Raw genomic sequence first — 46136 nt, forward strand, 5'->3', positions numbered from 1 at the left:
CGAGATTCTTTCCCTGTTAAAAATTTCAAAACTCTTTTTGTCATGTAAAAATCTCCTTCCTAAAACAAAATCAATCTACATGTGCTCATTCTAGAAAAAATTTCTAAAATACATTTACACGCAAACCTACAGAGATTTGCGGAACCAGGTTGTCAATATCAACGTCCGAACTTACATCTGTTGGAATAAACCACAACTGACCTTCTGTATAAATTGAGAACGTCCTGAACATCTTCTGTTTTGCAAAAGTCACCCTCGGAAATTCAATCTGAGCAAGCAAGGCAGAAAGAACCTGCGGCTTACCAGACTGACCTTGATTAAATCTCGTAAAGTTTGCACCGACAGTCACGTTTGCAGAAAGCCATTCGTAATCACGTCCAAGGAAGTACATAAATGGAATATATGCAACGTTTGCAAGAATTTTTGCTCCAAATACGCTGTCGCCACCATAACGCTGGTCTGTTTTTGTAAACATTTCGCGCTGTGTCTGCGTAAACTGTCCCCATTGCACCTGAAGACGAACGTTATCATCAAAGAACGAAAGTCCGGCACCAATATCGAATAGAGTTGCTCCCCAGAAATGCCAGTCAAAATACAATCCCTGAATAAACGCCGGAACTTCATAACTTGACTTGTCACCTTTTCGCAAAGCAAGAGAAACACTCTTAAGAGCAACATCGTCGTGTGCAAGACCGCTAAATTCAATGCTCTGGTTAAAGCGTCCGCCTTCGCCCGGGCTTATGAGTTTTACAGTCGGTTTAGTCTTATCAACCTGAACAATAGTTCTTGTAACTGCTGTTTCACCGTTTTTCATTGTCGCACGCACAAGCATAAAGTGATAGCCTTCGGTTATGTCTTCGTTTTCAATGCGGTAGCGCCATTTTCCAGTTTTTGAAATTTCTTCAAATGATTTTCCATTATTGAAAGAAATTTCAACTTTTTCTACAGTTTTTGCCAAGGCAGCGTCTTTCATTTCTTTTTGAGCGCCCTTTGCCTTTGCTGCAATAAGTTCCGTTTCAGAAATTGCGTATCCGGCATCACCAACAATGTACGGTCTTTCGATTGCAAAATCACCGTAAGTAAAATTGTCGATTGTAACCCAAGGACCAACAGAACTGTAATTTATAAACTGCTCGTTAGACATAATCGTGCTTACATTTGCAAGATTTGCCTTAACCTGAATTTTGTGCTGTCCGTCTGTAAGCATTTCTGGCGAAAGATTAAATTTATAATATCCGCTTTCGCTCAGTGTTGTTTCTGCCGTTTTTTCTCCGTCAACCAAAAGTTCAAGGCTTTCGATATTGATTTCGCTTACTGCTGTTCCATAAATATTGAATACACCTTTTACAAATTCTCCATTGAGCGGATACAAAAGATCAACCTTTGCCATTGCGGCGCGTTTATCCAGCTGAACGTTTCTTGAAACGCGGGTAATATTGTCAGCCGCGTCCATTCCTGTTAATTCAACATTGTAAAAACCGTTATCGAGAGAAGACAAGTCTATTGACTCTGTAATAATTTCTCCTGGAGTCAAGTTGATATTTGCAAGTTTTTGGCTTACAGTTTTGCCTTCAAGAGAACGAATAGTAATATAAAGTTTTTTAAGTCCAATATTATCTGTTGTCTGACCAGAGAAGAACAACATTTTTGTTGTTTTTGAATCGTCAAGCGGCAATTCAAGGTTAATGCTTGGAGCGGTGTTGTCAATATTTATCAAAGATGAATAAAGGCCTTCGATTCCAAACCAGTCAACAACTTTCATAAACACAACATGAGTTCCGTCTTCTACGACTCTAGTATCGAATTCGTAAGACCAGTCAGAAACTTCATTTTCGTGAGCAAAATTTCCAGTCGCCTCGTTATAAGTATTTCCATTGTCTACAGAAATATAAACCTTGCTTATACCGTTTTTATCAGTTGCTTTTCCTGTAAGCTTTACCCAGCCACGGACTGTATTGTCAATCGGAGGGGTTATAACTGCGCCCTTTGGTTCTTCAAGAGAAATCTTAAAGTTACGGACAAATTCTGGTCCTTTTACACCATTCAAGTCTTCTGCGTAAACAGTAACCGAGTGCTCGTTGTCTTTCATCGTAGAAAGAGGAACGTCGATTGAAAAACTTGTACCATATTCTTCAGAAACAAGTTTGTATTCACCGTTGTCGATTTTGTAATAAACTTTTGAAGGTCCATCGTCATCAACTACAACGCCAGAAACAACAAAGTCAGTCGTTATTACAGCATTTTCTTCTGGCATATGAACTTCAGCAATTGGAAGATCCGATTTCTGGTCAATTATAAAGTCCCAGCGGCGGATTGTTTCAACATTTCCTGTTTCATCATAAAAATTGAATGACATCAAATCGCTAATCTGCTTATCCGCGGTTCCAATATGAGTAACAACCATAGGTCCAAGAGGAATTTCAACTGGCGCAGAAGAGACATTTCCGTTTTTAGGCGCAACATATTCTGCACGGCTAAAGTGACCGTTGTCCTTTACAATGAATGCAATAAGATTTTCGCCGTTTACAACATCATCTTCGCAAGGAACAACAACCTGAACCTGCGGAGCCTGAGTATCTTTTTGAATTACTGTCTGAGCATAAGAAATTTTTCCTGCAATGTCTTTTGCAAACACGTCAACAGGAATGATTCCGTCTTCAAATGATTCAAGATTGAGCGCGGCAAAGTAAGTTCCGCTTCCGTTTCCTTTGCAAGGATTCCAGTTTCGACCGCCGTCTACCGAATATTCAACGCTTTCAATTCCATTTAAATCGCCGGCTTTTACAGTAAGCATTGTGTTTTTTTGAATCCACTTTTGCAGCTCAGGAGCAACGATTTCTACTGTTGGAGCAGAATCATCAACTAAAAGTTCAATCAAAGTCGAATTGTATGTTATGCCCTGACTGTCAGTCACTTTTAGACCGACATTTTTATAAATTCCTTCTTTTTCTGCAATAATGTATACAAAATTTCCGTCCGCTTGAACAGTAAGTCCGTTTTGAAAAGTTGAAAGAGTTGCCGATACAGGCTCCAAAACGTTTGCGAATGCTCCAAATTTTACGCCGGTTTTTAATACATAGCGGGAATTTGCAGTATCGAACGGAGTTTTTTCTGTCGGTGCCCAGTAAATTCTTTTTTCGTTGTCCACAAGAGAAGAATCTCTTTCGCGCACAATTCCGACAGTTCCTTTATAAGCAGCATTTCCACCAGCAGTTTCTGCCGTTATTTCAAGAGAAGTAAGTCTTGAAGGAAGATTATTCAAAGGAATATTTGCTTCGTAATGAGTTGAATCGATTTGGCGAATTTGTTTTGCATCAACTTTTCCGCTTTGTTTTTCGTCCCCACCAGGCAGTTTTTCTCCAGAAAGAGTCCAGTTTACAGAAGTTACAGGGAAGTCGGAAACAATACTCACGCATACATTTTTTGGAGAATGAGAATTTCCGCGTGGAAGCGCAATTCTCATTCCGCTTGCGTAAATTTTTCCGTCAATTTCCGAAATAAATACTTTTGCAGAACCTGCTTTTTTTGTCGTGTACTTTGAAATCACTTTTCCGTCGCTTGCTTTTACCGAAAGTTCTGGAGAACCGGCAGTCATTTCTGAACGGAAGAATGTTCCGCTAAAATTTGAAGGAGAAGTCTGCGAAGTAATTACATAGTAAACGTCTTCCGCATCAATCCATGAATAAACAGGTTTTGCCGGAATGACTTTTTTGCCGTCGGCTGTTTTTGAAGGCAAATTAGGAAGATTTCTGATTTTTACAGAATCTGCCGCCGTTTTTCCGTTATTTGCTACAATTTCGACTACAGAAATTCCCTTTCTGAGCGCAGCGGCATCAATTTCAAACTCAAATCTGCCTGTCTTTGCAGGAAGTTCTGCAAATTGCCCGAACGAAGGAGAACTTGCTCCTGTTACTAGCAAAGGCGTTTTTAAATCAAAAACAGCAGGAACTGTTATAATCCGGTATTTTAGAGAAGTAAGAGGAGTTTCTGAAGAAACTGCTCCAGAAATTTTTATCTTTGAAAGTTCTTCTATCGGGTTTCCGTCTTCGTCAAACTGCTGTTCAAGATTTTCTTCAGTTTTGTCAACAGCAACTTTTGGCGCAGGAGAATCCGAATGGAAAATCAATTCGCGGCTTTCGTAAGCAACATTGTCCTGAGAAATTACACGGATTTTTACAGGAGAGGAAGTTCCAAGAGCGTCGGTTGCATTCAATTTAATCGTAAATTCATCGTATTCAATTTTTGCAAAAGGAGTTGAAGGAACGATTGAAGCACTTTTTATTTTTCCGCCAGCAAAATATCCAGAAACAGGATGTTCAATGTCGTTTGTAATGTCGCCATTTTCGCTTATGCGGCTGTCTTCAAAAATAACTGCTGGTTTTTCAACATTTATCTGAGTAAGATCCAAAAGATTTACAAGCTCAATTTTCTGAGACACCCGGTTATAAATATCAATCGCTGTAATTGTAAGATTTACCGCTCCATAAGCAACATCGTCGCCACCAAGCGCAATGCTTACAGGAACTGATTTTTCTCCGCCTTTGAGAGCAACTTCTCCGGTCTTGCTTCCGTTGTCGCCCCAGTTTAACTGCCATGCAACCGAAGAAATTCCGCAGTCGCTCAAAACTGTAGTTTCATATTTTGGATTAGACTCAGGATGAACGGTTATTCCTGTGAACACAGGTTCGCTTCCGAGGCTTGAATTGATTTTTCCATTTTCAATCGCTGGAACTTTTCCCATAGAAACAAAGGTTGAAGTTACAGGATTTCCGCGCACACCGTGAATGTCGGTTGCAATTACCGTTACGCTGTGTTTTCCTGTCGAAAGGTCATTTTCTTCGCTGAGCGGAACATAGAAAACGCCATGAGTTTCGAGAGTTTTTGTTTCTCCATCGTCGAGCCTGTATTCAACAGATGCAACTCCGTCGTCGTCCGTTGCAATTCCGCGCAAGAACAAAGTTCCGGCCTCTCCTTCGACAATTCCATCTTTTGCAGGAAATTCAATCGTTACAACAGGCTTATCAAGTTCCTGGTCGATTGAAATTACTTTTTTAACTGTTACTTCGTTTCCGACAGTGTCCAAAGCCGTTACCGAAAATTCAACTTTTTTTGTATTAAGGCCGATTGTGTCGATTTCCTGATACCAATACGGGTTTCCTGGAGTAAGTTCAAATTCACCAGATTTTTCGCCACAAGCCCAGGTAAGTTTTTGAACGCCGATTGTATCTTTTGCATAACCTGCAACTCCAAAACGACCGTTCATAACTTCACCGTCAGCAGGAGAAACAATTTTTACGTCTGGTTTTGTGTTGTCAATAAAATAAAGGAATGAATTATATCCGACAGAACCCATTTTGTCCGTTGCCTTAAACCAGCAGACTGCCGCTCCGTCTGGAGATTCTTTTGTGTTAATCGGAAGTTCAAAAGTGCAAATTCCAGTTTTTTTGTCTTCCTTGATTTTTACTTCGTTAAAAGTTTTTCTTCCGTCAAGAGAATATGAAAGAGACTTTATGCCGTTTCCGTCAGAAACTGTTCCTTTGAGAGTGATTTTGTCAGAAACAAGAGTTCCGAGCGCAAGATTTGTAACTTCTGTAACAGGAAGCCTGCGGTCAAGATTCCAGGTTACCTTTGCGTTTTTTGAGGGTTTTGCCGCAGAAGAAAGTCCGTTTATATCAATTCCATAAACTTCGATTGTATGTGGTCCTTCCGAAAGTTCCGTAGTATCAAGATAATACGACCAAAATTCTTTTCCTTTAGCCTTTACAGGTTCTGCTCCGTCAAGGCTAATCCAAACTTCGTCAACTCCATCATCATCAATACAGGTTCCGACAATATTCAAGTTTCCTGGAACACGCATATTTTTAATCGGATTTGTTATACCAGAAACAGGATAATCCGAATCAGGATCAATAAAAATATTATAAGGTCCGCCGACAGTTTCGTTACCACCCTTATCCTTTACGGTAACCATGGCATTGTACTTACCTTCTTTTTTGCCGCTAATATCAAATTCTTCCTGCCAACTGTCCATCTGGGCAACGTCGCGCTCATCAATATCGCGCTTGCCACGTGCAAAAACAGATAATCCACAGACAATCAAAACAGAAAAGAAAAACGCACTTTTTTTCATGCTCGTCCCCTTATATAACACTTTTTTATTATTTCTTAATAGTATAACGAAAAACTTATAAGCGCAAATTTTTGGAAATAAATAATTTCTCGATTATATTTATCGGCATATTATAAAATATTATAACAATTATGGAGAAATTCGACATTTTATTCAATTCTCAAATATTTTTTTTAATATTTTTGTTTATTTTTACCAAAAATATTGACTTTATAACTTTATAAAGTCTGAAAATTATAGTTTTAAAAACAGTTCATTTTTTTATGCAAAATTGAGTATATAAATATATAATTGATAAAAAATTCTATTCACATTCGGCTGATTAAAACGGCGATCAAAATAAAACAAAAAGAGGCGACAGACATGGACGAAAAAATTGAACAACTTCAAAAAATGGTTGATGAAAGTTCCCGAATTGTATTTTTTGGAGGCGCTGGCGTAAGCACAGAAAGCGGCATTCCGGATTTTAGGAGTCAGGACGGTCTTTACCAGCAAAAGTGGAAGTTTCCGCCAGAAACAATAATTTCAAGAAGTTTTTTTGACACCAACCCAAAAGAATTTTACAGGTTTTATCGCGAAAAACTGATTATAAAAAACGCAAAACCAAATATTACGCATTTTAAGCTTGCAGAACTTGAACAAAAAGGAAAACTTTCCGCAATAGTTACGCAAAACATTGACGGTTTGCACCAAAAAGCAGGAAGCAAAAAAGTTTTTGAACTGCACGGAAGCACTTTGCGCAACTTTTGTATGAAATGTGGCAAGTTTTATGACGACAATTTTATTCTCGAAAGCAAAAACTCTCCGGATAGTCTTCCACACTGCACAGAATGCAACGGTCTTGTAAAACCGGACGTTGTTCTTTACGAAGAAGGTCTGGACGAAAATGTTATTGAAGGAGCAATTCAGGCAATAAAAAATGCGGATATGCTCATAATCGGAGGTACTTCCCTAGTCGTTTATCCAGCAGCAGGCTTTATTCGCTATTTTACAGGAAAAAATCTCGCAATGATAAACAAAACTCAAACTCAAGCCGACGAAATGGCAAATTTAGTCATTCATCAAGGTCTAGGCAGTGTTTTTGAACAAATAAAATAGAAAAAAAATAATTTTCCGTCCAAGATTTTAAAGAACAAAAGCTGGAATCTAGCGGTTTATAAAGTCAAACAAGCGATTAAAATCGTCCTTGCTAAAATAGGAAATTTCGATTGAGCCTTTTTCGTACGAACCTTTAATCTGAACTTTAGTTCCAAGTTTCTGGATAAGTTGAGTTTCGACGTCGATTAAATCAGGATCGCGCGTCAAACTTTTTACACCCTCGTTTTTCTTAATCTTAGGCTGAGGATTATTGATTTCCGATGCCATAACTTCCGTCTGATGAACAGAAAGTCCCTGCCCTACAATTTTTCCAAACAAAATGTGCATATTCATTTTGTCCTTTACCATCAAAAGAGCACGGGCATGTCCAGCGGTAATTTGTCCGCTCACAAGCGCATTCTGAATGTCTTCTGGAAGTTTTAGGAGACGGATTGCATTTGCAACGGTAGCACGATTTTTGCCAACTTTCTGAGCAACCTCTTCCTGCTTGAGTCCGCCGAGTTCCATAAGCTTGTAATAAGCCCTGGCTTCTTCGACAGGATTTAAATCTGCACGCTGGATATTTTCGATAAGCGCAACTTCGAGTTTTTTCTGATCGCTAAATGCAGAAAGCTGAACAGGGATTTTTTCAAGTCCAGCAAGGCGAGAAGCGCGGGTACGTCGTTCACCGGCAATAATATAAAAAGTGCCGTCTTTTGCATCTTCTATCGTAACAGGCTGAATTACGCCGTTTTCTTTAATCGAATCCGAAAGTTCTTTTAACTGCTCAGGATCAAATTCCTGACGCGGCTGATAAGGATTTGGGCGCAAAAGTTCCGGGTTAATCCAAAGTTTTCCAAATTCGTCCTGTTCAATACCAGCAGGCAGATTTGTTTTTACAGATTGAAAAGAATTCTCTGTTTTTGCCGGTTCGTCCTCTTTTGCAGAAGAGCCTAGAAGAGAATCAAGACCGTTTCCAAGCCCAAATTTTTTAGCCACGGCGGATTACCTCCCCAGCAAGTTTTTCATAACTTTTCGCACCAACACAACTCGGGTCATAAAGACAGATCGGCACTCCATGAGAAGGAGCTTCCGAAAGACGGATATTGCGAGGAATAATCGTATTAAAAACAACATCCTTAAAATAAGCCTGAACCTGACGCACAACGTCCTGAGCAAGACGAGTACGGCTGTCGTACATAGTAAAGAAAATTCCGCCAATTATAAGTTTTGGATTTATTGATTTTTGAACCTTTTTTACAGTCTGAAGCAAAAGAGTAATTCCTTCGAGAGCAAAATATTCGCACTGCATAGGAACAATTACAGAATCTGCGGCGGCAAGCCCATTAAGAGTTAAAATTCCAAGAGACGGAGGACAGTCAATAAGAATAAAGTCGTATTTTTCTCTAAGCGGCTCAAGCGCTTTTTTTAAGAAAAATTCACGGTTTTCTTCATCAACAAGTTCAATTGCAGCGCCAGAAAGGTCAGTATCTGCGGTAATTGCGTCAAGATTTTCAACTGGAGTATTTTTTACAGCCTGTTCACAAGTGCATTGCCCAGCAAGAAGTTCGTAAATCGTAGGTTTGTCTTTTTTTGCACCGACGCCACTGGACATATTTCCCTGAGAGTCAAAATCAACAAGCAGAACTTTTTTTCCTGCCTTTGCAATATACGCTCCAATGTTTATGGCAGAAGTCGTTTTGCCAACGCCACCCTTCTGATTAACAAAAACAATAATTTTTCCCATATAAATACTATACCGCAAAACAACATTAAAAATACAGTCCTTTGAGAAACATTTTTTGTTTCTCAAAATTCCGGGCGTCCCCCGCTTTGCGGGTCGCTACGACCGCAGTTCCGGCTTTTGCCTCCATTCCTGAGTTCTACGCACTCAGGAACGCTTCGCGCTGCTATCATCGCTGACGCTTTTTAGATAAAATACAAAATATGCTTTTATCCGCAACACTTTCTAAACCTGCAAAAAAAACAAATGACAACCCGGAAACTTCTTTCATTCGGGTAAAAATCAAACTTTCTGTTTCTTCAAACCTGGAACAAAACCTCTATCTTGCCGAATTTTACACAAAAACCCAGGTTTTCCATAAAAAAATGAGCGCCGTGGAAGTTGAAGAATTTATCAAAAAAAACGTTCCGGCAAATTTTAAAAACTGCGTTGAACGCACAGAAACCGAAGAAATTACGATTCTTGCAAACAAAAAAGGAGACATTACCCGTCTTGTAAAAAAACTAAAAAACGAAAACGCGTTAGGGGGTGGAACCGCGCCGACAGGCGTTGCCGAAGGCAATGACAACGGTGGAACACCCGACCCGGCAGGGGAACGCCCAATTCCGTACAAAAATCTTTTAACCGGAAAATCCTTTAACAAAAAGAAAAATTACATTCTTCCGGAAGGAAAACCTGTTCCGTTTTTGGTGCGGCTCGGAATTATGACGGCAGAAGGCAGGGTTATTGCGGCAAAATACGACAAATTCCGGCAAATCAACCGTTTTTTGGAAATTTTTAAGGACGCAGCTCTCGAAGTTTTGGCAAAAAAAGGCGGTGGAGAACTGAGCGTTGTTGATTTTGGCTCGGGAAAAAGTTATCTGACGTTTGCAGTTCAGTATTTTTTGACAGAAATCTTAAAAGTTCCTTGCAGAATTTTCGGGCTGGATTTAAAAAAAGACGTAATTGAATACTGCTCAAGACTTTCGGACGACCTTGACCTTAAAAATTTGAGTTTTGCGGTCGGCGACATTGCAGAATTTGGCGAAGATAAAAAACCAGACATTATAATCACCCTGCACGCCTGCGACACTGCGACCGATTACGCCTTAAACTACGCAATAAAAAAAGGCGCATCTGCGATTCTTTCTGTGCCTTGCTGCCAGCACGAAATAAATTTGCAGCTTAAAAAAAATAATGCCGGCGAAAATTCGGTTTTTGAACCGCTTTTAAAATATGGACTTATAAAAGAGAGGTTTTCTGCGCTTGTTACGGATGCTGTTCGTGGCGAACTTTTGGAAAATTCCGGATACAAAGTACAGATGATTGAATTTATTGACGACGAAGGCACTCCGAAAAATCTTATGATTCGTGCAGTAAAAAAATCAGGTTTTGAAAAAGAAACTGTCGCAAAAAAAAGTTCCTGCAAAATTTTACAGGAACTTGGCGTAAGTCAGACTTTAGAAAATCTTCTTAATTAGTTTTTTGCAGATTTTTTATTTTTGAATAAGTTTTCCGTTTTCAAAAATCATGCTTGCGGTGTCGAGATATTTTTTTGGAATTTCGATTCCGCAGTTTTTTGCTGAATCCAGGTCAAACAAAAGGTCAAAGTCTTCTGGTTCTGTCATAAAACGGACTGGGAGTTCTGACGGTTTTTTGCCGTTCAAAATCTGAAAAACCATTTCGCCAGTTGCACGACCAGCCTTGTAATAGTTAAATCCAGAAGCGATTACGCATCCGCCGTTCATTGCGCCAGTCACGTCGCCAGAGAAAATCGGCTTTTTTGCCTTTTCAAAAACCTGAATAAGGCTTGAAAGAGCGCTAAAAACGGTATTGTCGGTTGTAAGGTAAATTCCGTCAACACGGTTTACGATTGTTTCTGCCGCCTGTTTTACTTCGCTTGAATTTGTAATTGATTGAGTTACAAGGTTAAGTCCGAGTTTTTGGCAGGCATTTTTTACGAGTTCAAGAGAAGAAACAGAATTTGCTTCGCTCGACGTGTAGATATAACCGAGTGTTTTGATTCCAGCAATTTCCTTAAAAAGCGCAATGTGCTGTTCTGTCGGAATTGCGTCGCTCATACCGGTAACATTTCCTTCGCCGTGTTCAAGAGTTGTTACAAGTCCAGCGCTAAGAGGATCTGTAATTGTTCCAAATACAACAGGAATGTCTTTTATTGAATTTGCAAGAGCGAGTGCTACAGGAGTTGCGATTCCTACTGCAACATCTACATTTTCGTCCTTGTATTTGAGCGCAATCTGTGCAGCTGTGTTTACGTCGCCGTTTGCATTCTGCAAGTCGTATTCTGCATCAATTCCGTTATCTTTTAAATAATCGACAATGCCCTGTTCAACAGAATCCAAAGCAACGTGCTGAACGATTTTTGCAATTCCAATCTTTATTTTTTTTTCAGAATTTGCTGATTTTTTTGAGCAGGAAAGAGTTCCAAAAAGCAAGGCCGCAGCAATTGCAGAAAAAACAATTTTATTTACGAGTTTCATAAAGGTCCTCCAAAAAAAGTGATTACTCCATTATGTTACTATAAATAGAAACGTCATGTCAAGAAGATTTTTTGTTTTTTATTTTTTTACTTTTATTGAAGCATCAATGCGTCGTTTGAAACCTGTATTTTTTTAAACTGTGCGATTAAGTCTTCCATCGTAAGATTTTCTTTCTGCTCGCCGTTTATATCCAAAATTATCTGGCCTTTATGCATCATGATGAGACGGTTTCCGTAATCGAGCGCATGCTGCATATTATGAGTAACCATCATCGTTGTAAGTCCCATTTCGCGTGTAAATTTGAGGGTAAGTTGCATTACAAGCTCAGCATTTGCAGGGTCGAGGGCGGCAGTGTGTTCATCAAGCAAAAGCAAATCCGGCTTGCTCATAACTGCCATTAAAAGCGTAAGCGCCTGTCTCTGCCCGCCAGAAAACTGTTCAACATTGTCGTTAAGGCGATTTTCGAGTCCCATATTGAGTTCTTTAAGCTGTTCGCGGAATTGTTCGCGAAGACGGTTATTCAGCGAAATTTTTAACCCCTTGTTTCCTTTTTTGCTGGAAATTACCATATTGTCTTCGAGCTTCATTTTTCCAGCTGTCCCCAAAAGAGGATTTTGAAAAATTCGTCCAAGGTAGCGCGCGCGCTTGTACTCAGGATCGCCAGTTATATCGCGGACAAAGCCGTTCTGTTCAAGAAAAATTTTTCCAGCAGTTGGCTTTAAGGTGCCTGCAATTATATTGTAGAGAGTTGATTTTCCAGCTCCGTTTGAACCAATTACTGTTATAAAATCTCCACGGTTAATTTTTAAATTTATTCCTGACAAAGCCTTGTTTTCGTCTGGCGTATGCGCATTAAATGTAATTCCAATATCTTTTAATTCAAGCATTGTTTTCTCCCATAATGAAGTTTAGGCAAATTTTTATTAGTTTTTCTAATTTTCAACTTACAGAAGGCCTTTTTAAGTGTTCCTTAAAATATGCGCTAATATTCGTTTTTGAAATTATCAGGCAGACGATGATTAAAAGTCCAGTAATAAGTTTTAAGTCGTTCGGACCAAGTCCAACAGCACTTCCATAACGGCGGGCAACGTACATAAGAGCGCGGTACAAAATCGAACCGAGAATTACGCGGAAAGTCTGCCAGCCGATTTTATTTGAACGAATCAAAAATTCACCAAGCATAAGGGAAGCAAGCCCCGAAACCACAACTCCAGTTCCGCTTCCAACATCGGCAAACCCCTGATACATTGCAAACATCGCTCCAGAAAGAGCTGCCATTGCATCGCCCAAACAAATTCCAACCGCACGCACAAAACGCGGATCAACACCCTGACTAATTACCATCTGCGGATTAGAGCCTAAAGCGCCCATCGTCAAACCAAAATCCGTCGAAAAAAAAGTGTTGAGCAAAAAAGTAAGGATTGCAACAAAAATCGCGACAAAAATCACGATTGACCAGTCGCCGGCAGCTGGAAAAGCCCTGGAAAGACTTTTAAAAATCGTATTGAGCCGCAAAAAAGAAACATTTGCGTGGTTCGACATAATCCGTAAGTTCACAGAATAAAGCATTGTCATAACCAGAATTCCGGCTAAAAGGTCAGGAATTCGCAGTTTTGAATAAATCAAAGTGGTAAAAAGACCGGCAACCGCACCACCGCAAAAAGCAATCAAAAGCGCGCAATAAGGCGAAATTCCGTGCGTAAGGCAGGCAGCAAGAATACACGCGCCCATCGGAAAAGAGCCGTCAACCGTCATGTCGCAAAAGTTAAGGACGCGAAAAGTCATAAAAACGCCCAAAACCATAATGCCGTAAATAAAACCTTCGATTAAAATTCCAGAAATCATTTTTTTTGTGTCCGTTTTCAGTAATATTTTGTTCTTATATAGAGTAACAGATTTTTGAAATTTTGTCAGTTTTTATTTTGGAGCGCAATTTTCCGTCTTATCCGGCTCTTACTGCAAGTCCTCCTTCGCTCCGCTCGTCCGGTCTTTCCGTGACGATCCGGGCTAAGTTTTCCAGTCAAACAAAAAACGCTCCGCACGAAAAAGCATTTTTTAATTTGCCGTACGGACAATTTTTCAATTTATTTTAAAACCGAACCGCGGATCCGCTTTACGTTGCGTGCCTGTCCGAGAGAAAAAGTTCTCTCTTCGTGTTCAGGTTCAACAACAAGATGAACAACGCTGTCTACCGGATTCTTTTCTACAGAAACTGGAGTTCCAACAATTATTGCAAGTCCGTCCGGCATTTTTTTGTCGTCGTATTCAAGTTCAAGCATCATATTCTGAGTAATTGCGCTTTCCGCAACATGAACTTTTCCCTGATAATCCATTCCATTCGCTTCAATCTGTTCGAGTTTTACGCTGTCTGCATTGAGCTGCTGTGGAGTCAAGATAATTTTTCTGTTTATTCTGAGCAAAAGTCCTTCCCTCTGCTCCGGAGTAATCGCCATTTTGTCCAAAAGTCCGCGGAGCATATCAAAATGCTCTTTTCTTTCTTCGTCCGTAGTTATAACTCCGTAACTGTCGCTTCCTTCGCTTTCAGAAATTGCTCCGCTCCTAAGTTGTGCTGTTCCGCCACCCAAAAGCGCGCTCCCAGCAGTTCTGTTTATTTCAAAAACCGGGAAAGCCGGTCCAGACAATTCGCTCTTTGACGTCTGAATGCTTCCTATAAAGTCCAAACCGCTCTCTTTTATCAGGTTTTGAGCTTCTTCGTCCGAGGCAACGTTCAACAAAAATGCGCCAGGTGCAATAATTTTAGAAATTTTCGGAGAAATCGAAGGGTTGTTCTGAACCAAGACTGTACTTTTTTCATCAACTTTTAGAACATATCCTTTGTACAAACTAGCCGAAGAATAAGAATTGCTCCAGTCCTCAATGCTCACAAGAAGATTTTCCGGAAGTTCATAAGCGCAGAATTTTTTTATAATTTCCAAAATTTCTTTTTCGACCAAGCCGCTGTCCAAAGCGCGCATTATGGATTTTCTGGTAATCTCAAAAACCGCCGCAGTATCAAACTGCTTTAAGTCCATAATTCTCATAAGCGGTAAAAGCTCTTTCAGAGGAAGCCCCGGAAAAACCGTAACATTAAAGGCTGGATCAATATTTAAAACCTTTGGAAGTTCAGGTTCGGCTCCAATTCCTGTTCCAGAAACAGTCTTCTTAAAAAGAACGCCACCTTTTACAAAAACAGTTTCGCCGTTTTCGTCCTTTCCATATTCCTGTAAAATTCCAAACATTGCGGCACTGTCGCAAAGCCTGTCCATAACCGCAGAAGGATTTTCCAAAATCGAATTTGCCGAAGAATTTTCATCTTCTCCCTGAGCGCGGGCCAAAATTGAATTAAAACGTCCGCCTCCAAAAGAGCGTTCCGACGAAGAAAATGCAGAAGGGTCTTTTTCAAAAAGCAAAAATGCCGTTCTCAAAACGCAGGTACGCGCAAATCCTGTCGCAGGCAGAGAATTTGAGGTTTCGAGAAGAAGCTTTGCCTGGCTCATAAGAGCGGTACGGCTAAAGCGTCCAATTCCAGCAACACACAGATAAGCGTACTGAAGTTTTTCGTCAAGTTCGGCAAAAGATTTTAGTCTTGAACCGTCGATTTCATAACCGTTCAACTTTTCTTTTACGAGCGAAAGGTTTATAAAAGCCGTAAAAATATGCTGAAAAACAGGCGCTGTTCCAGAACCAAATATTTCTTCGAGTTTTTCGCAATCGCGTTTTTTTATACTTCCGTCCGCCTTGCAAAGTCCAGGATTTGTGCAGACAAAATTTATAAAAGCCGCAAGTTTTTCTGGTGTAAGCGCTGAAGAAACTTCTTCGTTCCGCTTTTCGAGAACTGGCAATGGCAAGAGAATTTTTTTGCTGAGAAGAGGAAGAATTTCATCTTCGAGCATAGGATTTAACGAAATCAGGGTTTTGCGCGTATTTTTGTCGCCGTGACGGTAAATCAAAAGTCTTTCTTCAAGATTTAAAAGCCGCTCATAAAGTTTTGCAAAATTGATTGTTTTGTCAAAAAAATTGGAAAGTTTTTCGGTTGTCGCATTTGGAATATAATAAACGGCTGCAAGAATTAAAATGTCGCTTTCGGACAACAGATTGATTATTGTGTGGCGGTTTTCTTCTTTTCTCAAAAATGCGCCGAGCTGTTCAATGAGTTTTTGCTTGTTGAACGGGGAATGAATTTCGCCCAAATACATTCTAATAAGTTCAAAAAAATGATTATCCGGCAAAGTAATAAAACTTTCTCTCCAGTCAATTATTCTCTGAACCTTAGGATCAACTTTTATCATTTTATTCCCCCTCAAAATCTACGGCTTTTTTTGATTTTTCTGACGGCATAAATCCGTTCAGCGCAGCAACCGCATTTTTTAATTACAGCAATCTGAAAGTACCAGTTCTGTTGAATTGGAAACTCTCACGACGCGGTAAGCATATCCTTGTTCCGCCAGAAATTTCTGACGATTAGAACCAAAATCTTCTTCGACCGTGTTTCGCGTAATCAGCGTAAAGAAACGGCTTTTTCGCTCTTTCGGACGCAAGATTCTGCCAAGACGCTGGGCTTCTTCCTGACGGCTTCCAAAAGTTCCGCTCACCTGAATCGCCATGCTTGCATCTGGCAAATCAATTGCAAAATTTGCAACTTTCGAAACAACCAAAACCCGAATTTCGCCCGACCGGAATTTTGCATAAATCTGATCGCGTTCTTCATTCGGAGTTTTTCCAGTTATGACAGGCACTTTCAGCATTTTTGCAATTTCGCCAAGCTGTTCCAGATACTGACCGATAACCAGAATTTTATCTTCGGGATTCTCTTTTACGAGTTTTTCGACAATTTTGTATTTTTCGGGATTTTCACTTGCAATCCGGTGTTTTTTTCTTAAAGGAGCAACTGCATATTCAAGTTCTTTGTCACTGCTCAAATCCAGGCGCAATTCAATACATTCGGCAGAAGCAATCCAGCCCGTAGCCTCAAGGTCTTTCCACGGAACATCATAGCGTTTTGGACCAACAAGGCTGAATACGTTTCCTTCACATCCGTCTTCGCGCACCAAAGTTGCAGTAAGTCCGACACGACGAATCGCCTGAATTTCTGCCGTCACGCGAAAAACAGGAGCCGGAAGCATGTGCACTTCGTCGTAAATTATAAGTCCCCAATTGCGCTGTCTGAAAAGCGCAAAATGCGGATACGGACCGTCTTTTTCTGGTCGCCAAGTTAAAATCTGATAAGTGGCAACGGTAACAGGCTTTATAACTTTGTTTTCTCCAGTATATTCTGCAATCATATCGCGCGGAAGGTCGGTTTTGTCGACAAGCTCGTCAATCCACTGATGCACAGCAGAAATATTTGTCGTAATAATCAGCGTGCTAGTCTTTAATAAATCCATTACCGTCATACCGACAACTGTTTTTCCTGCCCCACAAGGAAGGACAATAGTGCCAAATCCAGTTCCAGGACCTTTGTCGCCAACAAGAGCGGCTGCCGCTTCTTTTTGATAATTGCGAAGTTCAAAAGGACGTCCAGAATTAGTCACTTTTCGAAGATTCACATTCAAAGGCTCGCCTTCTGCCAAAGGAACGTCGTCTTTTACAGGCCAGCCAAGTCTCAGCAAGTCCTGCTTTACAGTTCCACGGTCGGTCAAATTAAGCATAAAGCAGTTATGTTTTTCGTTTTCGGAGACCTTTACTTTTTTATCTTCGCTTATTCCAGAAGGCTCTTCGTACTGGCACTCTGTCAGCATTTTTTTTCCAACACTACAGGCGGCAATTTCGCGGTAAACGAGAGAACTTTCCGTCACCAAATACAAATATTCTTCCGTAATCTGTTTAGAGTTTTTTTTGCTTTCAGTGTTAGCCACTGTCAAAGGAACTTCAACTTTTGGTCCCTGTACAAGACGCAGTTTTCCAAAACGGCCGGCAGTTTCCAAAATCCACTGCTCGACAGACTGAGGGACATCGTAACGGGCAAATTCTTTAAGAACACCAATCGCCTGTTCAGGTTTAAAACCTGCGCCAGAAGCATTCCACAAAGAAAGCGCTGTTAAACGGTAAGTATGCAAATGTTCGGGAGAGCGTTCAAGTTCGGCAAAAGGAATCAGCGCATTACGGCATTCGGCTGCACGCGGAGCATGTACATCAAGAAGCAGAGTTCTGTCACTTTGAACAATTAACGGATTATCAAATTGCATAACAGATTATTCTAGGCGATTAAAAAAGTTTATTCAATCATTAGAAATTGACATTATTCGAAAGTAACTTAATCCGCAACTATTAACCTGTAATCGAAACTTCTAAAAGAGGCGCAACCTTATTCAACTCGTCGATAAACTTTGAATAATCGTTGATTTTTGGTGCGCTAACAGAATAATGGACAATCGTCTGCTCTGTTTCGAGCAACTGTGTAATATTCACATCGTTAATCACAAAACCTGTTTCAATAACAACTTTACGCAAATGCGTCATGTCCATTTTTCCGACGTTAAAAGTAAGGTGAAGCGATTTTGAGCGTCCTGCTGGAAACCATCTTTTTTCAATTTTTTCGAGCAAAACCAGAGACAGAATAAAAACTGCTAAAAGAAAAAACGAAGGAATATAAAGCCCTTCTCCAATGCAAAGCCCGATAGTCGAATCCGCCCAAATAACCGCCGCCGAAGTCAAACCTTTTACGTTGAGTCCGGTTTTCATAATTACGCCAGCACCTAAAAAACCAATTCCGCTGATTACGCCAGCTGCAATACGCGCAGTGTCGGCCGCTCCACTTTGAATTGCAATCCATTCGGACAAAATCGAAAGCATTGCCGAAGAACAGCAGATTAAAATTAAAGTGCGCATTCCAACAACCTGCTGTCGAAATTTTCGTTCCAAGCCAAAAATAAAGCCTGCAATAAACGACAAAATAATTTTAAACACGCAAGAAATAAAAAAATCACTCATAAAAAATCCAGATAATTCAGGCAGTTGTTTTTAAACTTCCTTATTTTTTAAAAATTCCAAATCCCCCAGGAACTTTTGCTCCTGCCTTTATCCAGCTCACCTTCTGTTTTGCAGAAAGTTCTTTTTTTAAGTCATCAATTTTAGAAAGATATTCGCAAAGCCAGGCCATAAAAGCACTGTCGTTTTTTGAAAGCTCGTTAGAAGAATCACATTCAACCAAAATTGGAATAACGTCGTCCGCTTCGCAAACTGAAGCTGCAAAATTTTCAGCAAAAACTTTAAATGCAACCGAAGCCGAAGCAACAAGGGTTTTAGAAAGAATCCGGTTTTCAAGACGGAGATTTGGATTTTTTACGGCATCCGCTTCATTCACGTTCGGTTTGTAAACAAAAACAATTTTTCCAGGATTTTTTTCTAAACCAGCAATTTTTCGTTGATTAAAACGCAATAAAAGTTCCGCAGTCAGATACTGATAGCCCAAAATCAATTCGTCGCAGGCACGTGTACTTTCGGCAGGACCAGGAACTCCAAATTTTGGAGCAAAATACTCTTCATCAAAAATCAAGACAGCTTCATCAAGATGACCGTTTTTGTTCGATGCAGAAATTAAAAGAGAGCGCGAAGAAAGGGCGGAGCCTTTATTCCAGGCAACAGGATTTGAACCGTCTGCCAAACCTGTATCCGTCGCATCACTTTCGGCAGTAATAAAAACAGTTCTTCCATGCAAAACAGCAGAAGAAGCTAAATCTTTTCCAGCTGGAACTTCTTTTCCAGCAATAAGAATTGTCTTGTTCATAGAAAGTAATTATATCATTACCGGTTATATATGGCAAAGGGCGGATTTTTTTAATATAATTTTATTCATTATGAAACTTTGGATTAAATACTTGATTGCAATAGCTCTTGGACTTGGAGCAGCTTTTATTCTTCCGGCAAACAACCCTGCAATAGCCTCTGTTGTCGCTTCTTTGAGTGAATTTTCTGTCAGATTTGGAAGATACACACTTCTTCCGCTTCTTTTTTTTGGAGTTTCAACCGCCGTATTCCAGTTAAGGAGCACAAAACTTCTTGGAAAAACAGCGCTTTGGACAATAATTGCAGTTTTTGGAACAACGCTAATTCTTGCGCTTCTCGGTCTTCTTTCAATTTTAATTGTAAAACTTCCAAGAATTCCGATTACTGGCGAAAAAATGTCTTCTCTTCCGACAATCGACCTTAAAACGCTCACAATGCAGCTTTTTCCGTATTCTGGATTCGAAGCCCTGTTGCATGGAGCCTATCTCCTGCCTTGCTTTATTTTTGCAGGATTTGCAGGAGCTGGCTGTACAACAGACCAAAGCGCTTCCAAACCTGTAATCTCGTTTTTGGATTCTGCGGCAAAACTCTGCTATTCAATTATGTCATTTTTTATCGAATGGCTTTCTGTTGGCATGATTGCAATTTCTGCCTGGTGGATGTTTTCTGCACGCTCTGTTTTTGCTTCTGGAACATACACTCCGCTTTTTATAATGCTTTTGGTCGATTTTGTTCTCGTACTTGGATTGATTTATCCTCTTATTCTTTATTTTTTGTGCAATGACCAGCATCCGTATCACGCAATTTATGCTTGCATTACCCCGATAATCACAGCTTTTTTTTCTGGCGACTCAAATCTTTCTCTTCAGGTAAATCTTCGCCATGCCCGCGAAAGCCTTGGAGTTCATCAGCCGTCTTCTGACGTTACGATTCCGCTATTTTCGATTTTTGCGCGCGGAGGTTCGGCCTTAGTCACAACAATCTGTTTTGTTATGATTTTGCGTTCATATTCAAGTTTGGGATTCGCTTTTTTTGATATTCTGTGGATTTTTGGTGCGTCGCTTGCAATAAGTTTTGCCCTTTCTTCTCTTCCAACTGGAGGAACTTTTGTAGCGCTTACAATTCTCTGCACAATATACAGTCGTGGTTTTGAATCTGGTTATCTTCTTTTGCGTCCAGCCGCTCCTGTTTTTTGCAGTTTTGCCGCAGCCTTCGATGCAGTTTCTGCAATTTTCGGAAGTTATGTTGTAGCTGTAAAAACAAGACAGTTTGAGCACGTAGAATTAAAGCACTTTATCTAAAAACATGCAGAGTTTGCGGACAGATTTCTATCTTAATCCGCAAACCTTTATTTTGCCACCATTTTTTATTTATCTATCAAAACGAACATCAGAACGAATATATTTTTCCCGGAACTGCTCGGCTGTACAAGGTCGTCCAAAATAAAATCCCTGGAATTTATCTGGCTCGTAAACTTTTAGTTTATCAATATCTTCGGCAACTTCAATTCCTTCCATACAAACTTTCAAGTTCAATTCATGTGCCATCTGCGTAATATGCTTTATAACATAACTGTCGCCCTGATCTCCACCAGTCGCCTTGTGAACAAATGAATAGTCGAGTTTTAAGGTATAAGCGTTAAGATACTGCAAATAGCGCAAATTTGAATATCCAGTTCCGAAATCATCGATATCAACCCTTAAACCGAGTTTATTAAACTTGTGAACTAAATTTTCCAGTTCATGAATATCGTCCATATAACCGCTTTCTGTCAGTTCAAGCGTAATATTTTCTGGTTTTACGCCAGAATCCATCAAAGCCATTTGAACATCTGTCAAAACGTCGCTTTTTTTTACTTGAATATACGAAAGGTTCAAACTTAAATGGAAATCTTTTTGAACTTTATTCCATTCGTAGCACTGCTTAAAGCCCGTTAAAAAAAGCCATCGGCTAACAGGAATTATAAGTCCCGTTTTTTCAAGAATCGGAATAAACTCTTCTGGCGAAACAACACCGAATTCAGGACAGGAATAGCGCATCAACCCTTCAGCGCCAATCACGTTTGTAATTGTTTTATCGCTGTCCAGATAAATGTTTTTTGCGTCCACGACTGGCTGATAAAAAATCTGAAATCCTTCGTAATTATTTTTTATTGCAAGACGCAGTTTTTCCTGCAGTTTTAAGTCGCGCTGATGTTTTGAATAATCTGTAGCGTTGAACATGGCAAGGTTGTTTCCGCCCTTTTCTTTTGCCATAGAAACCGTAAAATTTGCTTTTTTTAACAGGTCGTCAAATTGCACGCTGTCTTTAAAAAACGCAACTGCGCCAGCAGAAACCGTAAAAACTTCTTCATAATCAATCCGCCGTTCGGCTTCTGCAAGGGAACGTTTTAAATTTTGGTAAAACAAACTCGCATCAACAGCAGTCGCACCTTTCAAATTCATGCAGATAAATTCATCGCTGTTTATTTTGTATGCAACTCCAAAGTTTTTTATGCTGCGTTTAATAGAATCAGAAATCATCGAAAGAATAAAATCTCCGACACGAGTTCCATGCCGTTCATTTATTTCACCCATTTTGTCAACATCGATTTTCATAATAAATCCGCTGAGTTTTTCTTTCTGTTTGTAGGCTTTGTCAAAATCTTTTCTGAGTTGAACCTCTGTAGGAAGTTTAGAAACATCGTCAAGCTGAATAATATCGTCGATAATTTCAATCCTTCCAACCAAAATTGATTTTTTTTCTTCTCCAAAGCAAACTATTTTTCCACGCAAATTTATCCAAGTTGAATTATGACTTTTTGTCAAAGCGCGATAATTTAAATTAAAATTGTCTTTTTTTCCAGAAATTACCTCGTCCAGTTCTTTAGAAAAAAGGCTTTGGTCTTCTTTTGCAACAAGCCGTAGCAAAATATCGGTTGCATGATGAAATTTTTTGCCGGGAAGATCAAAGATTGCACCAGCCTGTTCAGAAATAAAGACCGAATTATTTTTTACATCAAGCAAAAACAAAAACGAATCCGTGCAGTCGCTCAAAATATCAACAAGAGATTCAAACGAACTGAATGAAATATCTTTAAAATTCTTAACCAACATAAAACTCCAAAAAAATAACAGATTAATTATAAATCATAATTTATTTTTTTTCGCTAATTTTGCGTTTATTTTTCATTTTTTTTGACAGAATTTTATAAAGCTTTTACGGAAAACTCCAAAATCAACAAAAATTTCAATTTTTAATTTCGTTTTAAGATTTTCGGCCATAAATTTCTAAAATTTTTTGAGTATATTTTCCTTCTTCGTCATAAATTATCAAATCTTCAAGCTGAACTTTTTCATCACCCTCAAAAACTTCGGTTTTGTTTTTTTGCGCCAGATTTTTTTTTGCCATAATCAAAACCATTGTCGCGTCTTTTTCTTTAAAAGGTTTTACGCTCTGCCAAAAAATATTTTTAAAGTCGAATTTTTCAAGTTCAAAAAAAATATCCTTCAGTCTTCTGGCACGATGAATCATAAAAAAGCTTCCACCGTCTTCAAGCAAAAAATCTGCGGCACGAACAACATCTTCAAGACAGCACAAAATTTCCTGGCGGGCAACCATTTTTGCAAAATTATCGCTTTGCCGCCCCTGAGAAACAATCATGTACGGCGGATTAGAAACGACTGCCTGCGCAAAGCCACCTTTTAAGGTTTGAGGAATTTTTTTTATATCACCTTCCAGGATTTCAATCCGTTCTTCAAGCGAATTTATTTTTACAGAACGGTAAGCCATTTCTGCAATTTCCGCCTGAATTTCAATTCCCTGAATTTTTACACGCGCGCCGGTTTTTGCAGCAAGAAGAATTGGAATTATTCCGTTTCCAGTTCCAAGGTCAATAAACAAAAAATCCTTATTCGCCTCAAAACTCTTAATTCTGTTTTTTGTATTTTTTAAGGCAAAATCCGCCAAAAGAACGGCATCAACTCCATAGCAGAACTTTTTTTTATCCTGAAGAATTGAATATCCGTCCAAATGAAGTTTATCCAGTCGTTCTGCCATTTATTTTCCGTTTTTTTTCAAATCTTCTTTTATAAGATTTCGTAACCCTTCAACAGCAACACTAACAGAAAGTTCTGTATCGTGAACCTGCGGATTTGGCAGTCCTTTTTTTGCCCTTTCCTGATTTGCAACAACCAAAAAGCACGAACCAACCCTTACCCGCAAAAAACTTCCTGCAATAAAGAGAGCGGCGCTTTCCATTTCGCTTGCAAGACAGCCCATTCTAAGCCAGGCTTGCCATTTATTTTCAAGTTCATAGCTTACAGGCATAACTTCAGGCTCATGCTGCCCAAAAAACGAATCCTTGCACTGAACAACACCTGCGTGATAAGAAATATTTTTGTCCTTTGCAGCCTTAATCAGCGCATTTACACATTCAATGTCTGGAACTGCCGGATACTCAATCGGAGCAAATTCGCGACTTGTGCCTTCCATTCTTATTGCTCCAGTTGCAATTACAATGTCGCCACTCAAAATGTTTTCCTGCATTCCACCACAGGTACCTGTTCTTAAAAAAGTATGCGCTCCACATTTTGAAAGTTCTTCAATTGCAATAGCCGCAGAAGGACCGCCAATTCCCGTCGAAGTGACACTCACTTTTACGCCTTCGAGTGTTCCTGTATAAGTCGTATATTCGCGCACATCTGCAACAAGATGAGGCTCGTCAAAATGAGAAGCAATCTTTGCACACCGCTTAGGATCGCCTGGGAGAATCACATATTTTCCAATATCTTCAGGTCCGACACCTGTATGGTACTGTTTTCCAGAACCTTCGGCATAATCAACCATAAAATTTCCTCTTAAAATAAATATCGCCATGCAAAATCCACATAAGCATTCACATTATAACATATTCAGTTGATTTTTCGCCAAAAATTAAAATACAATGTGCGTACTAACAAAAAACAGGAGGTATATTTATGCCAATGATAAATTCAAAAGTGACAGTTTCTCTTCCACAAGAAAAACGCGATATTTTAAAAGCAGAACTCGGAAAAGCCGTTGCAATTCTCGGAAAACCAGAAAGCTACCTTATGCTCGGTTTTGAAGACAACTATGACCTTTATTTTGGCGGAAAAAAACTCGAAAAAGGAGCTTTTATTTCTGTCGAAGTTTTGGGCGATGTAGATGCGCAGTCAAGTTCAAAAATGAGCGGTAAAATTTGCGAAATTTTTGAAAAAGAACTAGGAATTCCCGGCGACAAAATCTACATCACCTACAGTGGCTACAAAAACTGGGGTTGGAACAGCGGAAATTTCTAAACTAGTCAGTAATTTTATGCAGCCATTTACCAGATTTTATTCTCCAGATTCCGCAGACAGTTTTTAAAATCTGTTCGGTTTCCAGACAAAGCAAAATCTGGTAAGGTTGCAGACCAAGCTTAAACGAAGCAATGTAACCAAGAGGAATTGCAAAAGCCCACATCCAGCCGTTATCAATCAAAGTTCCAAAAATTGTATCTCCGCCCGAACGGCAAATTCCGACAATTAAAAGCATATTAAAAGCTCGCCACGGATACAAAAATACGAGAGCAATGAGCATGGATTGTGCAATTTTTACAATATGCTCATCAACGTTAAAGATAAATGGAATTAAATAGCTTAGAGGAATTAAAAAAAGACCGATTATAAATCCCAAAATCGGGAAAAACCAGCAAAATCTGTGCGTAAATGCAATCACACTTTCTTTTTCGCCAGCACCAATTTTTTTACCAAGAATAATCGCCGCGGCATTTCCCATTCCAATAAAAACAACCCAGGTTAACTGGCTAATCGTGTTTGTAATGCTGAACGCCGCAAAAGAATCAGTTCCAGTATGAGCAAAAATTGAATTCTGAGTGGAAATTCCAAGTCCCCACAAAGTTTCGCTAAAAATTACTGGCAAACCGACTTTTAATAGTTTAAGCAGAAAACCTTTTGAAAAGGAAGTCATTTCCTTAAAAGAACCAATCGCCTCAAATTTCTTTATACGGCCGTAAAAAACCGTAATAAAAAATTCAACAGTTCTGGAAAGCAAAGTTGCAAGAGCAGCACCGGCAACTCCCATTTGAGGAATTCCAAGACTTTCAACACCAAAAATAAAAATTGCGTTTCCAGCAACGTTCAAAACAAAAGAAATTGCTGTTGTCGTCATTGGAAGAATTACATGCTCTGTGCTGCGGTACGCCATTTGGCAAGCAAACGAGACAGCCATTAGCGGATAACTCAGGGCAACAATTCTAAGATATTCAGAAGCTTTTTGAATAACAACAGAATCTTTTGTGTAAAGCCCGATTAAAAATTCAGGCTTAAAAATTCCAGCGACAGTAAAAGCCAGCGAAACGAAAACGCAGACAATCAACATAATTCCAAAAGTCTTGCGGATTCCTTTAAAATCTTCCTGTCCCCAAAACTGCGAAATAAAGATTGAACAGCCGGAAGAAACGCCAAAAACAACCATATTTAAAATAAAGAAAATCTGGTTTCCTAATCCAACAGCAGCAATTTCGACAGAACCAAGCCGTCCAACCATTACAGTATCCATCATATTGACAAAAGTCTGCAAAAGGTTCTGCAAAATAATCGGAATTGCGATTGAAAAGAGAATTTTATAAAAACCCTTAAGGTGATTTTTTTTGAGAGAATTAGAAGAATTTAAAAATGTCATAGTTAAAAAATTTAATAAAACCTAAAAAATGCGATGTTATATTCTGGCATCAAAACCAGTTAAGTCGCCTTCGTAATCTATTCCTTTAAGTTTAAAGACCAGATTACCTTTTTCGTCGTTTGAAATTTGCAAACTTGTCAAAACCCATTCATCGCCAATCTTTACTTCAAAATTGTCGCCAAATTCAATGTTTGTAAAAGGAAAACTCTGTTCGTCCTTGGCAATTGCAAATTTTCCGTCAAATTCGTTAAAAACCAGAATTCCTTCCTTTTTTTCCATAAAAACTCCAGATATTTTTCTAAACAACTGTACACAGGATATAAAAAATAACAGCTTTTGGAAATAGAAAACGAACCTGTCTCAAACTTAAAACGTATAATTAAGAGAAGAAACAACAATGAATTAAATTCAAATTAAAAACCAAAACCGTCACTGAGCCTGATCGTTCATCGAAATAATCCATTTTAGACGGCGGACGGTTTCGGGAAGACTGTCGCGAATCAGTTTTGTCCGTTTAACCTGCGGATTTAAATTCTCAACTTCTTCCATTAAATCACTCATAACAGGCGGAACAGTTCCAAAAATATTCAAAATTTCTTCCTGCATATAATTTTTATGCGCAAGAGGAGTTTTAAACTGAGACAACTTTTCTGTCGGGTAAAATTTGCACGGCTTAAACATAACCTTGCCGTTTTTAGAGCGGCTTCCACAACCGCCAAACAGACGGCAAATGCAGGAACGACCGCCGTAAATCGTACAATGATATGAATTATTTTCATCCCAAAACGGACAGCCCTTGTTTTTTTCAAAAGGAAAGTTTCCCTCTACAATTTCATTTACAATTTCTGGCTGATTTTCCATAATCCAGGCCGCCATGTACAGAACTTCACATTCAAGCAAATCCGGCTCAAAATTTCGGCAACATTCACCGCAACCGCTCGTACAGGTAAAAGATGATTTTTCGTACCATTTATTTTGTTCACTGGTAATCTTATCGTACGCATTTTCCATCTGCAAAATAATTTCCGCTTCGTTTGTTCCTTTCAGTTGATTCAAAATTTTTTCAACCATCATTTTTTGCCCATAAAAAAAGCCGTAAAAATGCTGTAACAAGCAGAATAATTGCTCATTACAAAATTTTTACGGCTTCTTTGCCAAATTAAATAAATTTATGCAGGAATATTAGCGAAACGAAAAAAGTTTTTCAAGAAAAAAAATAAAAAATATCAAGCAAAGAACATTTTATTTATTGCGAATTTTTCAGAGTCAATTGAGTAAAAAACTGCAAAAAACAAAGATGGGCATAAAAAAAACCGGTCTTTTGACCGGTGCAATCTTCGTGAGACTGACACGATTCGAACGTGCGACCTCCACCTCCGCAGGGTGGCGCTCTAATCCAACTGAGCTACAATCTCAAACAGTTTAACAACACTTTGAAGGAAGCGTTCGTTTCTCGGAGGCGACAGGAGTTGAACCTGCCCAGCCCGTAAGGAACTGACGGATTAGCAATCCGTTGTATTACCGCTCTACCACGCCTCCAGGCGTCATCAAAATAAACGGAGCGAGAGGGATTCGAACCCCCGATACATTGCTGTATAACGGTTTTCAAGACCGCCGCCTTCGACCGCTCGGCCATCGCTCCAGTTGATGCTCTATTAAGATATATTTTTTTAATATTTGTGTCAAGCACACAAAAGCATTTTTTTTAATTTTTAAAGAATTTTTTAGATATATTGAATCAAAATAAAGAAAATCGTAATCAAAATCTTATTTTTTCAAAATAAGCATGACAATTTTTAGTTTAATCCGATTTTTTATAGACTAAAAGCCGACTGTATGATTATATTTTAAACTATGGATAAAAATAAATTTGTATTATCGATTTTAGTTGCTGTTATTGGACTTTTAATGTTGCTCAGTCCGCAGACTTTTATTGCCTTTGCAGTAATTATGCTTGGAATTGCTTCTGTTATTGACGGTGTTTTTATAATGGTTGCAACCAGAAATCTTGTTTTGGATCCAGATTATCGTCTTATGATGACTATCCGCGGAATTTTAAGCATTGTCGTAGGAACTGTTGCTGTTATTCTGCCAATTGTAACAGCGGCAATCGTATGGAAAATCATGGCATACGTACTTGGCGGATACCTGCTCGTTTCTGCAGGACTTGAAGTTTATGGAATTTTAAAACTTCACCGCAACGGCATTATGATAAAACAGTCTTTAATCGAAACCATAGTTCTTGTAATTCTTGCAATTGCACTTTTTATCATTCCTTCAAAAACGGCAGGAGGCATAATCGTGGGAATCTGCGGTGCGCTCTTAATCTTTGCAGGCGTTTTCAGCGCATTTTTGCAGTGGAGAAACCGTCCAATCACCGTTGTTCCAGATTCTGTCGTAATCGAAAATCCTGACGATTCAGAAAAAACTGATTCTGACGAAAACAGCGAAAATATCTAGTTATAAAAACAGTCCAAGACTGACATAAAAATGGCAACTTGGACTGTTTTTTTTTGTTTCAAAAAGATTTTAACAATTCACAATTCTTCATAAAATAAAAAATCTATAAAACCATTACAAGAGTTCCTGCAGCAAGAAGAATTGAGCCTACCAGCGATTTTAAAGTAAACTGCTCGTGTAAAAATACAAAAGCAAGAATTAAAGTCAAAACAGTGCTCATTTTATCGATTGGAACAACTTTTGACGCATCCCCAATTTGCAAAGCCTTGTAATAACAAAGCCAGGACGCTCCAGTTGCAAGTCCAGATAAAATCAAAAAAATCCAGCTGCGCTTTCCAATATTAAAAATGCCGTTTTGAGAGTGCGTCAAAAAGACCATTCCCCATGCCATCAAAAGCACAACAAATGTTCTTATGGCAGTTGCAAGGTTTGAACTTACACCTTCAATTCCAACCTTTGCAAGAATCGAAGTTAAGGCGGCAAAAACTGATGAGCCGACTGCAAATAAAATCCACATACAAAAAATATATTGAATTGATTTTTTTAGTTCAATTGTTTCAGTTTTTGCTTGATTTTTGAAGATTTTTTATGCTTTCTGCAAAAAGTCTGTTTTGGTCATCACGCACAGGCACACTAAAAGCAGGACCGCCGTCTTTTTCAGAAATTCTGTAAATATTTTCCGAACTGCCAGAATATGCAGGACTTTCAACATTGTTAATCCACCAATCGAGAACGCTAACAAGGCACATTGCATATTTTATCAAATTAGCATTTGTCGCAGCGCTTTCGCCCTGAGATTTTCTGCCTAAAAGAACATCGAGCCTTTTTGAAACCGGATTTGGAATATCGAATTCGTATTTTTCCCAAGGGTTTGAAATTCCTAAAACAGGACCTTTTGTTCCAGCCTGCTTATCGATTTCCTTGGAAAGTGAGGTCAGGTTTTGACGTAAAAAATCAGTCCGCAGACAAAGCGGAATATACTTGTCGTCATTTGCAGGTTTTTCAAGCAAAAGCTGTTCAAATTCAAAATGCGGCAAAAAGTTATATTTCGTCTGCCATAAAATCGAAGTTAAAAGTTTTTTTCCAAAAAGTGAATTTTTAAAATCGCTCTGAGAATACTGCTGGTTTACAAAATCACAAAGTTGTTCGCAGTATTTTTTTTCAAAAAGCTCTTCGCGATAAACTGTCCATTCGTTAAGGGCAACTGAAAGTTTGTCCGTCCTTTTCTTTGACTTAATCTGAGTTCCGTCATCTTCTTCTGTAAAAACAATATTTCGACAGCCTTGAAGCAAATCTTCTATAATTCTCAAAAGCGTAACAACAACCTGCATTGGATTTTGCGGACTTAAAAGATTGTAACCGTCACGAAATTCATAAATCGGCTGAAAATACGGATACAAGTCTGGCATTGAATCAAGCCTCGAAAAACCGGCATCTGGAAAAAGTCTCTCAAGAAGTTTTATTCCAGCATCTACGATTTCTGTATGCTTTCCGCGCTGAAGTTCCGGATTGTTTTTTTTGCGTTCTTCTTCCTTTTGCTTGCGTTCCTGCTCCGCCTTTTGCTGAGCCACCTTTATATCCTCTTTTTTTTCTGGAAGAATTATGTCGAATTTAGAAATTCCGAGAAAAGAAAGAACATTTGCCGTTTCCTCTGTAAAAAATGCCGGAAAATATTCAAATTTCGGGCTGCACATCCGCATTAAAAGCGGATACATTCCCTTTATAATCTGGGTGTAAACATAAAGCCATTCGGTAATTCCCTGCTTAGAAAGCATAATCAACTTTTTTTGATCCGAATTTGGATACTTCATCAAATCGCTGTAAATTTCCTTAAAAAAGCGTGGAATTGCGTTTTCGCCAATGTAATAAATTTTAACTAAATCCTTGTAAACAGTCTTTACAATCGGCTGCATCATTGCAACTGTAACTTCTTCTGGATGTTCCTGAACGTCTAGTGTCAAAAGCTTTAAATTTTTCATTGTCCAGCCACCAACAGTCCTCAAAAATTTGAATTTTGCATTCTGACTGCTGACAATTTTTGACTTATAAGTTTCCGGGCTTATTTGAATTAAAGATTTTACTGTCGTTATAAAACTTTGATAATGATCAAGATGATTTTGCAAATCGTAAGAAATATAGCCTGGTCGAAGAAGTTCAGTTCCATTCTTTTTAAGGTAGCGGACAAAATTAAAGATTCCAAAATTCGGCTTAATTTTATAATCTTCGCTCATCATCAGTTTATCCATTAAGTTGCGTTCTTTTGAAGCAATTTCTGGAAGTCCGTTCTCTTCTCTTTTTCGGGCCGTTTTTGGAACATAGCCGTATTTGTCACCTTTTTTTTGTTCTGAAGATGAATTTGAATTTTTTGTCAGGGAATTATTTGCCGACAAAGAAGCGACATCCGCCGCCGAACGTCCATTTGCCCTGTGCGAATAATGCCTTTCTTTTTTAGGAAATGCAGAATAATCAATCGGTGCTGATTTTTCCTGCAAAATTTCGCCACCAAGAAGTTTTGTCATTCTGACGGCTTCTTCCCTGTCGATTGGACCTATAGCTCTTCTTGTCGCATCGAGTGTTCCAGGCTCCCAAGCCTGTTCGACTTTTTTCTGACCAAACTCATCGCTCATTTTCAAACCCTCAACAACTGCTCTCTGGCGAGTCCGCCAAAACCGCTTACAGTTATATCTTCTCCGTCTTTTGTCTTAAAAACACCTTCAAATTTTCCATAAAGGTTTAAAACTACGATTTTAAAAGCAAAAAGGCTCAGTTCCCGGTAAATTTTAGAAACCGGAACAAAAGTCAAGTCCACCATATTTTCTGTATCTTGAATTATCCACTTTTTGTTTACACCAAAAGGCTGTGTCATTTTTACAGGCGGAAGAGTCGTGCAGTTTCCATCGACCATCAAAACATTCTGATTTACAGCTTCCTGAAGAGAAACAGAGTCCAAAGAATTATTCAATACAAAAGAAATGCTTCTTCCCTTAAAATCCCCAGAAGCAAAAATTTTTTGTTCCTGAGTTCTGTAACCGTAATACGCACGCTTTATCGAAAAAACAGAGGTTTCGTTTTCGACATTTATAACCTGTCCAGCAGATTTTTTTGTTTTGCCGATTGTAAGAGTTCCACGCAATTTTTGCGAAGTTATGTAAGTTGCACAACAGCGCCGTCTGGATTTTAAAGGGACGCACTGAGTAACCTCGTTAGAAGCAGGGTCAGAAAAATGTCCAGTTAAAGCCGCCTGGACAGAAGGACTTCCAGAAGTTCCCTTTAGATTAAAAATTATCGAAATTCTATCGCGTTTGTGATCCCAGCTGATTCGCACATAACGACGCGGATTAAAACTTGCGCAAAATCCCTGTTCAAGATTATGAGGAATAAAACGGTGCCTTGGTCCCATCAAATTTCTGTAAACATATTTGCGACCATTTTCTTTATTCCATAAATCAATTTCTACAAGACCAAACATTTTATTGTCAAAAAAACTGATTAATCCCTGATAAGGTCCGGCATTAAAATTAAAAAAAAGTGAACTTTTTATACGAAAATTTGAAATAAATATGGGAAGAGGAACCCCGCCGAACGGCGAGTGCAATCCACGAATGTCTAGTTGAGAAACATGCCCCGCAAAAGTTCCGAAAAGCGCGTGTCCATTTTTTACAAGCGCGGGAGGCGGTTCAAGCATTTGCCTAAAATACATTCTGTAATTATATATCAGCACATTGGATAATTGCAAATAGAAGCATAAAAAAACTGTTTTTTTTGCAGAAGAATTATTAAAATTGTTTTCAAAATCTGTTTACTATGTTTTTTTATATATCTTCCACAGAGTCATTTTTTTGGTCATTAAATAATTTCTCTGATAATTAAATGTTGTAAACTCTGTATTATTTATCAAAAACAAAAAAAGAACTTTTTTTAACTTTGAATATAAAGCTTTCTCAAGTTATAATATTTTGATGAGGCTTCCTATTATGAAAAACACAACAAAACAAAAATCTGCTGCAAAATTTATCACAGTTCTGCTTGCAATCGGGGTTGTCCTTTACGCAACCATCGTAGTCTTTGTAGTAAACAACCGGCTTTCGAGCGGAATCGTTTCTTATTTTACCAGCGAAATTAAAAACCAATCAAAAGCTCTTATCAAAGAAATGAACTTTACTTTGGAACAGGCTCAGTCAACAGCTGCAAATATCCAGCTCGCGTATGCAACAATATATCCAGAATACGGTTTTGACAGAACAATCATGAACAGTTTTGCCATTGGCGCAAGAGAATATTACGGTGCAAAAAATATTGTATTTTTTAATAGTTTTGGAATGCAGGTTTCCAGTCCAAAGTACGGTGTCGTACCAAAAACGGCCATTATCCGTGAAGTTTTGAATGGAAAAGAAGTTGCAAAATTCGAAAAAGACGGGGCGGACATTTATGCAACCGTTATTCTTCCTTTAAAATCAGAAGATATGATTTTTGGTGCCGTTGAAATAAGAACTCCAGTTTCGACCGAAGATATCGTTAAAAAGGCTGCTTCTTCCAGCGACTGCGATTTTACAATTTTTGACGGAAACACCCGACACGTAACCTCTCTGAACGAAATGGCAGGAACAACTCTTGATGATGAAGAACTGTTTGAGTCTGTAAAAAACGGAAAACCAGTTACTTTGAAATCAACTTTTAAGGGACATCACTACATTTCTTATTACTTTCCGTTTTATGACGATGACGGAAACTTTTTAACCACCCTCTTTATAGGAAAAACCCTGGATATTGCAAAAAGTCTTTCCGGTTCAATTTTCCGCTCGTTAATCGGCGCAATTGTTTTATTCTCCGTAATCCTTCTTGCAGTTCTTTCATTTGCAATTTACAAAAAAATGATAAACCCTCTCGAAAAAGTCAGAAAAGCAGTCAAAAACCTTTCTTCTGGAGATGCCGATTTGACAGTAAGGATTCCTGTTAAAGGAAACGATGAATTTTCCGGACTCGCTTCGGATGTAAATAAGTTTGTCGAAATGCTTCAAAAAATCATTCAGGATTTGAATCTTTCTCAAAATGCGCTTAACGAAGCAAGTGAAAGTCTTGAACAAAGCGCGCAGGGTTCAGCTTCTGCCGCATCTGAAATTCTTGCAAATATTGAAAGCGTACGAAAACAGTCAAAAAACCAGGCCGATTCTGTTATAAACACATCTTCGGTTTTGGATTCATCTTCGGAAACAGTCGACAAGCTTTCGGAACTGATTGAAAGTCAAGCAGCCGGAATTGCACAGTCATCTGCCGCAATTGAAGAAATGCTCGGAAATATTTCGACGGTAACAACTTCCGCAGGAAAAATGGCTGACAGTTTTGCAGAACTCTCAACGACTGTCGGCGATGGAAGTTCAAAACTTACAAGCGTTGACAAAAAAGTCACTCAGATTGCAGAACAGTCAAAAACTTTGATTCAGGCAAATAGAATTATTTCTCAAATTGCTTCAGAAACAAACCTGCTTGCAATGAACGCCGCAATCGAAGCAGCGCACGCAGGAGAAGCAGGAAAAGGCTTTAGCGTTGTTGCAGAAGAAATCAGAAAACTGGCAGAAACTTCAAGCGCACAGACAAAGACAATTTCTTCCGAATTAAAGGGAATTTCCAATTCAATCCAGGAAGTTGTTGAGCTTTCTCACGAATCAAGCACAGCCTTTGAAGCGATTGTTTCAAAATTGAATTCAACAGATTCGATAATTCAAGAAATTGACGGTGCAATGGAAGAACAACAGACTGCTTCAAAGCAGATATTCGAATTTTTGGCAAGAATGCGCGACCAGTCTGGTGAAGTAAACAAAAAGGCAGACGATATGAAGGGCGGAATTGCAAACGTTTTAAGAGATATGAACAACGTTTCTCAAATCTCAACAACAATTCTCGGCAGCATGGACGAAATGACTGTCGGAATGCAGCAGATTGGCGAAGCTACACAAAACGTTTCTACCCTTGCAGAAAGCACAAAAGACAACATTGGAACTATGAGCAGACAGCTCGGACAGTTCAAGGTTTAAGTCAATCATAAACAGCAAAAAAAAGAGCGGGCGTTGATTCCAATGCCCGCTCTTTTTTTTAATTATTGCATTTGTTTTATTTTGTAAATGCAATAACCTTGTTCATAAGGTCTTTTCCGTAAATTTCAGAGAAGATTTCAAATACGCTCTGTGTAGCCTTTTTGAATTCGCCAAGGTCTGGGCTTGTTACAACCATTCCTTCTTTTTTAAGGCTTGCAACAAGGCTGTTTGTCTGTTCTTTTACAAGAGCTCTGTTACGGTTCTGTGCTTTGATTGCAGCATCCTGAATAACTTTCTTTTCACCAGCAGAAAGCTTGTTCCAGACATCTTTTTTGATTACGAGAGGCATTGCATCGTAACTGTGGTTTGTAATTGCAAGATATTTCTGAACCTGATAAAGCTTGTTGTTGTAAATTACAGGAATCGGGTTTTCCTGAGAATCAAACTGGCCTGCTTTTAATGCGGCTGGCAATTTTCCAAAATCAAGAGGTTCTGGACGAGCACCCAAAGCTACCATTGTTTCCATTACAATCTGGTTTGCAGGAGTTCTGATTTTAAGGCCTTTCATATCTGCAACTTTTGTCACCGGGCGGCTTGTTGTTGTAACACAGCGGAAACCGTTGTCATAATGAGCAAGAACTACAATGTTAGATGATTCAAGTTCTTTATTAACGCCTTTTACAATATCGCTATCCATGAATTTCCATGCTTTTTCAAAATCTGTAAAAAGGAACGGCAAAGCAGAAACACCTACATTTGTAGCATAAACACCGAAATTTCCAGCGCTTGATACTGTCATATCAACAGGACCTCTGTTGATAATACTTTCTATAAGGTTTGTGTCCGAAGCCTTCATACCAATTGTTGGAAGTTTTAAACTGTCATAAAGTTCAACAGTAATGCTCCCTTTAGAATTTTTTTCAACTTCTTCCTTAAACAACTTTGAAGCTACAGCGCGAGGATCAGATGAACCTGTCGAGTAACCTAGCTTTATTACAGTTGCAGAAAAAGCACTTGCAATAAATGAACCAGCCATAAGGGCTGCAAGAATTGTTTTCTTCATACATGTACTCCTTAAATAAGTTCTAAGATTATTAAATTATATCACTATTTTAAGAAATTATAAAAAAAATCTAAAAATATGAATGTTAAAACTAAGTTTTTGACAAGAAAATTTTTGCTATATTGGTATAAAAGATTGAATAAAAAATAAAACAGACTGCGTGTTGATTTTTATGTTCTGATATGATAAATTCTTTGTATTGCCAGGATCTAACAAAGTCTGCTTTAAGCACCGTGTCAGAGGGGGAACCCAGCAGCACACTTTTTGCAGCCTTGTGTATAGACATCCTGGCTTTTTCTTTTCATTTTTGCACAAAAGTTTCCAGCCCTGATTGGAGCAGCACGAAGTGTTGTGCAATTTTATTGCACAATGAAGCGAATGCGGAACTGCGCAAAGCAGGTAGCAAAAACAACTGGAACAAAAAACGTATATCTTTTTTTTTAAGAACTTTGTGCTCCAGTTTTTCTAATTTTTAATTCAGCGAATAAACCTGATTTCCCAGATAAAAAGTCTTATGAACGCGTCCAATAAGTTTTTGACCTTCAAACGGCGTTGATTTTCCTTTACTCTGGAATTTTTCTGAACAAACCGTCCACTGCTCATCTGGATCCACAAGAACAAGATTCGCTTCGTAACCTGGGGCAAGTTTTCCAGAATTGAGTTTTAGAAGTTTTGAAGGATTTTCAGACATAAGCTGGCTCAAACGGCACAAACTTAAACCTTCGCGTTTTACAAGAACCGTATTGCATACAGCGAACGAAGTCTCAAGTCCTGTAAAACCGGGACTTCCAGCGGCTTTGTCCTGCTGAGTATGAGGCGCATGGTCTGTCGAAATTACATCGACAGTTCCGTCTTTTATTGCGGCAATAAGGGCAGAACGGTCTTCTTCACTTCGGAGAGGCGGATTTACGAGTGCACGAAGATATGGAGAATCAGTGCCAACAAGTCCGATATGATGAGGTGTTACCTCGACAGTACATTCAAAGTCTGCTGAAGTTTTTCCTTCTTTTTTGATGGCCTTTGCGCGTCTTACAGCGTCCATGCTGATTGCTGTGGAACAGTGGCAAACGTGAATATGGCAGCCGGCAGTTTTTGCAATTTCGATATTCCGCTCTGTCGCTGTATCTTCCGCAAGAGCCAAAAGCTGGTTTGCCGCCGTCAGACAGCCGTCAATTTCAAAATTTACGGAATCTGGAACATTCTGCGTTACTACATTTACCTTGCCGGCAGGAATATTGTAGTTTTCCATAAATTTTAAGGCACGCTGACGATACGGTCTTGCAGCAGCAGCCAGGAAAGGATCTTCGCAGTGGCAGCTAACGATTATGCTGTTTTTTCCGGCAGCCTTCATTCCTTCAAGCATAACAGCAGAATTTGCAACTTCGCGTCCGTCTTCGCTGATTACAGGAAATTCTTCAACTGAAAGATTTTGAATTTCAGAAATATCCTCGCCTTCAAAATTTTTTGTAATACTTACAGTCTGAAAAACACGCGCAAGTTTTTTTTCTGACGCCTCGCTCATTATCTGACGGGCAAGTTTTGCGCTGGAAACAACAGGCGCAGTATTTGGCATTGTTACAACTGTTCCAAAGCCTCCTGCCGCAGCAGCCCTTAAACCAGAATCAAGGTCTTCTTTTTGCGTCTGTCCTGGATAACGAAAATGCACGTGCATATCAACGAATGACGGCATCAAAACAAGTCCTTTTGCGTCAAAAAAAACAGGATTTCCCTTAATTTCTGGCAAAACAGAAGTAGCTATGACAAGAGCCGTTTCTGAATCTTTGATTTCGCCAAGAAAAACTCCGCAGATTTTGCCGTTTTTTACAACAACAAGTCCGGGATTTTCTATCGAAGAATCTACTAAAATTGCATTGTAAATAATCAGTATTTTGGAGTCCATTTTATTTTCCTTAGTTAAAAATTATTCGATTTTTCCTGCGGTATAGAAAGCGTCACAGTATTCGCAGCGGTAAGTTGCCTTTTTTCTGTCAGCAAGAATAAAAACCTGAGGAACATAATGTTCTGTCATTGTTATACAGCGCGGGTTTTTACATTTTATAACGTTTTCTACACGGTCTGGAAGTTCCATTCTGATTTTGCGAACTATTTTTTCGTCTTTTATTATATTAACGCAAATATTTGGATCTATAAAACCCAAAACCGAAAAATCAATATTGATGATATTGTCGATTTTAATTATATCTTTTCTTTCAGCCTTTTTACTCGGAACATTCATAATAAGCGCGCTTGTAAAACTCGCCTTATCAAGTCCAAGCCAGTGAAAAATTTGCGGACCACAGCCAGCCTTTATGTGGTCGATTACAAGACCGTTTTTGATTGTATCAACATTAAGCATTACAGAACCCCCAGAATTTTTGCAATAAGAGCCATTCTCGCATACATTCCATATTTTACCTGCTTAAAGTAGGCAGCGCGCGGATCAGAGTCAACTTCTGGTGAAATTTCGTTTACGCGTGGAAGCGGATGCAAAACAATCATATCTTTTCGGGCAAGCTCCATTTTTGCCTTGTCGAGGATATAACTGTCCTTTAAGCGCAGGTAATCCTGTTCGTTAAAAAAGCGTTCCTTTTGAACCCGGGTCATGTAAAGAATATCAAGCTCACCGATTACATCTTCCAAGCGGCTTGCGGTCGAATAAGGAATATTAGCTTCGTCCAAAAAATTAGAAACCCAGTCAGGGATTTTTAATTCTTCCGGGCTTATAAAGACGAATTTTACATTTTTATAACGGCACATTGCTTCTGTCAGAGAATGAACGGTTCGTCCAAATTTCAAGTCGCCGCAAAAACCGATCGTGTGTCCTTCAAAACCGCCTTTTAACGCACGAATCGTCACAAGGTCGGTTAAAGTTTGCGTCGGATGATAATGTCCGCCGTCGCCGGCATTGATAATCGGGCATTCTGAAAATTTGCTCGCCAGAAGAGCCGCGCCTTCTTTTGGACTTCGCATTGCAATTACATCAACATAAGAGCTTACAACGCGAATCGTGTCCGCTAAAGTTTCGCCTTTTGAAGTTGAACTGTTGGAAGCGTCGCTAAAACCTTCGACAGTTCCGCCCAAATGCAGCATGGCCGCTTCAAAACTCAAGCGCGTTCTAGTGCTTGGCTCAAAAAAAAGTGTCGCAAGAATTTTCCCGCGACACACGTCCTGAAAAGATGATGGATCAACAATAATCTGTTCGGCGAGAGTACAAATCTCGTCAATTTCTGAAACAGTCAAATCGTTTGGCTGAATTAAACTTAGACCTTTAAGCATGATTTGAGTTTACCACAACGAAAAATTTTTACCAATAGAAAACAAATCGCTTACAAAATTTTTTTAAAATAAATTTTCCGCTTAACCGCTCACAAACTCATAAAAAAAGCCTGATTTTGAAAACTAAAAACCAGGCTTATGTTAAAACTTTTTATCTGTTAGCGTTCCTTCTTAAAACTGTAAATCAAATTATCAGTCGGGGCGTTGTCTACGCTGACAAGAACCCAACCAATGCTTTGAAGCTTTAAAAAATCCGATTCAGAAATGTTTTCTACCGTTACAAAAGGTTCCATAAAAGAGCGATTCCTCCCGCGCTTCTGAATTTTGTCAACACTCTCGAAAACTTTTTTAACTTTTATAACTGTATTTTAGCACTAATCCGTAAAAAAACATAAAAAAAACGAACTTTTTTATACAAACATAACATTTTATTATTTTTCTGAAAGAAAAAATCTACGCCAGATTGTAGCAGCGCGTAGCGTCCGCCTTTGGCGGATGAAGCGGAAGCGGAACTGCGGAAAGCTGGTTAGACGGCAAAATTCCGTCCGCATTTATGGAAGACTTTCCAATAACTAAAAGTTACGGATTAAAATTTTGACTTGTAAAAAATCCTCATATATCATTTAAAAGTCATCTAAATATTGATTTGTTCTTGAGGAGGAATATACAGATGAAAAAAATTTTGCTTGCTGCAACAGCAGCCTTGGTTTTGTTTAGTGCTACAGGTTGTAAAGAAAAAAACACCGCATATCCAAAAAAAGGCGTTACTATGATTTGTCCATGGGGCGCTGGTGGAGGAACTGACGCAATTCTTCGCGCTGTTTGTTCTACTGCCGAAAAATATCTTGGAACGACAATAACTGTTGAAAATAAAACTGGCGGCGCCGGCTCTATCGGTTATCGCGCAATAAAAGATGCAAAACCGGACGGCTACACTCTCGGTATGATTACTTTTGAGTTGAATTCAAACCCATGGCAGGGACTTCAGGATTTTACTTACGAAGCTTATGATCCGCTCATTATGGTAAACACTGACGCTGCTACAATCACTGTAAAAGCTGACGCTCCATACAATACTCTTGCAGAATTTGTTGACTACTGCAAAGCTCACCCTGGAAAAGTAAATATCGGAAACTCTGCTCCAGGCTCTGTATGGCACATTGCAGCCGGACTTTTTGCCTCTGAAGCAGGAATCGACGTAAAACACGTTCCTTTTGAAGGCGCTGCTGGTGCTGTAACTGCTGTTGCCGGCGGTCATATCGAAGCAGTTTCTGTTTCTCTTGCAGAAGTAAAATCTCAGCTCGATGCTGGAAACGTAAAAGTTCTTGCAATTATGGATTCAAAACGTCCAGAGGCTTATCCAAACATTCCAACAATGAAAGAATGTGGTTATGACGTTGAATTTGGTACTTGGCGCGGAATTGGACTTCCAAAGGGAGTTCCTGCAGAAATCAAAGCTGTTCTTTTTGACGCTTTCACAAAGGCTATGAAAGATGAAAACTTCATCAAAACAGCTAAAAACCTGAACCAGAACGTTACTTACATGGATTCTGAAGTTTTTGCAACTTACCTTAAAAACAACTACGAAGGCACTGGCGCTACAATGAAGCATCTTGGACTTACAAACTAGCTTCTAACTAAATATTTTGGGCTGTCCAAAAAGTTTGAACCAGCGGTAAGATTTTCTGTCAAAATATTTGCGCAGAGGATTTTGCCGCAAGAACTGCTTTGGATAGCCTTTTTTTTACTGGAGACAAAAACATGAGAATAGCCAACATTGTTTCGGCAATAATTGGAATGCTCTTCTCTTTGGCTGCATTCCTTAAAACTCTTACATTCAAAAAATTTACTAACGTTCCTGTCGGTCCGGAATTTTTTCCACGTATTCTCTGTATTGCGCTTTTTATCTGCTGTCTGATTCTTCTTATTACAAATATCCTGAAAAAAGATGACGGCAAAAAAGCGCCTACAATCAATCCGCTTAACAAAGACATACAAAAGTGTATTCTTGCCCTTGCGGTAATTGTCGTTTATGCACTGCTGTGGAACGTAATCGGCTTTTTGCTTGCCACACCGCTCGCGCTTTTTGCAATGATGCTGATTCTTGGACAGAGAAATTATCTTACTATGGCGATTGTCGCTGTCTGTGCAGACCTTGTGATTTTCTGCGCATTCAAATTTCTTCTTCAGATTGAAATGCCTATGGGCTTTCTTGACGGATTATTCTAGGAGGTGGAAAGATGGATTTTTCTTTAATTTCTTCGGCGTTTGGACAAGTTTTCTCGCTTTCTACCATACTATATACTTTTTTAGGTGCGGCCGGCGGAATTTTAATCGGCTGTATTCCGGGTCTTACCGCAACTATGGGAATTGCGCTTCTTGTTCCGTTTACTTATGGACTTGAATTTATTCCTGGCGTTGCAATGCTTTTGGGGATTTTCTGTGGCGGAATGTACGGCGGTTCAATTTCGGCAATCTTGATTCACACCCCGGGAACTCCTTCTGCCGCGGCAACGGTTCTCGAAGGTTTTCCAATGAGCCAAAAAGGTCAGAGCGCTAGGGCTTTAACACTTTCGCTTTTTTCTTCTTTCTGTGGCGGAATTATCGGCGCAGTCATTATGACTTTCCTTTCTCCGACAATTTCTAAAATGGCTTTAAGGTTTGGCCCGGCAGAATTCTTTGCACTGGCAGTCTTTGGTTTGAGCGTTATTGTTTCAATTTCTGGAAAGTCGATTTTAAAAGGCTTGATTACGGCAATTTTTGGACTTTTAATCTGCTGCGTTGGAATCGACAAAACCTGCGGTTACATTCGCTTTATAAACCTTCCTGGATTCTACGACGGAATTCCTTTTATTCCTGCCTTAATCGGACTTTTTGCAATCAGCGAAGTTCTTGCCAATTTTGAACATCTTCTAAAAGGCAACCCCGCTCCAAAAAATATAAGCGCTTACAAGGCCGGAAATGCAATCGGAAATTATCTGCGTTCTGTAATCAAAAACGTAGTTCCAAGCAAAGAAGACTTTAAGGCAATCTGGCCACACATGCTCAAAGGCGGTTTAATAGGAACTTTTATCGGTGCAATTCCTGGAGCAGGCGGCGATATTTCGGCATTTGTTTCGTACAGCGAAGCAAAAAGAAGTTCTAAACATCCTGAAAAATTTGGACACGGAGCACCTGAAGGAATTGCGGCTGCGGAATCTGCAAACAACGGCTGTTCTGGTGGCGCAATGATTCCAATGCTTGCGCTCGGTGTTCCTGGAGACTCGAACACGGCGGTTTTGATGGGCGCATTTATTATGCACGGATTCCAACCGGGACCTATGATGTATGTTGAACATCTCGATGTCGTTTACGCAGTTTTTGGTGCCTTGATAGCGGCAAACCTTGCCTTCCTTATAATCGGAATGCTGGGCGTAAATCTCTTTTCTAAAGTCATCAATATCCAGCGTTACATTTTAATTCCTTGTATTCTCGTTCTTTCCCTTGTTGGTTCTTACTCAATCAACCAGAGTATGTTCGACGTTTATTTTGCAATTGCAATGGGCGTAATCGGTTACCTTATGCAAAAATATGAATTCAACCTGTCTCCGATTCTCCTTGCCCTTATTTTGGGACCAATGTCAGAATCAAACATCAGGCGCTATATGCAGATTGTCGATGGAAACTTTATGCAGATTTTTACCCGCCCAATCTGTATTATTTTCTTTGCACTCGCAGTTTTCTCAATTATTGCAGCGGTTTTGAACCAAAAAAAGATTGCAAAAAGAATTGGGTCTTCTCAGGCTGATGACACAAACGGCACAAGTGTTTAAATTAGAAGTGGAATTATAATTTTTTTGAAAACCGATTGTCGGTTTTTTGACAGTTTTGAATATTTTTATAAACAGGTATTCAGACTGCCAAAAATCCGTCTTTCAAATTCAAAACAAAATTTAAAAAATTCCAGACTTTAAATGAATTTTAAAAACGGAGGAATTCATGTTAAAAAAATTGACTGCGGTATTGCTTACTGCGGGAGCATTCTTTGCTGCAAATGCCGCTCCTAAAGTAACAATTTCCGGAAAAGGGGCAGATGCTTCTTTCGACACAATTCAGGCGGCAATCGATTCTGTAAAAGACGACGGAGAATACACAATCAGCCTGCCAAAGGGAACTTACAAAGAAGTTATTTATTACAACGGACCGGCAACAATCAAACTGTCTGGTCAGACAACAGAAAAATACGGAAAAGACGTAATCATTTCCGAAGCAAATGACGGCGATATCTGTCTTAACAAACGCGCAGACGGCGCACAAAAAAAACGTTGCATTATCGAATTTGAAGGAACCGGAAACCTTATTCTCGAAAATCTTACCGTTCAGAATACTTTTGAACGCGGTTCTGTAAAAGGTTCAAACACACAGGCAGAAACCCTCGGATACGACGGAAGCGGATTTGTCGCCGCTTATAACTGTTCATTCCTTTCTCATCAGGACACATTGCGCACGACCGGAAAAACCTGGTTCTACAACTGCTATGTAGAAGGCGACACTGACTTTATCTGGATGGAAACAACAGGAAAAGTCGCCCTTTTTGAAGAATGCGAAATCAACGCAGTTTACGACGAAAAACACACTACAAAAATCGCCTATGTCGGAGCACCTCGTATGCAAATTGGTCCTACAGCAGGCAAAGGTCTTGTAATCTACAATTCAAAGATCATAACAGACCCTCGTCAAAAAACATACTTAGGCCGTACACCGTGGAGAGCTGGCTATTACAACCAGATTGCCTACATAAACACAAAGGCAGACGGAATCGAAAAAGAAATCTGGCTGGAACAGCCTTTGACTGCGCCAGGAGTTCCACAGAATGTAATCGGCTGGAAAATGGACAGCAAAACTGCAAAAAGCCTTAAACTCAACACAAAAAATCGCGCCGACATTATTCCAAAAGCAGACGTTAAAAACGAATTTAACGGTCGCAATGCAATCGTAAACCGCTATTTTGATATTTTGAGCAACAAATACAGAAAAGACAGCGACACAGAATGGGATCTCAATTCACTTGCTGCAAAATCTGGCTGGAAAGTTTCAAAAGACAAGTCTTCCGCACTTTCAAAAGGCGAACAGGACAAAAAAACAATTTACGCATTTGACGGCACAACAGACAATTCCGCTCTAAAATTCAACGGATTTGCAAAAGAAGAAGGCAAATCTCACGTTGAGGGAAATGTTGGCGATTCAATTACAATTCCACTTTCAACAAAGGCAATTGTAAAAGTTACAGGCTACAATCTCGGAACAGGAACAATCAAAGCTGGAAAACAGGGACCTGTTTCTTACTATTTTAGCAACGGCACAACCGATTCAACTCTTTCAAAATCTTACGTTGTTTACGAAAATAACAGCGAACTTTCAATAACGGCAGACACAAAAACCTACATCACAAAAATCGAAATTCTGCCGGACGACAGTTTGACATTCCGCCCGGTAACAGCAATCAAGGTAAATACCTACAAAAACCGCAAACAGCTTCAGGGCAAAAAAACAATGCAGATGAGCGCAGTTCTAACACCGCAGAACCCGACAAACGACGAATACACTTGGTCAGTTTCTGATCCAGACGCAGCCGAAATCGATCCAAACGGTTATTTGACAGCAAAATCTGTAAAAGAAGACTGCGTAATCAAAGTAATTGCAACTTCAAAAGACCAGAACGGCGTAAAAGGCGAAGCAGATCTTAAAATCTTAAAACCAGAAGAAGGCGCATTCTCGGCAACCTGGCTCAACAGCGAAACCGCATCAACGACGCTCGAAGGAAAAAGTGACGACACTTCAGTTGCAAGCGTTTCAAAAGCAATTCCTTCAAAAGGAAACTGGACTTACAATTCAGGCAAAATCACCTCTGACATTGCAAAGGGCGCGCTCAGTTTTGGCGATTACAGCGAACCAGTCAAAGGACGCGACAAAGTTTACATCGACTTCCCGATTACAGCAAACAGAAAAATTGAAATAACAAACATTGAAGTTTCTTACGGAAATCACGGAACAAGCAACATGGCCTGCCAGATAATGTGGCTCAAAAACGGAAACAAGGGCAACATAGCCGATGACACCGACCGTCAGGTACGCAACACAAAGAAAAGCTACCGCGCTTACCCGACAGTAATAGCCGAAAAAGGCGAAACTGTAACAATCCGCGTAATTCTTTACGGACTCAACGGCACAGGCGACATTCCAATTCCGACAGGAAAATCACCGACAATCGGAACCGTAATCATAAACGGCCGGGCAGCAAAGTAATTTTGCAAAAAAAAAGAGGAGCGCAATCTACGCACTCCTCCAGCCTTTCGCCCTTCCGCACAGCTCCATCTCAGGCTAAAAGCCTGAGACTACGGGGCTACAGTCTGGGCTAAGAATTCTGTTCAAACCAAACAAAAAAACAGTCTTTTGTAAACTACTCCAAGTTATTCAAAAGATAAGTCGCAAGAAGCCTTTTCCAGCTAAAATTTTCTAAATTAGAAACACTTGAATAAGCAGTTTGTGTAGAGCTTTGCAACTGCGCAGGAATTCCTTTATTTTGATCTTTGCTTAATTCATCACGATTTTTAAGATAAATCGCTTTCCAAAAAAGTTTCATATTCGAATATTCATAAGGAGTATTGGACTCAGAAGTTAATTCGCTAACAGAACCAAAGCTCTTAAAAAGATATTGTGTTTTGGCAAGAGTTTTAAGAAGAAAATTTGTTTCTACAGAACCAAGAGTTACAAGAACAGAAATAGAGCCTTCAGGAATAGATTCAATATCAGAACGCAATCCTGTCGAAAGCCCATTCGGTTTTACTTCTTTTGAAGCATAATAAAAACTGACATTCAGCGTTGTACTAGCAGAGCCGTTTTCAGAAGCGTAAGTTACAGGCATGGTGCACCAAGTATCAGAAGGGCCTGTCAAATCGTCCAAAACCTTTGAATCCTCTTCCGAGCAACCTGCAAAAAACAATCCGCAAAGCAAAACAGCCGCAAAACCAAAAATTTTATTCACTTTTTTCATAATATCTCCCAAAAAGTCAAAATAAAAATACAAAATCCGACAAAGCATTTTAACAACAAAATAAAAATCAAAAAAGAGAAAATAAGGTTATTTATTTTCGCACTGGCTTTGAAAATCCAGCAGGAATCCCTGTCCGTCCTTAAAAACGAAAATTTTGTAGACTTCCTCGTTCCGCAAAAGGCAGATTTTGTCGTATTTTTTGTGAAAAAACTAATTCTTCCGCAAAAAAACAAAAAAGCGGGGCTTTTACACTCCGCTTTTTATTCATAACATTTTATTTTTCTTTTTCAACACACTGAATATGCAACTCATCCAGCTGTTTCTGCTCAACAAAACTTGGGCAATCGTCCATCGGCGACATTGCAAGATTGTTTTTAGGGAAGGCGATTACTTCGTGGATGCTTTCCTCGTGGCACATGAGCATTATAAGGC

At 39.2% G+C, this 46136-nt stretch carries 35 protein-coding genes, 3 tRNA genes and 1 other RNA gene; 11 read left to right on the plus strand and 28 right to left on the minus strand.

What is annotated here, in order from left to right:
• Positions 1–103: 103 nt before the first annotated feature.
• The gene (locus tag ACT6XC_RS06985; protein WP_443741292.1) at positions 104–6130 is read right to left on the minus strand and encodes an Ig-like domain-containing protein; all 6027 of its coding nucleotides are present in this window, start codon (positions 6128–6130) and stop codon (positions 104–106) included.
• A gap of 363 nt (positions 6131–6493) precedes the next feature.
• On the opposite strand from ACT6XC_RS06985, the gene ACT6XC_RS06990 reads away from it, so the two are divergent.
• Positions 6494–7228, plus strand: coding sequence for an NAD-dependent protein deacylase (locus ACT6XC_RS06990; RefSeq protein ID WP_443741293.1), 735 nt, complete (start codon positions 6494–6496; stop codon positions 7226–7228).
• A 48-nt stretch (positions 7229–7276) separates the two neighbouring features.
• On the opposite strand, the gene ACT6XC_RS06995 is transcribed toward ACT6XC_RS06990, so the two are convergent.
• Positions 7277–8206, minus strand: coding sequence for a ParB/RepB/Spo0J family partition protein (locus ACT6XC_RS06995; protein WP_443738045.1), 930 nt, complete (start codon positions 8204–8206; stop codon positions 7277–7279).
• A complete protein-coding gene (locus tag ACT6XC_RS07000) occupies positions 8199–8954 on the minus strand; it encodes a ParA family protein (RefSeq protein WP_443738046.1) in 756 nt (251 codons plus the stop codon). The genes ACT6XC_RS06995 and ACT6XC_RS07000 overlap by 8 nt, the downstream gene beginning before the upstream one ends.
• Positions 8955–9154: 200 nt before the next feature.
• Between ACT6XC_RS07000 and ACT6XC_RS07005 the strand changes: the two genes are divergently transcribed.
• Positions 9155–10411 (plus strand): class I SAM-dependent methyltransferase, encoded by a 1257-nt coding sequence (locus ACT6XC_RS07005; RefSeq protein ID WP_443741294.1) that lies wholly within the window; start codon positions 9155–9157, stop codon positions 10409–10411.
• Positions 10412–10426: 15 nt separating this feature from the next.
• Here the strand turns inward: ACT6XC_RS07005 and ACT6XC_RS07010 are convergent, their stop codons facing one another.
• The 7 genes from ACT6XC_RS07010 to ACT6XC_RS07040 form a co-directional block, all read right to left on the minus strand.
• Positions 10427–11431 carry an ABC transporter substrate-binding protein gene (locus tag ACT6XC_RS07010; RefSeq protein ID WP_443741295.1) on the minus strand — a complete coding sequence of 335 codons (1005 nt, stop codon included), beginning with the start codon at positions 11429–11431 and terminating at the stop codon, positions 10427–10429.
• Between the two features lie 92 nt (positions 11432–11523).
• Entirely contained in the window at positions 11524–12318 is a 795-nt protein-coding gene (locus tag ACT6XC_RS07015) for an ABC transporter ATP-binding protein (RefSeq protein WP_443741296.1), read from the minus strand.
• 52 nt (positions 12319–12370) lie between these two features.
• Positions 12371–13276, minus strand: a complete 906-nt coding sequence (locus ACT6XC_RS07020; protein WP_443738050.1) for an ABC transporter permease — start codon at positions 13274–13276, stop codon at positions 12371–12373.
• 239 nt (positions 13277–13515) lie between these two features.
• A complete protein-coding gene (locus ACT6XC_RS07025; RefSeq protein ID WP_443741297.1) occupies positions 13516–15720 on the minus strand; it encodes a helicase-associated domain-containing protein in 2205 nt (734 codons plus the stop codon).
• A 78-nt stretch (positions 15721–15798) separates the two neighbouring features.
• On the minus strand, positions 15799–17616 hold the full coding sequence (locus ACT6XC_RS07030; RefSeq protein WP_443741298.1) for a DNA repair helicase XPB: 1818 nt from the start codon (positions 17614–17616) through the stop codon (positions 15799–15801).
• Positions 17617–17698: 82 nt separating this feature from the next.
• Positions 17699–18361 (minus strand): MgtC/SapB family protein, encoded by a 663-nt coding sequence (locus tag ACT6XC_RS07035; RefSeq protein ID WP_443741299.1) that lies wholly within the window; start codon positions 18359–18361, stop codon positions 17699–17701.
• A gap of 40 nt (positions 18362–18401) precedes the next feature.
• Positions 18402–19157 (minus strand): hypothetical protein, encoded by a 756-nt coding sequence (locus tag ACT6XC_RS07040; RefSeq protein ID WP_443738053.1) that lies wholly within the window; start codon positions 19155–19157, stop codon positions 18402–18404.
• A 70-nt stretch (positions 19158–19227) separates the two neighbouring features.
• On the opposite strand from ACT6XC_RS07040, the gene ACT6XC_RS07045 reads away from it, so the two are divergent.
• Positions 19228–20457 (plus strand): dicarboxylate/amino acid:cation symporter, encoded by a 1230-nt coding sequence (locus ACT6XC_RS07045; RefSeq protein WP_443741300.1) that lies wholly within the window; start codon positions 19228–19230, stop codon positions 20455–20457.
• 69 nt (positions 20458–20526) lie between these two features.
• On the opposite strand, the gene ACT6XC_RS07050 is transcribed toward ACT6XC_RS07045, so the two are convergent.
• The 3 genes from ACT6XC_RS07050 to udp form a co-directional block, all read right to left on the minus strand.
• Positions 20527–22251: an EAL domain-containing protein gene (locus tag ACT6XC_RS07050; RefSeq protein ID WP_443738055.1), complete on the minus strand. Its 1725-nt coding sequence runs from the start codon at positions 22249–22251 to the stop codon at positions 20527–20529.
• Positions 22252–22402: 151 nt separating this feature from the next.
• Positions 22403–23194 carry a tRNA1(Val) (adenine(37)-N6)-methyltransferase gene (locus tag ACT6XC_RS07055; protein ID WP_443741301.1) on the minus strand — a complete coding sequence of 264 codons (792 nt, stop codon included), beginning with the start codon at positions 23192–23194 and terminating at the stop codon, positions 22403–22405.
• Entirely contained in the window at positions 23195–23983 is a 789-nt protein-coding gene (gene udp, locus ACT6XC_RS07060) for a uridine phosphorylase (RefSeq protein WP_443738057.1), read from the minus strand.
• Positions 23984–24114: 131 nt separating this feature from the next.
• On the opposite strand from udp, the gene ACT6XC_RS07065 reads away from it, so the two are divergent.
• Entirely contained in the window at positions 24115–24456 is a 342-nt protein-coding gene (locus tag ACT6XC_RS07065) for a phenylpyruvate tautomerase MIF-related protein (protein ID WP_443738058.1), read from the plus strand.
• A 1-nt stretch (position 24457) separates the two neighbouring features.
• Here ACT6XC_RS07065 and ACT6XC_RS07070 read toward each other — a convergent pair whose 3' ends face one another.
• The 6 genes from ACT6XC_RS07070 to ACT6XC_RS07095 all read right to left on the minus strand — a co-directional run bounded on the left by ACT6XC_RS07070 (position 24458) and on the right by ACT6XC_RS07095 (position 27482).
• Positions 24458–25840 (minus strand): MATE family efflux transporter, encoded by a 1383-nt coding sequence (locus ACT6XC_RS07070; protein ID WP_443741302.1) that lies wholly within the window; start codon positions 25838–25840, stop codon positions 24458–24460.
• A gap of 36 nt (positions 25841–25876) precedes the next feature.
• Positions 25877–26119, minus strand: coding sequence for a DUF5348 domain-containing protein (locus tag ACT6XC_RS07075; protein WP_288517012.1), 243 nt, complete (start codon positions 26117–26119; stop codon positions 25877–25879).
• A 150-nt stretch (positions 26120–26269) separates the two neighbouring features.
• Positions 26270–26914, minus strand: a complete 645-nt coding sequence (locus tag ACT6XC_RS07080; RefSeq protein WP_443741303.1) for a YkgJ family cysteine cluster protein — start codon at positions 26912–26914, stop codon at positions 26270–26272.
• A 266-nt stretch (positions 26915–27180) separates the two neighbouring features.
• Positions 27181–27255: transfer RNA gene (locus tag ACT6XC_RS07085), tRNA-Arg, on the minus strand.
• A gap of 39 nt (positions 27256–27294) precedes the next feature.
• A tRNA-Ser gene (locus ACT6XC_RS07090) sits at positions 27295–27379 on the minus strand.
• Positions 27380–27397: 18 nt separating this feature from the next.
• Positions 27398–27482 (minus strand) — tRNA-Ser (locus ACT6XC_RS07095).
• 212 nt (positions 27483–27694) lie between these two features.
• Between ACT6XC_RS07095 and ACT6XC_RS07100 the strand changes: the two genes are divergently transcribed.
• Positions 27695–28300 carry a DUF308 domain-containing protein gene (locus ACT6XC_RS07100; RefSeq protein ID WP_443738061.1) on the plus strand — a complete coding sequence of 202 codons (606 nt, stop codon included), beginning with the start codon at positions 27695–27697 and terminating at the stop codon, positions 28298–28300.
• Between the two features lie 103 nt (positions 28301–28403).
• Here the strand turns inward: ACT6XC_RS07100 and ACT6XC_RS07105 are convergent, their stop codons facing one another.
• Genes ACT6XC_RS07105 through ACT6XC_RS07115 form a run of 3 tightly spaced genes read right to left on the minus strand, consistent with a single transcriptional unit; the run spans position 28404 to position 32000 of the window.
• Positions 28404–28817: an EamA family transporter gene (locus ACT6XC_RS07105; RefSeq protein WP_443741304.1), complete on the minus strand. Its 414-nt coding sequence runs from the start codon at positions 28815–28817 to the stop codon at positions 28404–28406.
• Positions 28818–28857: 40 nt separating this feature from the next.
• Positions 28858–30927, minus strand: coding sequence for a hypothetical protein (locus ACT6XC_RS07110; RefSeq protein ID WP_443741305.1), 2070 nt, complete (start codon positions 30925–30927; stop codon positions 28858–28860).
• A gap of 2 nt (positions 30928–30929) precedes the next feature.
• Positions 30930–32000 (minus strand): DUF2804 family protein, encoded by a 1071-nt coding sequence (locus ACT6XC_RS07115; RefSeq protein ID WP_443738064.1) that lies wholly within the window; start codon positions 31998–32000, stop codon positions 30930–30932.
• Positions 32001–32274: 274 nt separating this feature from the next.
• Between ACT6XC_RS07115 and ACT6XC_RS07120 the strand changes: the two genes are divergently transcribed.
• Positions 32275–34332, plus strand: a complete 2058-nt coding sequence (locus tag ACT6XC_RS07120) for a methyl-accepting chemotaxis protein (RefSeq protein ID WP_443741306.1) — start codon at positions 32275–32277, stop codon at positions 34330–34332.
• Positions 34333–34408: 76 nt separating this feature from the next.
• Here ACT6XC_RS07120 and ACT6XC_RS07125 read toward each other — a convergent pair whose 3' ends face one another.
• Positions 34409–35395, minus strand: coding sequence for a TRAP transporter substrate-binding protein (locus ACT6XC_RS07125; RefSeq protein ID WP_443738066.1), 987 nt, complete (start codon positions 35393–35395; stop codon positions 34409–34411).
• Positions 35396–35595: 200 nt separating this feature from the next.
• Here ACT6XC_RS07125 and ffs point away from each other — a divergent pair.
• An RNA gene (ffs, locus tag ACT6XC_RS07130) (signal recognition particle sRNA small type) lies at positions 35596–35691 on the plus strand.
• Between the two features lie 176 nt (positions 35692–35867).
• Here ffs and ACT6XC_RS07135 read toward each other — a convergent pair.
• From ACT6XC_RS07135 to ACT6XC_RS07150, 4 genes are all read right to left on the minus strand, one after another.
• Positions 35868–37295: a dihydroorotase gene (locus ACT6XC_RS07135; RefSeq protein ID WP_443741307.1), complete on the minus strand. Its 1428-nt coding sequence runs from the start codon at positions 37293–37295 to the stop codon at positions 35868–35870.
• A 21-nt stretch (positions 37296–37316) separates the two neighbouring features.
• On the minus strand, positions 37317–37751 hold the full coding sequence (locus tag ACT6XC_RS07140) for an aspartate carbamoyltransferase regulatory subunit (RefSeq protein WP_443738068.1): 435 nt from the start codon (positions 37749–37751) through the stop codon (positions 37317–37319).
• Positions 37751–38671 carry an aspartate carbamoyltransferase gene (gene pyrB, locus ACT6XC_RS07145; RefSeq protein WP_443738069.1) on the minus strand — a complete coding sequence of 307 codons (921 nt, stop codon included), beginning with the start codon at positions 38669–38671 and terminating at the stop codon, positions 37751–37753. Before pyrB ends, ACT6XC_RS07140 begins: the two co-directional genes overlap by 1 nt.
• Positions 38672–38829: 158 nt before the next feature.
• Positions 38830–38964 (minus strand): hypothetical protein, encoded by a 135-nt coding sequence (locus ACT6XC_RS07150; RefSeq protein WP_443738070.1) that lies wholly within the window; start codon positions 38962–38964, stop codon positions 38830–38832.
• Positions 38965–39341: 377 nt separating this feature from the next.
• Between ACT6XC_RS07150 and ACT6XC_RS07155 the strand changes: the two genes are divergently transcribed.
• The 4 genes from ACT6XC_RS07155 to ACT6XC_RS07170 all read left to right on the plus strand — a co-directional run bounded on the left by ACT6XC_RS07155 (position 39342) and on the right by ACT6XC_RS07170 (position 44956).
• Positions 39342–40301, plus strand: a complete 960-nt coding sequence (locus ACT6XC_RS07155) for a tripartite tricarboxylate transporter substrate binding protein (protein ID WP_443741308.1) — start codon at positions 39342–39344, stop codon at positions 40299–40301.
• Between the two features lie 131 nt (positions 40302–40432).
• Positions 40433–40900, plus strand: coding sequence for a tripartite tricarboxylate transporter TctB family protein (locus tag ACT6XC_RS07160; RefSeq protein ID WP_443738072.1), 468 nt, complete (start codon positions 40433–40435; stop codon positions 40898–40900).
• 11 nt (positions 40901–40911) lie between these two features.
• Positions 40912–42483 (plus strand): tripartite tricarboxylate transporter permease, encoded by a 1572-nt coding sequence (locus tag ACT6XC_RS07165; RefSeq protein ID WP_443741309.1) that lies wholly within the window; start codon positions 40912–40914, stop codon positions 42481–42483.
• 166 nt (positions 42484–42649) lie between these two features.
• The gene (locus ACT6XC_RS07170) at positions 42650–44956 is read left to right on the plus strand and encodes a pectinesterase family protein (protein WP_443741310.1); all 2307 of its coding nucleotides are present in this window, start codon (positions 42650–42652) and stop codon (positions 44954–44956) included.
• 154 nt (positions 44957–45110) lie between these two features.
• Here ACT6XC_RS07170 and ACT6XC_RS07175 read toward each other — a convergent pair whose 3' ends face one another.
• Positions 45111–45704 (minus strand): hypothetical protein, encoded by a 594-nt coding sequence (locus ACT6XC_RS07175; RefSeq protein WP_443741311.1) that lies wholly within the window; start codon positions 45702–45704, stop codon positions 45111–45113.
• Positions 45705–46136 lie beyond the last annotated feature (432 nt).

The sequence above is a fragment of the Treponema berlinense genome (assembly GCF_052273165.1).
Lineage (GTDB): Bacteria > Spirochaetota > Spirochaetia > Treponematales > Treponemataceae > Treponema_D > Treponema_D berlinense_A.

Bases quoted from the DNA above. Each gene is read 5' to 3' on its own strand.
- ACT6XC_RS07075 (WP_288517012.1), bottom strand. From the start codon at position 26,119: ATGGAAAAAAAGGAAGGAATTCTGGTTTTTAACGAATTTGACGGAAAA.
- ACT6XC_RS07155 (WP_443741308.1), top strand. From the start codon at position 39,342: ATGAAAAAAATTTTGCTTGCTGCAACAGCAGCCTTGGTTTTGTTTAGT.
- udp (WP_443738057.1), bottom strand. From the start codon at position 23,983: ATGGTTGATTATGCCGAAGGTTCTGGAAAACAGTACCATACAGGTGTC.
- ACT6XC_RS06990 (WP_443741293.1), top strand. From the start codon at position 6,494: ATGGACGAAAAAATTGAACAACTTCAAAAAATGGTTGATGAAAGTTCC.
- pyrB (WP_443738069.1), bottom strand. From the start codon at position 38,671: ATGCTTAAAGGTCTAAGTTTAATTCAGCCAAACGATTTGACTGTTTCA.
- ACT6XC_RS07070 (WP_443741302.1), bottom strand. From the start codon at position 25,840: ATGACATTTTTAAATTCTTCTAATTCTCTCAAAAAAAATCACCTTAAG.
- ACT6XC_RS07175 (WP_443741311.1), bottom strand. From the start codon at position 45,704: ATGAAAAAAGTGAATAAAATTTTTGGTTTTGCGGCTGTTTTGCTTTGC.
- ACT6XC_RS07150 (WP_443738070.1), bottom strand. From the start codon at position 38,964: ATGGAACCTTTTGTAACGGTAGAAAACATTTCTGAATCGGATTTTTTA.
- ACT6XC_RS07120 (WP_443741306.1), top strand. From the start codon at position 32,275: ATGAAAAACACAACAAAACAAAAATCTGCTGCAAAATTTATCACAGTT.
- ACT6XC_RS07140 (WP_443738068.1), bottom strand. From the start codon at position 37,751: ATGCTTAATGTTGATACAATCAAAAACGGTCTTGTAATCGACCACATA.
- ACT6XC_RS07000 (WP_443738046.1), bottom strand. From the start codon at position 8,954: ATGGGAAAAATTATTGTTTTTGTTAATCAGAAGGGTGGCGTTGGCAAA.
- ACT6XC_RS07065 (WP_443738058.1), top strand. From the start codon at position 24,115: ATGCCAATGATAAATTCAAAAGTGACAGTTTCTCTTCCACAAGAAAAA.
- ACT6XC_RS07110 (WP_443741305.1), bottom strand. From the start codon at position 30,927: ATGAGCGATGAGTTTGGTCAGAAAAAAGTCGAACAGGCTTGGGAGCCT.
- ACT6XC_RS07005 (WP_443741294.1), top strand. From the start codon at position 9,155: ATGCTTTTATCCGCAACACTTTCTAAACCTGCAAAAAAAACAAATGAC.
- ACT6XC_RS07055 (WP_443741301.1), bottom strand. From the start codon at position 23,194: ATGGCAGAACGACTGGATAAACTTCATTTGGACGGATATTCAATTCTT.
- ACT6XC_RS07015 (WP_443741296.1), bottom strand. From the start codon at position 12,318: ATGCTTGAATTAAAAGATATTGGAATTACATTTAATGCGCATACGCCA.
- ACT6XC_RS07100 (WP_443738061.1), top strand. From the start codon at position 27,695: ATGGATAAAAATAAATTTGTATTATCGATTTTAGTTGCTGTTATTGGA.
- ACT6XC_RS07165 (WP_443741309.1), top strand. From the start codon at position 40,912: ATGGATTTTTCTTTAATTTCTTCGGCGTTTGGACAAGTTTTCTCGCTT.
- ACT6XC_RS07160 (WP_443738072.1), top strand. From the start codon at position 40,433: ATGAGAATAGCCAACATTGTTTCGGCAATAATTGGAATGCTCTTCTCT.
- ACT6XC_RS07050 (WP_443738055.1), bottom strand. From the start codon at position 22,251: ATGTTGGTTAAGAATTTTAAAGATATTTCATTCAGTTCGTTTGAATCT.
- ACT6XC_RS07020 (WP_443738050.1), bottom strand. From the start codon at position 13,276: ATGATTTCTGGAATTTTAATCGAAGGTTTTATTTACGGCATTATGGTT.
- ACT6XC_RS07035 (WP_443741299.1), bottom strand. From the start codon at position 18,361: ATGAGTGATTTTTTTATTTCTTGCGTGTTTAAAATTATTTTGTCGTTT.
- ACT6XC_RS07040 (WP_443738053.1), bottom strand. From the start codon at position 19,157: ATGAACAAGACAATTCTTATTGCTGGAAAAGAAGTTCCAGCTGGAAAA.
- ACT6XC_RS07080 (WP_443741303.1), bottom strand. From the start codon at position 26,914: ATGATGGTTGAAAAAATTTTGAATCAACTGAAAGGAACAAACGAAGCG.
- ACT6XC_RS07125 (WP_443738066.1), bottom strand. From the start codon at position 35,395: ATGAAGAAAACAATTCTTGCAGCCCTTATGGCTGGTTCATTTATTGCA.
- ACT6XC_RS07045 (WP_443741300.1), top strand. From the start codon at position 19,228: ATGAAACTTTGGATTAAATACTTGATTGCAATAGCTCTTGGACTTGGA.
- ACT6XC_RS07105 (WP_443741304.1), bottom strand. From the start codon at position 28,817: ATGTGGATTTTATTTGCAGTCGGCTCATCAGTTTTTGCCGCCTTAACT.
- ACT6XC_RS06985 (WP_443741292.1), bottom strand. From the start codon at position 6,130: ATGAAAAAAAGTGCGTTTTTCTTTTCTGTTTTGATTGTCTGTGGATTA.
- ACT6XC_RS07115 (WP_443738064.1), bottom strand. From the start codon at position 32,000: ATGTATTTTAGGCAAATGCTTGAACCGCCTCCCGCGCTTGTAAAAAAT.
- ACT6XC_RS07135 (WP_443741307.1), bottom strand. From the start codon at position 37,295: ATGGACTCCAAAATACTGATTATTTACAATGCAATTTTAGTAGATTCT.
- ACT6XC_RS07030 (WP_443741298.1), bottom strand. From the start codon at position 17,616: ATGCAATTTGATAATCCGTTAATTGTTCAAAGTGACAGAACTCTGCTT.
- ACT6XC_RS07025 (WP_443741297.1), bottom strand. From the start codon at position 15,720: ATGATAAAAGTTGATCCTAAGGTTCAGAGAATAATTGACTGGAGAGAA.
- ACT6XC_RS07170 (WP_443741310.1), top strand. From the start codon at position 42,650: ATGTTAAAAAAATTGACTGCGGTATTGCTTACTGCGGGAGCATTCTTT.
- ACT6XC_RS07010 (WP_443741295.1), bottom strand. From the start codon at position 11,431: ATGAAACTCGTAAATAAAATTGTTTTTTCTGCAATTGCTGCGGCCTTG.